Below are 57,671 nucleotides of genomic sequence, written 5' to 3' on the forward strand. Positions count from 1 at the left end.
AAGCGATACTGGCACCTCATCAAACGCCCACACTTATCGACTGTTTATTGTTAAAGAACTGTGTTCGGTACTGCCTTGCTGCGCTTGCGAATCGTTTTGTTCGTCAGCAGCAGAGAAGCGAGATTATGCAGTGTTTCGTTCAACTCGTCAACTCTTCCGTTTTCTACAGTGCGCTCGATCCGTTCGATGTCGCGCCCCGCAGAAGCAGGACGCGAACTATAGCAAATCCGCCCGCGTCCATGCAAGAGCCATGGAACTTACATCCCCTCGAAATTCGGCTTGCGCTTCTCCAGGAACGCGGCCATCCCTTCCTTCTGCGCCGCCGTGCCGAAGCCGGCCTGGAAGTAGCGGCGCTCGTAGCGCACGCCTTCGGTCAGCGTCGTCTCGAACGCGCGGTTGACGGCATCCTTGATCTGCATGGCCACCGACACCGGCATCGCGGCGATCGTCTCCGCCACTTCCAGTGCCACCGTCATCACGAGGTCGGCCGGCACGACGCGCGACACGAGACCCGTGCGCTCCGCTTCCGCCGCGTCGATCATGCGCGCCGTCAGCAGCATGTCCATCGCCTTCGACTTGCCGATCGCGCGCGGCAGGCGCTGCGTGCCGCCGGCGCCCGGGGTCACGCCGACCTTGATCTCCGGCTGGCCGAACTTGGCCGTGTCGGACGCGATCAGGAAATCGCACATCATCGCCAGTTCGCAGCCGCCGCCCAGCGCATAACCCGACACGACGCCGATCACCGGCTTGCGCACATTGAGGATGTGCTCCCAGTTGCGGCCGATGTAATTGCCGGGATAGGTGTCGGCATACGTGTAGTTGGCCATCGCGGCGATGTCGGCGCCCGCGGCGAACACCTTGTCGCTGCCGGTCAGGACGATGACGTTGATGGCCGGGTCGGCGTCGAATTTGTACAGCGCGTCGCCCAGTTCGTTCATCATGTTGTCGTTGAGGGCGTTCAGCGCCTTCGGACGGTTCAGGCGGATCACGACCACCTTGTCGTGGTGTTCGATCAGCAGGTCTGCATATTCCATGGGACACCCCTTAATAAGATGAACCCGGATTGTAGCGCCTGAACGACGAAAGTGACGTATACGGCAACAAGCCTTTGCTATCGTCGATACCTGCACCGCATCACGCAGTCGTCAAGGCGCCGCCGGCCGCGGCAACAGCGCCCAGATCTGGCCGCGCTGCTTCATGCGGCCCGCGTCGTCGGCAGCCTGGGCGCCGAAGCCGAAGAAGAAGTCCGCGCGCACGGCGCCCTTGATGGCGCCGCCCGTGTCCTGCGCCATCACGAGGCGCTGCATCGGCGCGTCGCCGCCCGGCGCCGTCGTCGCCAGGAACAGCGGCGCGCCCAGCGGCAGGAAGGACGGATCGACGGCGACGGAGCGCGCGGGCGTCAGCGGCACGCCCAGCGCGCCTTTCGGCCCGACGCTCGGGTCAGGCAGGCGTTCTTCGCGGAAGAAGACGTAGCTCGGATTCACGTCGAGGAGTTCCTGGCGCCGCTCCGGATGCGCGGCGATCCACGCCTTGATGCCCTGGGCCGTCGCCTCGCCCGGCGCCAGCTCGCCCTGCTCGATCAGCCAGCGGCCGATCGCCTTGTACGGATGGCCGTTCTGGTCGGCGTAGGCGATGCGCACCGTCGCGCCGTCGTCCAGCTGCACGCGGCCGGAACCCTGCACCTCGAGGAAGAACGCTTCCACCGGATCGTCGACCCACACCAGTGCCTTGCCGGGGATGCGCGCGCGCTCGATCTCGGCGCGCGTTTCGTACGGGACAACGGTCTTGCCGACGAGGCGTCCGCGCAGCCGCATGCCTCTCAGCTTCGGGTAGACGCTCGCCAGATCCACGGTGATCAGGTCGTCCGGCACTTTATAGAGCGGCGTCTGGTACGGGCCGCCGCGCCGGCGCGAACCGTGCAGCATCGGTTCGTAATAGCCCGTGATCAGGCCCGTGTCGGCGCCGTCGGGCGCGCGCACGAGATTGGGCACGAAATACGCTTCGAAGTACTGGCGGATCGCGGTGTCGTCGCCCGGGTCGACCAGCTTGCTCGCGGCGCACGGCATCGTCCAGTCGGGCTTTGCGCCCAGCGCGCGGCACGACGCCTGGAACGCCGGCCAGGCCTGGCGCAGGTCGTCCTGCTGCCAGCCGGGCAGCGCGTCGAACGTCACGGGCGTGAACAGCGGCGCCGGCGGTGGCGGCGCCGGCTGGGTCGGCGGCACGGTCACGGGCCCGACGGGCGGCGGCATCTTGATGGGCGGCTTGGGCTGCGGCGGCTGTTGCGGCGGCGTCGTGCAAGCGGCCAGCAAGGCGACGAGGGTCAATAAAGCGGGTACACTGCGGCGTGTCGAAAACATAGGAAATGCGCGATGTGGATACTGTTGCTGGAAGCCGGCGCGGCCTTGTTCCTGCTGGTCTTTATCGTGTGGTGGACGATGTTCGCCGGGCGCAAGCCGGAGCAGAAACCGTCCTCGTCCGGAAAAAGCGCCAGGAAAAACGATACGCCCGACGCGTGACCGGCTCAAGCGATCAATGCAGGGCGCGCGGCAGCGACAGCACGAACTCGGGGATCTTGACCTCGAAGCGGTGCCCGTCCTCGGCCACGAAGAAATACTCGCCGACCATCGACCCCTGCGCCGTTTCCAGCTGCGTGCCGCTCGTGTATTCGAACTGCTCGCCCGGCTGCAGCAGCGGCTGGTGACCGACGACGCCCAGTCCCCGCACTTCCTGCACCTGGTTGTTGGCGTCCGTGATCACCCAGTGGCGCGAGATCAGCTGGGCCGCGACGGTGCCCGTGTTCTTGATCGTGATGGTGTAGGTAAACACATGCTGCGTCCGGTCCGGGTGGGATTGCTCCGGCAGGTACTGGGTCCTGACGGTGATCGCGAAATCGTAGACGGGCATCGGTGTTCCTTGTTGGATTGGCAAAAACGCGTGGTCGACATGAGCGTCGTCGACATGATACACGCGCCGGCCGAAAGCACGCCGCCGGCGTACAATGCTGGCTTTGTCTAAAGCAACCCCGGCAAGACCGGCTCTCCCACCATGACCACCTACCGCATCGCTCCCAGCATCCTGTCCGCCGACTTCGCCCGCCTGGGCGAGGAAGTGCGCAACGTCGTCGCCGCCGGCGCCGACATCATCCACTTCGACGTGATGGACAACCATTATGTTCCCAACCTGACCATCGGACCGCTGGTGTGCCAGGCCATCCGTCCGCACGTGCAGGTGCCGATCGACGTCCACCTGATGGTCAAGCCGGTCGACCGCATCATCCCCGATTTCGCCAAGGCCGGCGCCGACATCATCACCTTCCACCCGGAGGCGTCGGAGCACATCGACCGCACCCTGCAGCTCATCCGCGACAACGGCTGCAAGGCCGGCCTCGTGTTCAACCCGGGCACGCCGCTGCACTATCTGGACCACGTGATGGACAAGATCGACATGATCCTCATCATGTCCGTCAACCCCGGCTTCGGCGGCCAGTCGTTCATCCCGGAAGCGCTGAAGAAGATCGCGATCGCGCGCCGCATGATCGATGAATCGGGCCGCGACATCATGCTGGAAGTCGACGGCGGCATCAAGGCCGACAACATCGCGGCCGCCGCCGCCGCCGGTGCCGACACCTTCGTGGCCGGTTCCGCCATCTTCGGCAAGCCGGATTACAAGGCCGTCATCGACGCCATGCGCGCCGAACTGGCCGGCGTCGCCAAGAAGGCCGCCTGATGAAAATCGGCGCCGCGGCGATCCGGGCCGCCATCATCGACCTGGACGGCACCATGCTGCACACCATTCCGGATTTCGAGCTCGCGCTGAACGGCATGCGCGCGGAATTCGGCCTGGCGCCGATCACGCAGCAGATCATCGAGCCGATGGTCGGCAAGGGATCGGAAAAGCTGATCCGCGACGTGCTCGCCCTCGACTTCGACGCGGCCCGCATCGATGCCGTGTTCGACGCCGCGATGGCAGCGTACCAGCGCCACTACCTCGCCATCAACGGCGAGCGCGCGACCTTGTACCCGCACGTGATCGAAGGCTTGCAGGCCTTGAAGGACCTGGGCCTGCGTCTCGCGTGCGTGACGAACAAGCCGGTCGCATTCACCCAGCCGCTTCTGGCCAAAAAAGGGCTCACACCCTACTTCGAGCTGGTCTATGGCGGCGACTCGTTCCCGCGCAAGAAGCCCGACCCGATGCCGCTGCTGCAGGTGTGCCGCGACTTCGACGTGGAACCGGCGCGCGTGGTCGCGATCGGCGACTCCAGCAACGACGCCGAGGCCGCGCGCGCGGCCGGCTGCTTCGTGTTGTCGGTCCCGTATGGCTACAACCACGGAAAACCTGTGCAAAGTATTAATTCCGATGGTATAGTTGATTCGCTGCTAGAAGCAGCTAAACTGATCAGCGCCCATAACGTGGCCAACTCATAACCCATCTACTCCATGTTTTTCGCCAAAAAACACATCGTCAACCCAACCGGTGCCCATGAGGCCTGGCTGTGGCGACGCTGGCAATCCTGGTCCAACTGACCCAAGCTGATTGCTGCCGGTGCACGCCTCGTGCACACTTGAACCGGCAGGTTTTTTGAAGAAATCGCCGCCCGTTCCCCTTCCTGCGGGCGGCCCGGAGAAAAGCATGACCGAACTCGAATTCAAATCGCTCGCCACGCAAGGCTATAACCGTATCCCCCTGATCGCGGAAGCATTTGCCGATCTCGAAACCCCGCTCACCTTGTACCTGAAGCTGGCCCAGAGCCAGGACGCCGGCAAGAACACGTTCCTGCTCGAGTCCGTGGTCGGCGGCGAGCGCTTCGGCCGCTACTCCTTCATCGGCCTGCCGGCGAAGACGCTGCTGCGCACGCGCGGCAACGTCACGACGGTCGAGAAGAACGGGGAAGTCATCGAGACGCACGAAGGCAATCCGCTCGACTTCATCGAGGCTTATCAATCGCGCTTCAAGGTCGCGCTGCGCCCGGGCCTGCCCCGCTTCTGCGGCGGCCTGGCCGGCTACTTCGGCTACGACACGGTGCGCCACATCGAGAAGAAGCTGGCGCACACTGCGCCGCGCGATGAACTGGACCTGCCGGAAATCCAGCTGATGGTGACGGAGGAACTGGCGGTGATCGACAACCTGTCGGGCAAGCTGTACCTGATCGTCTATGCCGACCCGTCCCTGCCCGAGGCCTACAACAAGGCGCGCCAGCGCCTGAAGGACTTGCGCATGATGCTGCGCCGGAGCGTGGACGCGCCGGTGACGTCGAGCTCCGTCCGCACCGAGGCCGTGCGCGACTTCAGCAAGGAAGACTACCTGAAGGCCGTCGCCGTCGCGAAGGAATACGTGATGGCCGGCGACCTGATGCAGGTGCAGATCGGCCAGCGCATCCGCAAGCCATACGTGGATTCGCCGCTGTCGCTGTACCGGTCGCTGCGGTCGCTGAACCCGTCGCCGTACATGTACTACTACAACTTCGGCGATATGCAGATCGTGGGCAGCTCGCCCGAGATCCTCGTGCGCAACGAGAAAGATGCCGCCGTCGGCCGCAAGGTCACGCTGCGCCCGATCGCCGGCACCCGCCCGCGCGGTTCGACGCCGGAGCGCGACGCCGAGCTGGCGCACGAACTGCTGAACGATCCGAAGGAAGTGGCGGAGCACGTGATGCTGATCGACCTGGCCCGCAACGACATCGGCCGCATCGCCAAGACGGGCACCGTGAAAGTCACGGACCAGATGGTCATCGAGAAGTACTCGCACGTGCAGCACATCGTCTCGAACGTCGAAGGCACTTTGAAAGACGGCATGTCGAACCTGGACGTGCTGCGCGCCACCTTCCCGGCCGGCACCCTGACGGGTGCGCCGAAAGTGCGCGCGATGGAAGTCATCGACGAACTCGAGCCGGTCATGCGCGGCATCTACGGCGGCGCCTGCGGTTATCTCTCCTTCGGCGGCGAAATGGACGTGGCGATCGCGATTCGCACGGGCGTCATCAAGGACGGCAACCTGTACGTGCAGGCGTCGGCGGGCATCGTGGCCGATTCCATCCCCGAGATGGAATGGCTGGAAACGGAACACAAGGCGCGCGCCGTGCTGCGCGCGGCCGAGCAAGTGCAAGACGGACTGGATGGGGAGATCTGACATGCTGCTCATGATCGACAACTACGACTCGTTCACCTACAACATCGTGCAGTACTTCGGCGAGCTGGGCGAGGATGTGCGCACTGTGCGCAACGACGAGATCACCCTCGAGGAAATCGCGACGCTGAACCCGGACCGCATCTGCATCTCGCCGGGCCCGAAGTCGCCGAAGGACGCCGGCGTGTCGGTGGACGTGCTGAAGACGTTCAAGGGCAAGAAGCCGATCCTCGGCGTGTGCCTGGGCCACCAGGCCATCGGCGAAGCGTTCGGCGGCAAGATCGTCCGCGCCAAGCAGGTCATGCACGGCAAGACGTCGAAGATCGCGCACATCGGCGAAGGCGTGTTCAAGGGCCTGCCGAGCCCCTTCACCGTGATCCGCTACCACTCGCTGGCGATCGAGCGCGCGTCGCTGCCGGCGTGCCTGGAAGTGACGGCGTGGACGGACGACGGCGAGATCATGGGCGTGCGCCACAAGGAATTCGACATCGAGGGCGTGCAGTTCCATCCCGAGTCGATCCTGTCGGAGCACGGCCATGCGATGCTGAAGAACTTCCTCGACCGCACCGCCTGACCGAAAGACTTGCCATGATCACCCCTCAAGAAGCGCTCCTGCGCTGCATCGAACACCGCGAAATCTTCCACGACGAGATGCTGCATCTCTTCCGGAAAATCATGTCCGGCGACATCTCGCCGACGATGGTCGCCGCCCTGACGATGGGCCTGCGCGTGAAGAAGGAAACCGTCGGCGAAATCACCGCCGCCGCACAGGTGATGCGCGAATTCTCCACCAAGGTGCCGATGGCCGACACGACGCACCTGGTCGACATCGTCGGCACCGGCGGCGACGGTGCGCACACCTTCAATATCTCGACCGCGTCGATGTTCGTCGCCGCCGCCGCCGGCGCGCGCGTCGCCAAGCACGGCGGACGCAGCGTGTCGTCGTCGTCCGGCAGCGCGGACGTCATCGAATCGCTGGGCGCCCACATCGACCTGAAACCCGAGCAGATCGCCCAGTCGATCGCCCAGACGGGCATCGGCTTCATGTTCGCGCCGAACCACCACGCCGCCATGAAGAACGTGGCCGCCGTGCGGCGCGAGATGGGCGTGCGCAGCATCTTCAACATCCTCGGGCCGCTGACGAATCCGGCCGGCGCGCCGAACATCCTGATGGGCGTGTTCCACCCGGACCTCGTCGGCATCCAGGTGCGCGTGCTGCAGCGCCTCGGCGCCCAGCATGCGCTCGTCGTCTGGGGCCGCGACAACATGGATGAAGTCTCGCTCGGCGCCGCCACCATGGTCGGTGAACTGGTCGACGGCGAGATCCGCGAATACGAGATCCACCCGGAAGACTTCGGCCTCGCGATGATCGCCAGCCGCAACCTCAAGGTGGCCGACGCGGCCGAATCGAAGGCGAAGATCATGGAAGCGCTGCGCGGCGAACCGGGTCCGGCGCACGACATCGTCGCGCTCAACGCGGGCACGGCGCTGTACGCGGCCGGCGTGGCGTCGTCCATCGAGGACGGCCTGCGGCGCGCGCGCACCGCGATCGCATCGGGCGCGGCGCTGGCGAAGCTCGACCAGTTCGTGAGCGTCACGCGCCAACTGGGCGCGGCGAGCTGAGATGTTCGGCATCCACGACCTTGCTCTGTTCGTCGTCTCGGGCCTGCTGCTGAACATCATGCCGGGCCCGGACTCCCTGCTCATCATGACGCGCAGTGCGACGCAGGGCTGGCGCGCCGGCAGCGCGGCGGCCCTCGGCATCGGCACGGGCACGTTCGTGCACATCTTCGGCGCGGCCCTCGGCCTGTCGGCGATCCTGGCGACGTCCGCCGCCGCGTTCACCGTCGTCAAGCTGCTGGGCGCCGCGTACATCCTGTATCTTGCGGTCGGCATGCTGCTCAGCAAACGCGGGCCCCGCGATGCCGCGGCACCGCCCGCGCTCGCCCCGCTGCCCCTGCGCCGCATCTACGCGCAAGGCATCCTGACCAACGTGCTGAATCCGAAGGTCGCGCTGTTCTTCCTCGCCTTCGTCCCGCAATTCATCGATGCGAACGCGCCGCACAAGGCGCTCGCCTTCCTGATCCTCGGCGCCGTCTTCAACATCAACGGCATGTTGTGGTGTAACGGGCTGGCCCTGTTCACCGCCAAGGCAAGCGCGCGCCTGAAACTGAATCCCGCCGTCACGCAATGGCTCAACCGCGCCACGGGCGGCCTGTTCGTCTGGCTCGGTGTCAAGCTGGCGCTGGCGAAACAATACTGAAGGTCCTCCATGTCCGATATCCTGAACAAGATCCTCGACGTCAAAGCCACCGAGATCGCCGCCGCCAAGCAGCTGCGTGATTTCAACAGCCTGCGCCGCGACGTCGAAAGCGATGCCGCCCTGCGCGCCGGCCTGCGCGGCTTCGAGGCCAGCCTGCGCCGCAACATAGCCGCGGGCCGCGCCGGCGTGATCGCCGAAGTGAAAAAGGCGTCGCCGTCGAAGGGCGTGCTGCGCGCCGACTTCCGTCCGGCCGAGATCGCGCAAAGCTATGCGGCGGGCGGCGCATCGTGCCTGTCAGTCCTGACCGACGTGCAATTCTTCCAGGGCTCGCCCGAGTACCTGAAGCAGGCGCGCGCCGCGTGCGCCCTGCCCGTGATCCGCAAGGATTTCATCGTCGACCCGTACCAGGTGTACGAAGCGCGCGCGATGGGCGCGGACGCGATCCTGCTGATCGTCGCCGCGCTGGACCATGGCCTGATGGCCGACCTGGAAGCGTGCGCCCGGGAACTCGGCATGGATGTGCTGGTCGAAGTCCATGACGGCGACGAACTGGATGCAGCGTTGAAGCTCGAAACGCGCCTGCTGGGCATCAACAACCGCAACCTGCGCACTTTCGAGGTGACGCTGGACACGACCATCGGCCTGCTGCCGCGCATTCCGGCGGAGCGCCTCGTGGTCACCGAGTCCGGCATCCTGGCGCCCGCCGACGTCAAGCGCATGCGCGACGCCGACGTGCATGCGTTCCTGGTGGGCGAAGCGTTCATGCGCGCGCCCGATCCCGGCACGGAACTCAAGCGCTTATTTGACTGACATGAAACCGATCATCCGCCCAGGCCTCGTTCTTATCATCTCGATCGCAGGCTTGAGCGGATGCTCGGGCGTGCGCACGGCCGCCAACGCCGTCACCTCCTCCGTCGAACACGTCGCCACGCGCATCTTCCACCCAGCCACACCGACTGCGCCCGTGCCCGCGGGCCTGGACGACTACAAGACCCAGGTCGCGCGCCGCGTGACCGAACGCAATCCCGATCACGTCTACGCCGGCACATTGCCGCCGATGCTGCCGGCCATCGTCGTGCTCGAGATCACGGTCGACCGCGACGGCCAGCTGGCGGACGTCGAAGTCCAGCGCTCGCGCGATCCGGATGCCTCCGAGATAGCATTGACGTCGGTACGGCGCAGCTCGCCGCTGCCGCCGCCGCAGCAACTGGCGCAGGCCACGGGCAGGCTGACATTTTCCGAGACCTTTTTGTTTGCGGACAGCGAACGCTACCAGCTGCGCAGCCTGGCGGGGCCGCAGGCATCGGAATGACTGAGCGAAAGCTCACGAAGGCGCCCGCCCTCAGCTCGCGCTCGGCCGCTTGACCGCAAGCCCCTTGCGCGTGCCGGGCGCGACGGTCAGCTGGACGCACGGCACGCGATCGCCCTGCAACGTGACGTCGAACGACATCAGCTCGTCGCGGCGAAACGCGTGCACGGTCACCGCGTCGTCCACGCGGTAGCGCGCGAACAATTGATCCAGGTTGGCCGGGTTGCCGTTCACGCGCAGGCCGTCCACGGCAATCAGGACGTCGCCCGCCGACAGGCCGGCCAGGTGCGCGGCACCGCCCTCGTGCACCTGGGTCAGCTTGACGCCGGCCGGGTCGCGGCCGATGCCGACGTCCAGCGACGGCTTGGCGTTCTTGCGCTCTTCCGTCACCTTCACGCCGAACGGGGCGTACAACTTGGCCAGCGGGATGTCTTCCGTGCCACGGATATAGCGGTCGAAGATGCTCTTGAGGCGCACGCCGCTCACCTCGTCGAACAGGCTTTCCACGTCCTGTTCCGTCACGCCGCGCGCGCCGCCCTTGTAAAAATCGCGGCCGTAACGGTCCCACAGGGCCAGCATGATGTCGTCCAGCGACTTCGCGCCCTCCGTCTTGGCGCGGATCGTCAGGTCGAACGCGAGGCCGACGAGCGACCCCTTCGTGTAATAGCTGATGATGGCGTTCGGCGCGTTCTCGTCCTGGCGGTAATACTTGCTCCAGGCGTCGAAGCTGGAATCGGCGATGCTCTGCTTCGTGCGGCCGGTACCGCGCAGAACGCTGCCCATGGTCTTGCCGAGCAACTTGAAGTACGTCGCCTCGCTGATGATCCCGCTGCGCACGAGCATCAGGTCGTCGTAATAGCTGGTAAAGCCTTCGAACAACCACAACAGGGGCGTGTAATTCTCGACCTGCAGGTCGTACGGCGCGAAGACGGCCGGCTTGATGCGCTTGACGTTCCAGGTGTGGAAGTACTCGTGGCTGCACAGGCCCAGGAATTTGATATAGCCCTCGTTCGGCTCGGCCGTCTTGGGCGCCGCCGTCGTGGGCAGGTCGGTGCGCGCGCAGATCAGCGCCGTCGACGCGCGGTGTTCCAGGCCGCCGTAGCCGTCGCCGACGACCATCGTCAGGAACACGTAGCGGTCCATCGGCGCCTTTTTCGTCTTCGGTTCGAAGAACGCGATCTGGGTCTCGCAGATGGCTTTCAGGTCTTTTTCCAGGCGCGGCATGTCGAGGTTCGGCACGCGGCCCGTGATCACGATGTCGTGGCGGATCCCGTGCGCGGTGAATCCGCCCAGCGCGAACTCGCCCATCTCGACGGGATGGTCGACCAATTCGTCGTAGTCGCCTGCGGCGTACATCCCGAAGCCGTAGCGCTTGGCGCCCGCTTCCGGCAGCGCCGTGGCGACGCGCCAGCCGCGCGTGGCCGGATCCGCGGGACGCTGGATGTCGACCAGGTGCGGCCGCGCTTCCTGCCCGACGACGCGCAGGAACACGCTCGTGCCGTTGAAGAAGCCGTGGGTCTGGTCGAGGTGGGCGGCGCGTACCGACAGGTCCCACGCATAGACTTCGTACTGCACGGTGAGCGGCCCGGCGACGGGGGCGGCCTGCCACGAATGCTTGTCCAGCTTCGCGAGCCTGACCGTCGCGCCGCCCGCCTCGGCGCGGATGCGCACGATGTTGCGGGCGAACTCGCGGATCATGTAGCTGCCCGGGATCCAGGCCGGCAGCGCGAACACCTGCCCTTCCGGGCTGGGTTCAGCCACGGTGACGGTGACGTCGAACAGGTGCCCGGCCAGGTCCTTGGGGACGATCGTGTACTGGATGGCCGGCGGCTGCTTCTGGGGTGCTTTTTTCATATGGCGTGAACAATCTGTCTCCGATGCGCCGTAGTGTAATCGGATTTTTCAGAAATGAGGGTGTTCACACGGTAGCGTTACGTACCGGTCAAGTCGTCCGGCGTGTCGACGTCGCGGAAGATGCCGGGATCGCGGACCGGCACTTCCGTCACCGGGCAGGTGCGCAGGAGGCGGCGCGCGCCCTCGTCGCCGGAGAGGGCCAGCAGCGCGTCCAGGTGGAGCGCGCCGAAACCGACCGGATTGCCGCGCCGGCCATCCATGACGGGTGCCGCGACGTCCGCGCCGGCCGCCAGCGCAGCGGCCAGCGCCCGCACCGTGGACACCTCGACGTAAGGCATGTCGCCCAGCGCCACCAGCCAGGCTTGCGGCCGCGGCGCCATGGCCAGCGAATGGCGGATGGCGTGCGTGAGCGACGCCGCCATGCCGCTGTCGGCGTCCGGGCACACCGTCACGTCGCAACCCAGCGCCGCCAGTCGTGCGCCGACGCCGCCGTCGCCGGGCGGCACGACGGCCACGACGCGGGACACGGCCGCCAGCAGCGTGCGCGCGCTGGCCACGACGACGGGGTCGGGTCCCGCCAGCGGCTGCAGCAGCTTATTGCGCAGCCCCTGCGGATCGAAGCGGCGCCCCCGGCCGGCGGCCAACAGGATGCCTACCGGCGCGGCCAGGGACACGCTCAAGCCGCCGCCAGGTCGAACGGCAGCTTGCGCAGGCGCTTGCCGGTCAGCTGGAACACGGCGTTCGCGAGCGCCGGCGCCAGCGGCGGCAGGCCCGGCTCGCCGATGCCGGTCGGCGCATCCTGCGACGGCACGATGTGCACGTCGATGTGCGGCATGTCGTTCATGCGCGCCACCGTGTAGTCGTTGAAGTTGCTCTGCTCGACGACGCCGTCCTTGAGCGTGATGCGCGCACCCGGCAAGGTCGTGCCGAGGCCCATCAGCGCCGCGCCCTGGATCTGGGCTTCGATGGACATCGGGTTGACGGGCAGGTTGCAGTGCACGGCGGCCGTGACCTTGTGCACCTTCGGCACGCCGTCGACGATGGACGCCTCGACGACGTAGGCGACGATCGTGTTGAACGCCTCGTGCAGCGCCACGCCGTACGCATGGCCTTTCGGCAGCGTCTTCTTGCCGTAGCCGGATTGCGCCACGGCGAGGTCCAGCGCCGCGTGATGGCGCACGTGCTTCGCGTCGATCAGCTTCTTGCGGTACGCGACCGGATCCTGCCCCGCCGCGTGCGCGGCTTCGTCGATCAGCGTCTCCATCACGAACGCCGTGTGCGTGGAACCGACGGAGCGCCACCACAGTACGGGCACGTTGGCCTTGACGGCGTGCGCCGTCAGGTTCAGCGGCACGTCGTACGGTTCGCCCATGCCTTCGACCATCGTGCTGTCGACGCCGTTCTTGACCATGAACGGCTCGAACGAGGTGCCGGCCATGATCGACTGGCCGACGATCGCGTGGTCCCAGGCGACGATGTTACCGTCGGCGTTCAGGCCGATGTCGGCGCGGTGCACGTGCGACGGCCGGTAGTAGCCGCCGCGGACGTCGTCCTCGCGGCTCCAGATCAACTTGACCGGACCGGCATGGCCCGCGGCCTTGTACGCCTTGGCCACGTGAGCCGCTTCCACCACGAAGTCCGACGTGGGCGTGGCGCGCCGGCCGAAGCCGCCGCCCGCCATCATCGTATTCAACGTCACCTGCTCGGGCTTGAGGCCGACCACCGCGGCGGCCGCCGCCTGGTCGATGCCCTGGAACTGCGAGCCGACCCACAAGGTGCACGCGTCGTCCTTCAAGTCGACCGTGCAGTTGATCGGCTCCATCGGCGCGTGCGCCAGGTAGGGGAATTCGTAGACGGCCGAGATTTTCTTCGCGGCGCCGGCCAGCTTCGACGTGTCGGCCTTGCGCGCGACGGTGCCCGGCGTCTTCGCCAGCGCGGCGAACTGCGCCAGCTGCTTTGCGCTGTCGACTTTTTCGAGGGCGCCCGTGTTCCACTCGACGGCGAGCAGGTCGCGCGCCTGTTTCGCGGGCCAGTAGCCGTCGGCGATGACGGCCACGCCGCTGCCGCCGCGGTCCACCGGAATCTCCAGCACGGCGATCACGCCGCGCACGGCCTTCGCTTTCGCGGCGTCGAACTTCGCGACCTTCGCGCCGAACACGGGCGGATGCGCGACGACGGCCACCTTGGTGCCGGCCGGCTTGACGTCCAGGCCGAACTGCTGGCGGCCCGTCGACTTGGCGCGGGCGTCCAGGCGCGGCATCGGTTTGCCGATGTAGCGGAACGCCTTCTGGTCCTTCAACGTGACGGTCTGCGGCACCGGCTGCGCCATCGCCGCTTCGGCCAGGGAACCGTAGGTCGCCTTGCGGCCCGCGGGACCGTAGACGACGCCCTGCGCCGTGCGGCACTGGGACGGATCCACCTTCCACTGCTTGGCGGCGGCGGCGACCAGCATCGCGCGGGCGCGGGCGCCCACTTCGCGGTACTGCGTGAACGAGTGGGCGATGGTGCCCGAACCGCCCGTGATCTGGATGCCGAGCACCGGGTCCTTGTACACGTCGCCGGCGGGCGCCAGTTCGGCGCGCATCTGGCGCCAGTCGGCATCCAGCTCGTCCGCGATCACCATCGGCAGGCCCGTGTGCACGCCCTGGCCGAATTCGAGGCGGTTGACGATCACGGTCACCGTGTTGTCCGGCGCCACGCGCAGGAAGGCGTTCGGGGCGTACACCGTCGGCTTGGCAGCGTCCGCGGCGCGCGCGATGCGGCCGCCGGCCGGCAGCACGAAGCCGAGGACGAGGCCACCGGTGGCGGCGGCGCCCGCTTTCAGGAAACCGCGGCGGGAAGTCGGGACGGAGCGTGCGCCGGCTACCGTTTTGTGCATCAGGTCGAATCGCATGCGGGCCTCCTTACGCCAGGGTCTTGGCGGCATCCTTGATGGCCGCGCGGATGCGTTGGTAGGTGCCGCAGCGGCAGATGTTGCCGCTCATGGCGTTGTCGATGTCGGTGTCCGTCGGCGTCTTGTTCACGCGCAGCAGCGCGGTGGCGCTCATCACCTGGCCGCTCTGGCAATAGCCGCACTGCGGCACGTCATGCTTGACCCATGCGTCCTGCACGGCCTTGCCGACCTTGTCGGTTTCCATCGCTTCGATGGTCGTGATCTTGTGGCCGACGGCGGCGGAGATGGGCGTGACGCAGGAACGGATCGCCTGGCCGTCCAGGTGCACGGTGCACGCGCCGCACAGGGCGGCGCCGCAGCCGAACTTGGTGCCGGTCATGTCGAGGTTGTCGCGCAGCGTCCACAGGATGGGCGTGGAGGGGTCGGCGTCGACCTGGACGTCGCGCCCGTTGATGTTCAAAGCGATCATGGCTTCTCCCTTGTTTTGGTGTCGTTGTTGCGTCTTGCGTGAGGTGAACGTCATGGTGGGCACGTTTCATTTGAGGCCCCCGGCCTCAAATGCCCACCCTACGCAAAAACATGTAGGGTGGGCGGCCCTCCGCCCACCAAACGTCTGCGTCACTGCGGCGAAAAAAGCCCGGCGGTGCCGGGCTTCGCTTATTGCTTGAGAGACGCCAATTTGGCCTCGAGCGTCTTCTGGTCGACGGCGCCCGGGATCCGGCTGCCGTCGGAGAAGAAGATCGCGGGCGTGCCCGTGATGTGCAGTTTCTGGCCGAGCGCCAGCACCTTCTCGTTCGGCGTTTCGCAGCTCGCGGGCGCGGCCGGTGCCGGTTTGCCGTAGACCATCCAGTCTTCCCAGGCCTTGGCGCGGTCCGGCGAGCACCACACGTTCTTCGACTTCTGGAACGAGTCCGGCGCCAGGATGTTGTACATGAACGTGTAGATCGTCACGTTGTCCATGTTCTTCAGCGTCGTCTGGCGCAGGCGCTTGCAATAGCCGCAGTTCGGGTCTTCGAAGACGGCGATCACGCGCTTGCCGTCGCCCTTGACCTGCTTGATCGCTTCGTTCAGCGGCAGGTCGGAGAACTTGATCTTGTTGATGTCGTCGATGCGCTCGCGCGTCAGGTCGCGCGTCGTCTTCGCATCGTAGACGTGGCCGATGATCAGGTATTCGCCCTTCTTGTCCGTGTACATGATGTCGCCGGCGACACGCAATTCGTACAGGCCGGCATACGGCGTTTCCTTGATCGATTCGATCTTGGCGCCGCCCAGGCGCGGCTCGATCGCCTTCCTGATATTGGTTTCGACCGAATTCTGCGCGCCGACGCACGACGTCATCAAGCCGGTCGCCAGCAGGACGGCGAGCTTCGTTTTACCCATGTGTATGGTTTCCTTAAAGATTTGGCACGTCACCTGCCCATCGCATGGGCGATCAGCCGTCGCTTGACCAAGGGCAACTTATCCAGCAAGTTTAATCCGAAATTGCGAACCACGCGCACCGGCTCCAGGTTTGCGCCGAAAAGACGCTCCAGGCCATCCGTGGCGAGTTGCATCAGCATCACATCCTCCTTGCGCGCTCTAGCATAGCGCGCCAGCACGCGCTCGTCGCCGATGCCTTGATGCGCATCGCGCGCGGCGATCGTGTCCAGCAGGTCGACGATGTCCCCGAAGCCGAGGTTCATGCCGTGCCCGGCCAGCGGGTGCACGGCGTGGGCGGCGTCGCCGACGAGCGCCACGCGCGGCGCTGTGAGCGCATGCGGACGCACGAGCGCCAGCGGGATCGCCTTGACAGCTTCCGGCAGCAACGGCTTCAACAGCCCCAACTTGTCGTCCGCATACTCGCCCAGGCGGATCGCCAGCTCGCCCAGCGATTCGCTCATGATGGTATCGGCCAGCGTCTCGGGCGCCGACCACACGAGGGACACCTTGTCGCCCGGCAGCGGCAGCAGCGCGATAATGCCGTCCTTGCACGTGAACCATTGATAAGCCACGTTGTGATGGGGCTTTTCGCACGAGAAATTGGTCACGATGCCGCGCTGGTGGTAGGAGCGGTAATCGATGCCGATGTCGCACTGTCCGCGCACCCACGACTCGCGCCCGTCCGCGCCGACCAGCAGCTGGGCCGCGAGGACCCTGCCGTCTTCCAGCTCGACCTCGACGTCGTCCGCGCCGTTCACGATGCGGCAGGCGCGTCCGGCGACGGTCTCGACGTTCTGGGCAAAGCGCAGCGCGGCGTCGAGCGCCTGGTTCAGGTTGCTGTCCTCGACGATCCACGCCAGCGTGCCCGCATGGGCGCCGAACGCGTCGAAGCCGAGATGGCCGCCCCGCTCGCCATCGCCCTGCACGTCCATCGCATCGACGGGCGCGACGCGCGCCATGTCGAGCGCCCCCCAGACCTTGAGCGACGACAACAGCGTATGCGCCGTGTGGTTGAGCGCATACACGCGCACGTCCCAGGGCTTGTCGGCGCCGGACGCCGCGGACGCTTGCGGCGCATCCGGGCGCGCGGGCGGGACGAGCAGCGTGACGCTGTGCCCGGCTTGCGACAGACCCAGCGCCGCCGTCTTGGCGATGGCGCCATTGCCGACGATGCAGACGTCGCTGCGGCGGGCGACGTTATGACGATGTGCGGAGGAATTGGTTTGTGTGCTCATGACACACATTATAGACGCTTCACCGTGCCCCGCTTTCGGCGGGCGGGACGGACATCTTGTCCTATCTGCAGCAAGGATGTGCTCGGCAGATGCTCGACAGGACTTGCGACTTCGCAAACCCGTCGCTATAATCATGCCTCCTTTGGCCTGGTAGCTCAGTCGGTAGAGCAGAGGATTGAAAATCCTTGTGTCGGTGGTTCGATTCCGCCCCGGGCCACCAAAGAATTCATCAAGCGAAAACGCCAACCCATGCCGGTTGGCGTTTTTGTTTTCAACGTTTTCCCTGTTCTCCCCCCAATTTATCCAGCCACATCCGCACCTTGCGGTGAGCCAATCCCTTCGCACGATGATAGGTCGACAATTGTCCCGCAATTGAACCCACCTTGGAGGAAATATGGCAGCGGACTTCTACCTTCAGCTCGACGGGATCAAAGGCGAGTCGACTGATTCAAAGCATGCCGGCTGGACCGAATGCCTGTCGGTCAACTGGGACATCCAGCAACCGAACAGTGCCACTGCGTCGACCGGCGGCGGTCATACCGCTGAGCGGGCCGAGCTCAGCGAGATCAGCATCAGCAAACTGGTCGACCTGTCGTCACCGATACTCGCTCAGACTTGCGCGTGTGGCAAGACGATCCCGAAGGCGAAGCTGGAGATGATGCGCGCTGACGGCAATGGAGAACCAATCAAGTATTTCGAGGTCGAGCTTGAGAATGTATTGATCGCCCACATTGCACCGGGTTTCACGGGTGGCGATATCGCTGCTGAAGGCCTGGGCTTGAAGTTTTCGAAGGTGAAGTGGAAGTACACCCAGCAGAAAATTGGAGGCGGGAGCAGCGGCAACACGGCCGGCGGCTGGGATCTGGCCACCAATCGGATCGCCTGATGCGGACCGCTCTGATGATTCTGGTTACCGCAGTCCCGTTGCATGCCGCCGCGCAGCACGCAGACGTAACACCATGGATGACCGGGGAGCGATTGGTCAAACTGCTCGGGAACGTGGATCCGGCCACGCTCCACTCAGCCCCCACGAGCCCCTTTCGCACTCGTGCGATAGCGGCGGAATATCGCGACCTCACGAACGGAGAATTCGTGCACGGCTATATACAAGCCGTACATGATGCGACTGAAGGCAAAGAATGGTGCTGGAGCGACAAGTATCAACCCCATCCTGACGAGTTGGAGGCGGATGCCAGGCAGGCCCTGCAACTAATGTCCGATACCCAGCTGAAGCGCAACGCAGCAGTTCTTATCGCAGAGGTCTGGCGCAATAAATGGCCGTGCCCGGCCACAAAACGGAGGGATAGATGAAGCCGCCTTTCGCAGTCGTCAGGATGCACTTCCCCGACACGGACAGCGTCAGTCGTGAGGAGCTTTATCAATGGATCGGCTATCCCGAGAATATCACTGACCCGGGCTTTTATAACACGTGCGCGATCCGCATGAGTCTCGCGCTGCTCGGCGCCGGCTTTCCGAATCCGGGCACTTATCCGATCAAGTCGGGGAAGTATCGAGGCCGCATGATCGAAACCGGGCAGCGGCGTCTGAGCAATTGGCTAGTCCGTCATCTCGGCGATCCCGAAAAATTCAAGAGCGGTTCAGAGGCCGAGCGAGCGATTAGGTCGCGCAAGGGAATTGTCTCGTTTTTCAGTATCTATGGAGATCAAAACCCTCAGGGACATATTGCCATCGTCGCGATAGATCGTTGGGGCACCTACGTTCGCTGTGGGAACGAGATCGACGGCACGGCTACCGGCTGCTATTGGTCCTCTCGGGAAGTCTGGTTCTGGCCACTCAAGTAGGCCAGCGGGGTGCCGCCTGACGGCGCGGCACGCGTGCTGGCGCTACCGGGCGAGCGACGGCTCGCTCCCACGGCGGAGCGCGCCCGTCGCCGAACGGCCTACAACTTGCCGACGCCCGCCTCCGCCGGCACCGAGCCCGCGAGATTGCTCGTGCTCTCGACCGAGTAGCTGTAGTAACTGGCCGGCGTGGCCGACGGCGTCCCCGCCGGATTGCTTGCAGACGACCAGGGTGTGGTGGTGACGGTCACCAGCGAATTGGCGCTGTGCGCCGTCGCGCTCAGGTTCACGGGTCGCTACCGGATGCCGGATTCAAGCGTTTTTGATGCAAAGCAAGGAATTGCCTCATTGATCGCTTCTAGAATCCAGTATTTTGGCGATGATCAACGCTCCTGAACTTCTTCTTCCCGCCGGATCGCTTGCAAAGATGCACGCAGCGTTCGATTTCGGTGCCGACGCCGTGTATGCCGGCCAGCCCCGCTATAGTCTGCGCGTGCGCAATAACGACTTTTCAACGCATCAGGTCCTCCAGGCAGGCATCGACGGGGCGCATGCACGGGGCAAGAAGTTTTTTGTTGCCAGCAACATTTTCGCGCACAACGCCAAGTTGAAGACGTATCTGCGCGATATGGAGCCCGTGATCGCGATGCGGCCCGACGCACTGATCATGGCCGACCCGGGGCTGATCATGATGGTGCGCGACAAGTGGCCGGAGGTGCCGATCCACCTGTCGGTCCAGGCCAATGCGATCAACTGGGCGGACGTCAAATTCTGGCACCGGATCGGGCTGACGCGCGTCATCCTGTCGCGCGAACTGTCGCTGGATGAAATCGAGGAAATCCGCCAGCGCTGTCCGGAAATGGAACTGGAAGTGTTCGTGCACGGGGCATTGTGCATGGCGTACTCGGGCCGCTGCCTGCTGTCCGGCTACTTCAACCACCGGGATTCGAATCAGGGAACCTGCACCAATGCCTGCCGCTGGGACTACAAGGTCAAGAACGCTGCCGAAGACGCCAGCGGCGACCTGGCCCCGGCGCAAGTCATCGACCTGCAACTGCACCAGGCCCTGGCGCAGGCCGAGCGTCCCCTGTCGGCCCTGCACCAGCAGCCGCGCCACCCGCTGGCCGACCAGCCATACCTGATCGAGGAGGCCGAACGGCCGGGACAGCTGATGCCCATCCTGGAGGACGAGCACGGCACCTACATCATGAACTCGATGGACTTGCGCGCGGTCGAGCATGTCGAGCGGCTGGTGAAAATCGGTGTCCATTCGCTCAAGGTCGAAGGCCGCACGAAGTCGCTGTACTATGTGGCGCGGACGGCCCAGACCTACCGCCGCGCCATCGACGACGCGGTTGCCGGACGTCCTTTCGACCCCAGCCTGCTGCGCGCGCTGCAAGGACTGGCCAATCGCGGCTACACCGACGGCTTCTACCAGCGCCACCACACCCAGGCCCACCAGAACTACCTGCGCGGCGCCTCCGAAGCCGATCTCAGCCAATATGTGGGCGAGGTGCTGGCGATCGAAAACGGCTGGGCCAGGGTCGACGTGAAGAACCGGTTCGCGCGCGGCGACCGGATCGAGGTGGTGCACCCGAGCGGCAACCGGGATATCACGCTCACCCGGATGTTGTCCGACGACGGCGCCGAGATCGACGTGGCCCCCGGCAGTGGCCATGTGGTGCGCATCGAACTGGATCCGGCGCTCGACCGCGCGCTGCTGGCGCGCTACCTGTAACAGCCCGGGGATTGAAAATCCTTGTGCCGGTGGTACGATTCCGCCCCGCTATCCCCGCGCCGTATCGCTCTCGATGTTGCCGTCCACTAAGGTGAGCGTGCGGTCGCACTGCTCGGACAGGCGGGGGTCGTGCGTGACCAGCAGCACCGCGCAGCCAAACTCCTGGTTAAATTTGCGAAACAACTGAAAGACTTCGACGGCGGATCGGGTGTCGAGATTGCCGGTGGGTTCGTCGGCCAGCAACAGCGCCGGGCGGGTGACCAGCGCGCGCGCCACGGCCACGCGCTGCTGTTGGCCGCCGGACAGCTGGTCGGGCTTGCGCTGGTCCATGCCCTCCAGGCCGACCTGGGCAAGCAGGGTACGGGCGCGTTCGACCTGTTCCCGAGTCGGTTTTCCGGTGGCCACCATGAGCGGCATGAGCACGTTCTCGAGCGCGGTGAAGGCCTGGATCAAATGATGGAACTGGAATACGAAGCCGATGGCGCTGCCGCGTAACGCAGTGCGCCGGGCATCGTCCATTTCCCGGGTCGGCTCGCCGAGCAGGACCAGCTCGCCCGCCGTGGGCCGGTCCAGCAGGCCGATCAGATTCAGCAGCGTGCTCTTGCCCGAACCCGATGCGCCCACCAGCGCGGCGAAGTCGCGCCGCTGCAGGCGCAGGTCGAGGCCGTGCAGCACTTCCACTTCGGTCGGTTTGCCGACGTTGTAGCTTTTGCGCAGGCCCTCCAGCCGCATCACCTCCTCGCGGGCGTCGTGCTCAGACATGGCGTATCGCCTCCACCGGATCGAGCGAAGCGGCACGGCGCGCCGGCACGGCTGCCGCCAGGGTGCCGGTGACCGTTGCCAGCGCGGTCGCGGCCACCGGCAGCCATGGATCGACCGGAATGTAGAACAGCTTGGGGCCGAACGTATTGAAAACGCCCACGAGGCCATATCCCGCCGCCGCACCGAACAGCGAACCGGTGAGGCCAAATAGTCCCCCCTGGAGCAGGAAGACACCCAGCATCTGTTCGCGCGTGGTGCCCATCGCGCGCAGGATGCCGATTTCGCGGGTTCGCTGGACCACGCTGACCGACAGCACGCTGGCAATGCCCAGCGCCACGCTCAACGCCACGAACACGCTGATCATCCGCGTCGAGATGCTCTGGGAGCGCAAGGCGTTCACCAGTTGGCTGTTGGTTTCCATCCAGCTTTCCGCCTTCAGGCCCGTGAGACGGGCGATGCGCAGGGCAATGGCTTGCGCGTCGAAAATGTCGTCCACCGTCACGTCGATATTCGTCGCCGCGCCGGGCAGGTTGAGCAGGGACTGCGCCTGTTTCATGTCCAGGTACACATAGCGTGCGTCCAGCTCGCGCACGCCCAGCTCGAAGATGCCGGCCACGTTGACCACGCTCTCTCGTCCCTGCCCGCCGTCCAGGCGCAGCTTGTCGCCCACGCGCATGCCGAGGTCGGTCGCCAGCTGCTTGCCGATCACGGCGTCGCCGGCGCCGATGCGAAACACGCCGGCGACCATGTCGTCCTTGACCGGAATGATGCGCAGATAGCGCTGCGGGTCGATGCCGATCAGCGCCACCGACACGAGCGCCGTGCCGCGCCGCGCGAACGCCGGTCCCGAGATCGACGGCGACACGGCCGTGATTCGCGGCATCGTGTCGAGCACGTCGCGCACCTGCTGCCAGTTGTTGATCGACCGCAGGCGCTGGGCGCGCTTGCTCTCGAGCAGCAGCTGCGCGGTCCCCGGCGCCGGCCGCACGATGCGGTTGTACTCTTCGGGAGGCTGTACCTTGATATGGGCCTGGGTGCCCAGGGTGCGGTTGATGATATTGCCCTGCAGTCCGGTAATCAGCGCGGTGAGGAAGACGATCACCGCGACGCCCACGGCGATGCCGACCAGGATCAAGGCACTCTGCGCCTTGCCTTCCCGCAGGAACCTGGTAGCGATAGTCCACTCGATCCACATGGCATCAGTCGAACCTGGCCGGGAGTTCTTTGCGCGTGGCGGCCGCGTCGGTCGATGCGATCGCGGCGGCGGGCACGACGCGCACGCGGTCCCCCGGTTTCAGCGTGGCCGGCGCCTCGACGAGGACGCGATCTCCCTGCCGCAATCCGGCCGTCACTTCCGTCCGGGTCAGGCCGCGCAAGCCGAGCTGTACCTGGCGACGTTCGGCGCGGCCAGCGACGACCAGCCACACTGTCGCACGGTTGCCGTCGACCGCACCCAGCGCGTCGTTGGGCACGACGATGGCGTGGTCGCGCCGGCCTGTTTCCACGTTCACGGAAACGGTCATGTCCTGGCGCAGGAAGCCGGGGACCGGATTCACCGCGAGGCGCACGTCGACCGTGCCGCGCTGCGGATCGACGCTGGGGGCGATGAAGCTGACCTTGGCGCGGAACGGACTCCCCGGGTAGGCGTCGGCAATGCACACGGCCGGCTGGCCGATGGCGAGCACTTCCAGGTTTTTTTCGTCCAGCGGCACCAGGACCTCGGTGTCGCCGCTGCGGGCGATTTCGAACAGGACCCGCCCGGGCTGCACCAGGTCGCCCGGCTCCGCGTTGCGGGTCAACACGGTGCCGGCGACTTCGGCGCGGATCGTCGTTTTGGCCAGCAGGGCTTTGGCGCTGGCCACGCGGGCGCGCGCCGCGGTCTCGCCGGGATTGCCGGGCACGAGCGAACGGACGGTCAGTTGCGCCTGCTCGACTGCGGTGCGGGCGACGATCTCCGCCTGCACCGCCTGTTCCATCGCTTCGCGTGTGATCATCTGCTGTTGGAAAAGCTCGCGCCGGCGCCTGGTTTCGCGGCTGGCCTGCGCCAGCCTCGCCTCTGCCTCGCGTAGGCTGGCCTGCGCCTGTGGCCGGGTCGATTGCTGCAACTGGGCCAGCGCGGCTTGCGCCTCGCGCAGCGATGCCTCGAGGTCGTCCGCTCGAAGCACCGCCAGCACGTCGCCGGGCTGCACCTTGTCGCCCTCCCGTACGCGCCGTTCGACCACCACCCCGGTCACCGGGCTGCCGACCTGCGCACGGGACAAGGCCGCCACGCGCCCGGTCGCCACGACGGTCTGCACCAGCGGCTGCACCTGCACTTCGTAACCGGCCAGCGCCGGCCCTCGCATATGCTGCACCAGGATCCATGCCAGGACGCCAATGGCAAGACCGGCGACGGTGACGAAGATGAGCTTGCGTTTCATTGCGCGAGTGGGCTGTGCTTGGAAACGGTATGTTAGCTCATTGCTCCGTGTCAGCAGGTGGAGCGGCTTCTTGGCCGCTGCAACATGGCACCCGTCGCCGAACCGGCCTACAACTTGCCGACGCCAGCCGCCGCCGGTACCGAACTCGCGAGATTGCCCGTGCTCTCGACCGAGTAGCTGTAGTAGCTGGCCGGCGTGGCCGACGGCGTCCCCGCCGGATTGCTGGCCGACGACCAGGGCGTGGTCGTGACGGTCACCAGCGAATTGGCGCTGTGCGCCGTCGCGCTCAGGTTCACCGGCGCGCCGTTGAGCAGGTTGCCGCTGTCGAAGATATACGGCGAGCAGCGCGCCGTGCTCATGCCCGACAGGGCCGCGCACTTGGTCAGCGCACTGCCGGACGAGACCGACGCGCCGATCGTGTCGCTGGCCGTCGCGCCGCCGCTGATGTTGAAGACGTTGTTTTCGACATACAGTTTCGAGCCCTGCCCCGACGTGAGGCCCACCATCCAGTTGTACAGCGTCACGCTGTTACTGCCGGCGAAATAATTGTTGTACACGTGGACCATGCCGTAGCGCACACGCGGCTTGCGCTGCACGAGGTTCTGGAAGTAATTGTGGTGGAACGTGGTTTTCAGCACGCCCGGATTTTCCGCCGTCAGGCTGGCCGTGTCCGTGCCCCCCATCAGCATGGACTTGTCGTGATCGTGCAGGTGGTTGTACGACACGGTGACCAGGTTCGCCGACTTGGTAATGTCGAGCAGGCCGTCGTGGTGCTGGACGTGGTAGAGGTCGCCATCATACGGCGCGGCCCACACGGACGGGAACTGGTCGTCGGTGCGCGCGCCGTCGGAGAACGTGCAGTGATCGATCCAGACGTGCGTCGCGTACTGGATCGACACGGTGTCGTAGTTCGAGTTCCAGCGCCCGCCGGAATCGGTCGGGTCCCACGCGGGGAAGAAGTCGAACGCGTCTTCGAACGCGACGTTGCGGATCACGACGTTGTCGACCGGCGCGCTCGAACTGCCGCTGATCATGAGCGTGCCGTGGATGATCCTGGCGGTCGACCCGTTGCCGATGATCGAGGTGTTCGACGGCACGGTCAGCACGACGGTTTTCTTCATCTGGTTGCTGGCGCAAGCGCGCGCCGCCTCGACCGGATCCGACGACGGCGGCACCTTCGAATAAGGCGGCTTGTAGGCGGCCAGGTAATCTTTCCAGATCTGGTCGAAGCTCGTGTATCCATAGCTCGCGCACGTGCTGCTGGCCGCGTTGGCATAGGTCACATAATTATTGGCCGTCAGCTCGGTGCCGGCCGCGTTCTGGTTCAGGCTGATGGTGCCCGAGATGTAGATGATCTTCTTGCTTTTGTCGAGCGTGCCGCTGAACGAACCGTTGGACTTGATGGTGGCGGTGTTGCCGTATAACGCCTGGATCAGGCCCGCGCGCGTCGAGACCGTATAAATCTTGGTCGACGACGCGCCGTTGCCGCCCGTGGTGCCGGTCCCGCCCAGGTTGTTCGTGCCGGTGGCCGCCCAGCCGTTCGCGCCGAGCGAGGAAATTTGCGCACCGGCGCCCGCGCTGACGCCGGCCATCAGGACGCCGACGCAGAGTGCCTGCCATGACTGCTTTTTGGAAATCGTCATTTCTTCTCCAGTAGATTGGTGAAATTTCAGATGTACCCAAGCACAGCTTCACAGCGCTTCCACGGCCGCAGCCCGATATTGGTCGGTCCAGTTTTCACAATCGGCCATGCAAATCGCTTGATTGTTGATATTTGGTCAGACCAATTCAACCGATGCAGTATGACCGCGGTCGCGCCAGGCGGCAATTGATATATCAGCTACCCGAGATGGGTATATGGCGCTCCCCCGAATGCCACGTCACCGCCGGCCGCCGGTGCCGCGACAGGAAAAACGTCATTTCGCCGAAGCCGTAGGCCAGCTCGTGGTCGTCGCGGCCGGCGCGAACAGCGAGAAATCCGGCAGCTTGCCGCGCGCTTCCAGGTCGGCCGCGTCGCCGATGCGCTGGATGGTCGCCCCGGTGCCGTCGAACGCGGGCCAGGCCGGCAATCCCTTGCCGTTCGGGCTACCCGTGCGCGCGAAAGCGGCCCAGGTATCGGCCAGGCGGTTCGCCAACTGGCGGTCGTACGCGGACCAGGGCCGGGGATCCTGGCCGAGATGGTCGAACACGTACTGGATCTCCGCGCCATGGCCCGCCCCGCAGCCGTAGCCGCATGGCGTCACGGGTTCCGTCGGCCGGTGCGCGAAATAATAGACGTAGGGCTTGTCCTGGCCGTACTTCGCCTGCAGCGCCGCCCAGTGCGTCATGCGCCAGCCCCACCAGTCGTTCGTGAGGCGGTCGATGGAGGCCTTGGCCTGGGCATCCGTCGCGCCCGGATACGCGGCCAGCAGCGCGGCCGACGGCGCATGGCCCAGCAGCTTGGCGACGAGCGCGCGGTGGTTGGCGGCCGTGAACTTGTCCGTGCCGAGGATTTCCGGCGCCAGGTCCTTGCCCTCTTCCGCGTTCCAGCCGGCGAGCAGCGGCACGTCGTTCTGGCGGTGGTTGCGATACAGCGTCGTCAGGTCTTCGCGCAGCACGTGGCCGTCGACGATCGGGTGCGGCTCCCACGCCGCTTTTTGCAGCGCGGCGACGGACAGCGCACGCAAGTCCGCCAGGTGCGCCGCGCCGACGGACTTGGCGAACGCCATGCCGTCGCGCTCCGCAGCCTTGCGGTCGAACAAGGCGTTTTCGCCTGGGTCCATCGGCATGCCGTCGTTGCCGCTTTCCGAGATCGCCCGCTGGAACAAACCCTTCGCCTGCGGCGACGCGACGAGCATCGCGACGGATTCGCCGCCCGCCGATTCGCCCATGATCGTGACTCTTCCGGGGTCGCCGCCGAATGCCGCGATATTCTCCTTCACCCAGCGCAGCGCCGCGATCTGGTCTTCGATGCCCTGGTTACCCGACGCCTTGTCCGGCGACTCCGCCGTCAGCTCCGGATGGGCAAAGAAGCCGAAGATGCCGAGGCGGTAATTGATCGTGACGACGATGACGCCGCGCCGCGCCAGCGTGCCGCCGTCGAACATGGGCACGGCCGCCGTGCCGCCGTAGAAACCGCCGCCGTGGATCCACACGATGACGGGCAGCTTCTGCGCCTGCTCGGGCGTCCAGACGTTGAGATAGAGGCAGTCTTCGCTCTTGGGATTCGTCACCCACGGCGCGGTCTGGGCACAGGCGGGCGCATACGCGCGCGCCTGCTTGACGCCGTGCCACGGCACCACCGGCTGCGGCGCACGCCAGCGCAGCTTGCCGACCGGGGGCGCGGCGAACGGCACGCCGAGATAGGTGTTCACGTGGTCGGCGACCGTGCCGACGATCTGTCCTCCCGTCACTTTTACCGGTGCTGGCGCCGGTGCGGCCTGGGCCATGCAGGCCTGCAGGCATCCGGCGACGAGGGCCATGGCCCGCGTGCTTCTCATGATGTCTCCTCCGTTATTGGTTGATAGCGCTAACCGCCGATATCGATTTTACCGATCTGTTTCTTGCTTTTGGGACAAACAATCCCATGCGCGAAAAATAATTATCGAAGTAATGGTTTTTGTGCTTGCATGCCGCCGCGGCCTCAGATAAAGTTATCGACATAATGATTATTGCGATAAGCAATTTGCAGCAGCCGACCACTTGACCATACCGGAGGAACCCATGAACCAGCCCATCACCGTCACCCTCACCCAGCAGCTTCGCAACGTCGCCGGCGCCGCCGTCCTTGCCTTCGCGGCGTCGGGCGCCGCGCACGCGGTCGCCCCGGCCCCGGCCGCGCTCCCGTCCATCAAGCAGATCGATGCCGGCGTGCTGAACGTCGGTTACGTCGACGCGGGCCCGGCCAACGGCCCCGCCGTGATCCTGCTGCACGGCTGGCCCTACGACATCCACAGCTACGACGACGTGGTGCCCCGGCTGACGAAGGCCGGCTACCGCGTCATCGTCCCCTATCTGCGCGGCTACGGCACCACGCGCTTCCTCGACCCGAATGCCGTGCGCAACGGCGAACCGGCCGCGCTGGCGCAGGACGTCGTCGACCTGATGGATGCGTTAAAAATCGACAAGGCGATCCTGGCCGGCTACGACTGGGGCGCGCGCAGCGCCGACATCGTGGCCGCGCTGTGGCCCGAACGCGTCAAGGGTCTCGTCTCCGTCAGCGGCTACCTGATCGGCAGCCAGGAGAGCGGCAAGCAGCCGCTGCCGCCGAGCGCGGAGCTGCAATGGTGGTATCAGTTCTATTTCGCCACGGACCGCGGCGCCGCGGGCTACGCCAGGAACCGCCACGATTTCGCCAAGCTGATCTGGAAAACGGCATCGCCGCAATGGCATTTCGACGACCGCACGTTCGACCGCAGCGCCGCCGCCCTGGAGAACCCGGACCACGCCGCCATCACCATCTTCAACTATCGCTGGCGGCTCGGCCTCGTCAAGGGTGAGGCGAAGTACGATCCGTTGGAAGCCCGCCTGGCGGAATTTCCGGCAATCACCGTGCCGACGATCACGCTGGAAGGCGACGCCAACGGCGCGCCGCATCCGCAGCCGGCCGCATACGCCAAGCGTTTCACCGGAAAATACAAGCACGAACTCATCAAGGGCGGCGTAGGCCACAATCTGCCGCAGGAAGCGCCGCGCGCCTTCGCCGATGCCGTCATCGCCGTCGACCACCTTTGATCCGCGCCGGCGCCCGGATGCGACGACGCCACCGGCTGGCGGTGGCGTCGTCGGTTGCCGCGGGCATCGCGCTCAGTGGAAGAACAGGTACAGGATGACCAGTACGATGGCCGGCACGCCCAAGATCCAGGCCAGGAAATATTTGCCCATGATCTTTCTCCTTTCGTCAGCGAATTGATCGTGGGTTCAGGATGCCGGTGGCGGACACGGGCGTCCGTACGTTAGTGCACGGTGCGCGCGAACAGCACCTGCAGGTCGTCCGCCCCGATGGCGGCCGCCGCCCCGCCTTCCGCATCCAGCACGGCATTGGCCAGCTCGCCCTTGCGGCGCTGCATCTCCTGGATTTTTTCTTCCAGCGTCCCCTGCGCGATCAGCTTGTAGACGAACACGGGCTGGTCCTGGCCGATGCGCCAGGCGCGGTCGGTCGCCTGGTTTTCGCTGGCCGGGTTCCACCAGGGGTCGTAGTGGATGACGGTATCGGCCGCCGTCAGGTTCAGGCCGACGCCGCCCGCCTTCAGGCTGATCAGGAACACGCTTACCTCGCCCCGCTGGAACCTTGCCACCACGGCGGCGCGGTCGATCGTGTCGCCCGTCAGCAGCGCGTAGTCGATGTGTCGTGCGCGCAGCGCCTCTTCGATCAACGCCAGCATGCTGGTGAATTGCGAAAACACGAGCACGCTGCGGCCTTCGCTCAACAAGGTGTCCAGCAATTCCAGCAACGCGTCCAGCTTGGCCGAGCCGGCCGTCGCGGCGGCGTCCAGCAGGCGCGGATCGCAGCAGACCTGACGCAGTTTCAGCAAGGCGTCGAGGATGATGATGTGGCTCCGCGCCAGGCCCTTGCTGTCGATCGCGTCGCGGACCTTCTTGTCCATCGCCACCCGCACGGTCTCGTACAGGTCGCGCTGGGCGCCGTCGAGTTCGATGGGCAGAACGATCTCCGTCTTCGGCGGCAGCTCGGTGGCGACCTTGTCCTTGGTCCGGCGCAGCATGAACGGTTTCACGCGCCGCGCCAGCAAGTCCTGGCGCAGGACATCGCCCTGCAGTTCGATCGGCTTGCGGAACACGGCGTTGAACTGCTTCTCCTCGCCCAGCAGGCCCGGCATCAGGAAATGGAACTGCGACCACAATTCGCCGAGATGGTTCTGCACCGGCGTGCCCGTCAGGCACAGGCGGTGGCGGGCGTCGAGCAGGCGCACCGTCTGCGCCGCCTTCGAGCGGCTGTTCTTGACGTACTGCGCTTCGTCCAGGATCAGCAGGTGATAGCGGTGCTTGCGCAGGGCCGGCTCGTCGCGCGCCAGCAAGGGATAGGTCGTCAGCACGAGGTCGGCGTCGCCGATCCGGTCGAACAATGCTTTCCGGTCCTTGCCGTGCAGCAGCAGGACGCGCAAGCCGGGCGCGAAGCGCGCCGCTTCCGCCTGCCAGTTGCTCATCAGGCTGGTGGGCGCCACGACGAGCGCCGGCGCGTCCAGGCGGCCCGCCTCCTGTTCGGCGAGGATGTGGGCGAGCGTCTGGACCGTCTTGCCGAGCCCCATGTCGTCGGCGAGGATGCCGCCGAAGCCGTATTCGCGCAGGAATTGCATCCAGTCCAGGCCCGTGCGCTGGTAGGGGCGCAGTTGCGCCCGCAGACCGTCCGGCACCGCGACGGGGCGGATGCCGGCGAAATCGTGCAGCTTGCGGCCCAGCTCGCGCAGGCGGTCGCCGCCCAGCCAACGCAGCCGTGCCGCCCGTTCCAGTTCCGCCAGGCGCGCGGCGTCCAGTGCCGGCAGGTGGATCTTCGCGCCGATGCGCTCGCTGAAATACAGTTCGCCCACCGTCGCGAGGATGGGTTTCACGCGGCCCCACGGCAGCGCCACGCGCATCGAGCGGGACAGGTCCACCAGCAGCTCGGCGTCGTCCGCGCGGCCGGCCAGGGCCGCGGCATCGAAATCGCGCGGCGCCGCGCGGATCATTTCCAGCAGCAGCGGCAACAGCGGATAGCGCTCGCCGGCCACGACGATGCCCAGCTCCAGGTCGAACCAGCCGTTGCCGTCGGACTCGCCTTCGTCGAGGTCGGCATACCACGCCTCCACTTCCGCCAGGTCGTAGCGGAAGTCGCCGTCGACCTCGACCAGCCAGCCGGCCTCGCGCAGGCGCGGCAGGGCATCGCGCACGAAGGCGAGCCATGCGGACTCGTCCGGCAATGCCAGCGCGCCCCGCCACTCTTCGGGCAAGGCATCGTCCGGCAACGGCGCAAAGCCCAGCGCGGCCAGGCGCGCGGCGGCGGCGGCTTCGGCCGCCTGGTCGCGCACGATCACGTCGACGCCCTCCGCGTGCGTGTTGCGCAGCACGGGTTCGTCGACGCCTTCCGTCGAGAGGCCGTCGTACTCGAACGTCAGGACGGCGACGTCGTGCCAGACCCAGTCGCGCCGCACCGGTATCTGCCGGCTGTCCAGCAGCAGGCACGGCACGGGCACGACGTCGCGCCGCTCGCGCACGTGCAGCGTGGCCGGCGGGGGGATGAAGCCGTCCAGTCCCAGTTCCGCCACGCGGCCCGCGACGCCGTTGCGCTGTTCTCCCCGCAGCGTCGGCGCCTGCGCGACCAGGTCGAGCACGGCCGCCGGCGGCATGGCGGCGAATTGCGCCGGCAGCGCCACCGCGCCCACCGTCAGGCCGTCCAGGTAGTAGATGGGGTCGGTCGGATACGTGTGCTCGAACGAAACGCCGTCGTCCACGCGCCAGCCCAGCGTCACGGCGTCGCGGCCGGCGCCGTCCTCGATCCAGGCCGGCGTCATGTGGCGGGTCGGCCCCGGCAGCACCCGTTCCAGGTGGCCGTACTTGGCGGCCTTCAGCGAGTCCGCCCGCCACAACCATCCCTCGGCGCTCAGCCTGGACAGCAGCGCGGCGCCGAATACGCCCGAGGGCGTCGACGTCATGTGGCTCAGCTTCATCGCGCCCAGCAGGCGCAGCGTGTCTTCGTGCTCGCGCGGCACGTAGGGCGGCCGGAACGTCAACAGGCGCAGCGGCTCGTTCTCGAGCACGGCCTCGGCGACGCTGCCGTCCGCGCGCAGGCGGACGATGTACGGATGCAGGCCCGGCACATTGCCCTTGCGTTCCGGGACGAGGACGTACGCAAGCTGGAGCGACGCATCGCGCACGGCCGCTTGCGCCGCCTGCAAGGTGTGCCTGAAGGCCGCCAGCCGCTGCAGCCAGCCCTCGACCGCGGCCGGCACGCCCGCCGTGCCGCGTTCCAGCTCGGTCAGCAGCACGGCCACGACGTGCTTGCAGTTGTAGGTCATGGGACAGCTGCAGTCGCCGCTGAACCGGACGCCGCGCTTGTCGGATTTCACGCGGATCGTCTGCCGGTAGCGGCTGGAACCGCTGCCCTCGACTGCGCCGCGGATCTTGTCGCCGTCGGCCTCGATCTCGACGACCCGCTCCTGGCGGGCATACGCCTCGCCGCGCGCAAAGGTGCCGGGGTCGAATTGCCGTTTGATGTCGTCGCGCGTGAATTCCATGAGCCGATGAACGATGAACGAATCGAGGCGCCATTATCCACGATCGCCGCGCCGTGCCGCATGGGCGGCGTTGACGGACGTCAGGCCGGCTGCGCCACCCGCGCCGCGCGCGCCATGCGCAGGATCGTCGTGACGTTGACGAGCGCAATGACGATCTCGAGCGCCGTGCCGCCGATCGAGCCGGCGATGATGTTATTCGCGATCCACAGGCAAGTCCCGCACAGCATCACGAGCCGCATGGGGACGCCGCGCAGCAGGAACAGCGCGAGCGTGCCGACGCACGATGCGCCCAAGGGCAGCCAGTCGGTCGCGCGCGTGGCGAGCGACAGCCCGAGCACGAGATTCATGGCGACGACGCCGGCCGCCACCCAGCGCGAGCGCGTGTACAGGGCCAGCACGGAACGCAGCAGCGACATCGTCGAGCTGGCGACGGCCGTCGGGTTGCCGAGCAGGGCGAAGTGGACGATGTAGGCCAGGCATTCGCCGGCCATGAACAGCTTGAAGCGGCGGTCGTCCTTTTGCGTGAACGAGGCGACGCCGAGGACGAACGCGATATAGCCGACGCATTGCGCCGGCGCGAACCAGTCGAGGGACATGGAGACAAACGGATGGGCGGAGGGAACCCGATATTATAAAGCAGCGTCCGCGCCGCTTCGTCTAGAATGACCGGGCAGTCCCGCCAACCGATGTCCGATGTTTTCAAAGGAGATTCCCATGAAAGCCGTGAACCTTGGTATTGCCTGCCTGTCCGCCCTGCTCGCCGTCGCCGCCCACGCCGCCGCTCCGGCGCCCGTCAAGAAAGTCGACGGCATCCTCGTCGACGCCCGCGGCATGACGGTCTACACCTTCGACAAGGACGTGGCCGGCAGCGGCAAGAGCGCGTGCACGGGCCCGTGCGCGCAAAACTGGCCGGCCGTGAAGGCGGGCGACGCGCCCCTGGCCCCGCCCTATTCCGCCATCGTGCGCGAGGACGGCACGAAGCAGCTCGCCTATCAAGGCAAGCCGCTGTACACATTCGTCAAGGACAAGAAAGCGGGCGAGCGCACGGGCGACAAGAAGTTGAACGCCTGGCACGTCGTGACGGATTGAGCGGCCGGGTCGTACTCAACGCGCGCCGTCGCGCACGACCCGCAGCTTGGTCAACTGGCCGCGGCGGTAGGTGTACAGCGTGAGCGCGGCGTCGCGCAGGTCGCCGTTCGCATCGAAGGCGATGGTGCCCGTGATGCCCTGGTACTTGATGCGCGCCAGCGCCGGCAGGAACGTCGCCGGATCGGACGATCCGGCCGCGCGCATGGCGGCCGCGAACGTCATCGTCGCGTCGTAGGCGTACGGCGCGTACGTCTGGAACGCCATGCCGTAGCGCTTCCGGTAGCGCGCCGCGAAGGCCGCCATGCCCGCTTCGAGCGGCCCGTCGACGCCGCCCGCCACCACGCAGACGACCTTGTCGTCGCCGAGCGCGCTGCCCGCCAGCTGCGGCAGCTTTTCCGAACACACGCCGTCGCCCGACACGAACTTCGCGGCGATGCCCAGCGCCTGCATCTGCTTGAGCATGGGACCGGCGGTGGCGTCCATGCCGCCGTAGAAGATCACGTCCGGCCGGCGCGCGCGGATCTGCGTGAGGATGGCGCTGAAATCCGTCGCGCGGTCGTTGGTGAACTGGCGGCTGACGATCTCCGCGCCCCCGAGCCGCTTGACGTCCTTCGCGAACTGGTCGGCCAGGCCCTGGCCGAACGCGGTGCGGTCGTCGATGACGGCGATCTTTTTCGCCTTGAGCGTGTCGACCGCGTAATTCGCCAGCACGCGGCCCACGAGGTCGTCGTTGGCGACGACGCGGAACGACGTCTTGTAGCCCTGGTGCGTGTACAGCGGCGTCGTGGCGGCCGGCGAGATCTGCGGGATGCCGGCGCTGTCGTAGATCTTCGACGCGGGCACCGTCGTGCCGGAATTCAGGTGGCCGACGACGGCCACCACGCCACCGTCGACGAGTTTCTGCGCGACGGCCGTGCCGAGCTTCGGGTCGCTGCCGTCGTCCTCCGCCTGCAGCACCCACTTGACCTTCTTGCCGCCTATCGTCGCGCCCTGCGCGTTCAAGTCATCGATCGCCAAGCGGGCGCCGTTCTCGATGTCCTTGCCCTGGTGCGCGCTGGGGCCGGACAGCGGCGACGCGCTGCCGATCCTCACTTCCGACTGGGCGTGAGCGGCCGGGACAATGGCCAGGACGGCCGCGGCGGCGGCGATGAGGGTCGAACGCATGGGGGCTCCTTGGGCTTTACGCCGTAGCATACCATCCGGGGTGCCGCTGGAATTTCGCGCCGGCGTCCCCATGTAAGCGCGGTCCCATGCTCATCACCACACGCCCTCTCCCGCTCGCGGCCGCGCTGGCCGCCGTATCGTTCGCGGTCGCCGCCGCCCCCGCGCGTGCGGACGAGCTCGCCAATCTCATCAATGCGTGGCGTACCGCGCCGGGCACCTGCGACGGCCGTCCCGCCCCGCCGGTGGAAAGGCTGGCCGTCGAGCCGGCGCTGTCCCGCATCCGCATCGGTCCCGGCACCTTTCTCGAATCGGCGCTGCAGGACGCCGGCTACCAGGCCGAGCATGCGGAGGCGATCACGGTGTCGGGGCCGCCGGATGCGCGCGCGGCGCTGGATGCCATCGGCCAACCATATTGCCGCACGCTGCGCGCGGCGGAATTCGCCGCGATCGGCACGGCGCACGTCGGCACCGAGTGGCAGATCGTGCTGGCGCGGCCCGTCGTCATTCCGCCGCTGCCCGACTGGCCGGCGGCGGGACAGGACATCCTCGCGCTCGTGAACGCGGCGCGCGCCCGGCCGCGCACGTGCGGCACGCGGACGTTCGGCCCCGCCGGACCGCTCGCGTGGAATCCGCTGCTGGGCCGGGCCGCCCTCGCGCACAGCACCGACATGGCGCAGAAACACTATTTCAACCACGAGCAACCGGACGGCAGCCTCCCCGCCGACCGCGCGACGGCCGCCGGCTACCGCTGGGTCCGCGTGGGCGAGAACATCGCGTCGGGCCAGCGCACGCCCGAGGAAGCCGTCGCCTCCTGGCTGGACAGTCCGGGCCACTGCGCCAACATCATGAATCCCGCCTTCACGGAAATGGGCGCGGCCTATGCGATCAATCCGCGCAACCGCAACCGCACGGCCTATTGGACCCAGGTCTTCGGCACGCCGCTTTAGTGCAATGGGTTCGGCCTTTTGACTTGTATCAAATACTTCATAACACGGATAACGCTATTCTGGTTTGACATGTCATGCAGCCCAACCACCGGCCGCGCATGACGCTTTCCGGTCGATCGTCGCAACCGATCCACCAAGCCAGCATGCATACAACGCCGCCTTCCGCCCGCTCCGCTCCGCCCAGCCTGCCGCGTCATCCATCAGCCCTCGCCCCGCTGCTGCTCGCCGCCACGTTGGCCGGCTGCGCGGCCGTCGGTCCGGACTACCGCGCGCCCGGGCCCGCGGTCCCCGCAGGCTGGCATACCGGCCTGCAAGGCGGCTTGCACAGTGCGGATGCCGATGCCGATGCAGCGGCGCGCACACGATGGTGGCGCCGGTTCGACGACGCGACGCTGTCGACATTGGTGGAGACGGCACTGGCCGCCAACCGCGACCTGCATGGCGCCCAGGCTGCGCTGCGTGGCGCGCGTGCGCGCAGGATCGTCGCCGGCACCGCCTTCTACCCGACGGTGGGGACGACGCTGTCCGGCAGGCGCACGACGCCGTCCCTGTCCGCGGCGGGCCCGGCATTGTATGCGGCCGGGTTCGACGCGAGCTGGGAGCCGGACGTGTTCGGCGGCAAGCGGCGCGCGGCCGAGGCAGCCCAGGCCGACCTGGAACGCAGCGCGGCGACGCTGGCGGCCACGCAAACGTCGCTGGCGGCCGAGGTGGCGCTGAATTACGTGGCACTGCGCGGCTACCAGACGCGTCTTGCCATTGCGCGCAGCAATCTGGCCAGCCAGTCCGAAACCCTGCAGCTCACCGAATGGCGCACGCAGGCGGGCCTGGTGGGATCGCTGCAGCTGGAGCAGGCGCGCGCCAACCGGGAGCAGACCCGCGCCCAGATCCCGGCGCTCGAAACGAGCCTGGCGCAGGCGCGCAACCGCCTCGCCGTCCTGACCGGTCGAGCGCCGGGCGCCGTCGACGCGCAACTGGCCGTCGCCACCGGCATCCCGGCCATGCCCGCCACGCTCGCCGTCGGTATTCCCGCCGACACCCTCCGCCGCCGTCCCGACGTTCGTGCGGCCGAACGCCTGCTGGCGGCCGAGACGGCGCGCGTCGGCCAGGCGCAGGCGGCGCGCTACCCCGACTTCAGCCTGTCGGGCTCGATCGGCCTCGACGCGTTCACGCCGGGCACGCTGGCCAGCGGCACGGTCAACCGTTCGCTGGCCGCTTCGGTCGCCGCGACGATCTTCGATGGCGGCCGGCTCCGGCAACAGGTCGCCGTCCAGGATGCCGTGCGCGAGCAGGCACTGTACGCCTATCAAGCGGCGGTGCTGACGGCGCTCGAGGACGTGGAGAACGCCCTGGTCGCGTTTGCGCGCAGCAAGGAACGCCAGGCCGCGCTGGACGCCGCCGCCACGGCCGCGCGACAGGCCGCCCAGCTTGCCAGCCAGCAGTATGCAAGCGGTATCATCGATTTCCAGACCGTGCTCGACACGCAGCGCAGCGTGCTGGCACTGCAAGATGCGCTGGCCGCCGCGCAGGCCGACGGCGCCACTGCCGTGGTCCAGCTGTACAAGGCGCTCGGCGGCGGCTGGGAACCCGCAGCCGCGCCCCCCATCTCCAACGACACGACTGCAAGCCATCCGCCATGAACGATCGCAGCGCATCGGAAAACAAGCAAGTCAACGCCGTGTTGCAAGCCGGCGCGCGCGGCCTGCTGGCCAGACGCCGCGGCTGGATCGCGGCCGCCGTCGTCGTATTGGTCGCGGCCGGCGCCGCAGCCCTGCACTTCAGCGGCGGCGCGCCGCAGACGCGTTATGTGACCGAGCCGGCCGCGCGCGGCAAACTCGTCGTCACCGTGTCGGCGACGGGCACACTGCAGCCGACCAACAAGGTCGACGTCGGCAGCGAATTGTCCGGCATCGTGGAAAGCGTCTTCGTGGACGACAACGACCACGTGCGGAAAGGCCAGCCGCTGGCGCGCCTGGACGTGTCCAAACTCCAGGACCAGGTCAGCAAATCCGTCGCCGCATTGCGCGCGGCCGAGGCGCAGGTCATGCAGACGCAGGCCACGGCCGACGAGGCGCGCGCCAACCTGGCGCGCCTGAAGCAGGTCGCGGACCTGTCGGGCGGCAAGGTACCGTCGAAGGCCGAACTGGAGACAGCGGAGGCGACGCTCAAGCGCGCCATCGCCGCCGGGGCAAGCGCGCAGGCAGCGGTCGGGCAGGCGCGCGCCGGCCTGAAGTCGGATGAGACCAACCTGCGCAAGGCAACGATCGTCTCGCCGATCGACGGCGTCGTGCTGTCGCGCAAGGTCGAGCCGGGCCAGACGGTGGCCGCATCCCTGCAGGCGCCGGTGCTGTTCACGCTGGCCGAGAACCTCAAGCAGATGAAGCTCGAAGTCGACGTCGACGAAGCCGACGTCGGCCAGGTCCGCGACGGCCAACCCGCCACGTTCAAGGTCGATGCCTATCCGAACCGCGACTACCCGTCCCGGATCACGCGCACGGCGTACGGCTCGCAGACCAAGGAGGGCGTCGTGTCCTACCTGACCGTGCTCGAAGTGAACAACGACGACATGAGCCTGCGCCCCGGCATGACGGCCACGGCGGCGATCGTCACGGCGGCACGGAACGATGCCCTGCTGGTGCCGAACGCCGCGCTGCGCTTTTCGCCGCCGTCGGGGCAAACGAACGCCGCCGCCGGCCAACAGAAGCGCAGCGTACTCGCCAGCCTGATGCCGCGACCGCCTTCGAACCGGGGCAAACAATCCCGTTCCACCGCGGCCAAGGGACAGCAGGTATGGGTCTTGCGCAACGGCGAGCCGGTGGCCGTGCCCGTCACTGTCGGCGTCAGCGATGGCAAGCACACCGAGATCCTCGCCGGCGACCTGCAGCCCGGCACGCCCGTGATCACCGAGAGCCAGGGTGCCGCGAAATGAACGACCGCGACGCCGGCGACGCGGCGCTGGAACCGTTGATCCGCTTTGTCGACATCACCAAGACCTTTGGCGAGGGAACGGCCGCTTTCCAGGCGTTACGCGGGGTGAGCTTCGCGATCGGCAAAGGCGAGTACGTCGCCATCATGGGGCCGAGCGGCTCCGGCAAATCGACGGCGATGAACATCCTGGGCTGCCTGGACACGGCCACCTCCGGCGCATACTATTTTTCCGGCGCACCGGTGCACGAGCTGGACCGAAAGCAGCGCGCGCTGTTGCGGCGCCACTACCTCGGCTTCGTATTCCAGGGCTTTAATCTGCTGGGCCGCACGAGTGCGCTCGAAAACGTCGAGCTGCCTTTGTTGTACCGCGGCATGGCGCCCGCCGAGCGGCGCACGGCCGCCATGGCGGCGCTCGCGGCGGTGGGCCTGCATGGCTGGGAGCACCATGTACCGGCCCAACTGTCCGGCGGCCAGCAGCAGCGCGTGGCCATCGCGCGCGCGATCGTCACCGATCCGCTGGTGCTGCTGGCCGACGAGCCTACCGGCAACCTCGACACGGTGCGCGGCCGCGAGATCATGGATTTGCTGACGGCCCTTAACCGCGACAAGGGCATTACGGTGCTGATGGTGACGCACGAGCCGGACATGGCGGCGTACACCCGCCGCATCATCCGCTTCGTCGACGGCCAGGTCGAATCCGACGTCCGCAACGAGGAGCATGCCTGATGTTCTTCAACACGCTCGTCCTGGCCCTGTCCGAGATCCGGCGCAACATGCTGCGCTCCTCCCTCACGATCCTGGGCATCGTGATCGGCGTCGCCGCCGTGATCACCATGGTCACGCTCGGCAACGGCGCCACCCGCTCGGTGCAGGACCAGATCGCGGCGATGGGCAGCAACCTGCTGATGGTCCTTCCCGGGCAGCGCCTGGGACCGATGGCGGGCGGCGCGCCGCAATTCAAGGCCGCCGATGTCGACGCGATCCGCGCCCAGGTGAGCGGACTGCGCGCGGTAGCACCGGTGGCCAGCAAGTCGGTCACGGTCGTGCGCATGGCGAAGAACTGGACGACGCAGACGGTGGGAACCACCGCCGACTACTTCGCGATCAGCCGCTGGCCGCTCGCGGCCGGGCGCGTGTTCACGCCGGCCGAGGAGCGCGCCGGCAAGGCCGTGTGCGTGATCGGGGAGACGGTTCGCCGTGAACTGTTCGGGCGCCAGAACCCGGAGGGCGAGCAGATCCGGATCAAGCAGTTTTCCTGCGAGGTCATCGGCCTGCTTGCGCCGAAAGGCCAGTCGGCGATGGGTTCGGATCAGGACGACACGATCATCATGCCATTGCGAACGGTACAGCGCCGGCTGACCGGCAGCCAGGACATCCGGATGCTGCAGGTGGCCGTCAACGATGGCGTTGCGATCGACCAGGTACGCAACAACGTCGTCGATCTGATGCGCGAGCGGCGCAAAATCGGCGCCAACGAGGACGATAACTTCACCGTGATGGACACCCGGCAGATCGCCGACACATTGACCGGCACCACGCGCGTGATCACCGCGCTGCTGGGCGCCGTGGCCGGCGTCAGCTTGATGGTCGGCGGCATCGGCATCATGAACATCATGCTGGTGTCGGTCACCGAACGCACGCGCGAGATCGGCATCCGCCTTGCGATAGGCGCGCTGGAACACGAAGTGCTGCTGCAATTCCTGATCGAGGCCGTCGTGCTGGCCTGCCTGGGCGGCGTGGTCGGCATCTTGGTGGCGACGGTGCTGTCGATCGGACTCGCGCACCTGATGCAAGTGCCCTACCTGTTCAACCTGGGGATCAACGTGCTGTCGTTCGTGTTCTCGGCGGCGATCGGCGTCGTGTTCGGGTATTTCCCGGCGAAGCGGGCAGCCGGCATGGATCCGATCCAGGCGTTGCGCCACGAATGACGATCTTGAGGAAAGGCAAAAAAAACCCGCCGGGAGGCGGGTTGAATCTATTTTCTTGGAGGAAGATAGAGGAGACAGAAGCATCATGCTGCATCGCACAAGAGCCGTCCAATGATGGTTCGTGATACCTGAAATACACTCATCCCATATCTCGCCGAGCGATGTCGCAGCCTGGATCGCTTTCAGCTATCGGCTTCATAAAAAATAACATATTGTGCGCAATCTAATTGCGCGATATAGTTCAGCCCATGGAAACGAACGACGCCAATCCTGCTCTCCTGCTCGACAACCAGTTGTGCTTCGCACTGCACTCGGCATCGCTGGCGATGACGAAGGTGTACAAGCCGCACCTGGACAAGCTGGGCGTGACATATCCCCAGTACCTGGTGCTGCTGGTGCTGTGGGAACGCGACGGCTTGAGCGTGTCGGAGATCGGCGAACGCCTGTACCTCGATTCCGGGACGCTGACCCCGCTGCTCAAGCGCCTCGAGGCCCAGGGCCTGGTCGACCGGTCCCGCGATCCGCAGGACGAGCGCCGCGTCGTGATCCGGCTGACCGGCCAGGGCCGCGCGCTCAAGGAACAGGCGGCCGCCATCCCGGCCTGCATCCTGGGCGCCACCGGCTGCGACGTGCGCGAACTGGTACGGCTCGTCGGCGAGATCAAGTCCCTGCGCGACCGGCTCGCCGGCACCTTATAAATTTATTTGCAGTAAGAACTCAACCACCGAAAGGGTAATGCGATGACCACCAAACTCGATAAAGTCCTGTACACCGCCAAGGCGCACACCACCGGCGGCCGCGAAGGCCAATCCCGCAGCGACGACGGCCTGCTGGAAGTGCGCCTGGCGCCGCCGAAGGAAATGGGCGGCAAGGGTGACGCCACCAACCCGGAACAACTGTTCGCCGCCGGCTACTCGGCCTGCTTCATGGGCGCCATCAAATTCGTCGCCGCCCAGAAGAAAGTCGTCGTCCCGGCCGACGCGTCCATCGACGCCAGCGTGTCGATCGGCCCGATCCCGAACGGTTTCGGCCTGGCCGTGGAACTGGCCGTGAGCCTGCCGGGCCTGGAGCGCGCCGTGGCGCAGGACCTGGTCGATTCGGCCCACATCGTGTGCCCGTACTCGAACGCGACCCGCGGCAACATCGAAGTCAAGCTGAGCGTGATCTAAGCTTGATCTGAATAATTCGGGGTCAGAGCCCGAATTGCCGAACAGTAAGGCGCCGCCCGGATGGGCCGGCGCCTTTTGTTTTGGGCGGCCATAGCACTCCACTACAAGGAGCTCCAAAAGGTAATTTATTTTTCCTATTAGATCCATATAAATAGATAGTTTGCACGAATGCCACCCACGCTCTACCATGGTTATGAATAGACCTCAGCTATCATATTTAATACATTGATAGCCTAACCATTGAAAGAGCCACCATGACCCAACTGACCACCGCTTCCGGCATCCCCGTCGACGACAACCAGAATTCGATCACGGCCGGCCCGCGCGGCCCCGTGCTGCTGCAGGACTTCCACCTGATCGAGAAACTGCAGCATTTCAACCGCGAGCGCATCCCCGAGCGCGTCGTGCACGCGAAGGGATCGGGCGCCTACGGCACGTTCACCGTCACCCACGACGTCACCAGATACACGAAAGCGAAACTGTTCGCGGCGGTCGGCAAGCAGACGGAAACGTTCCTGCGCTTCTCGACCGTCGGCGGCGAAAAGGGTTCCGCCGACACGGAACGCGATCCGCGCGGTTTCGCCGTGCGCTTCTACACCGAAGAAGGCAACTGGGACCTGGTGGGCAATAACACGCCGACGTTCTTCCTCAAGGACGGCATCAAATTCCCCGACTTCATCCACACGCAAAAGCGCGATCCGCAGACGAACCTCAAATCGGCGCAGAACGTGTGGGACTTCTGGAGCCGCGCCCCGGAAAGCCTGCACCAGGTGACGATCCTGTTCTCCGACCGCGGCACGCCGGACGGCTACCGCCACATGGACGGCTTCGGCAGCCACACCTACAGCCTCATCAACGACGCCGGCGAACGCGTCTGGGTCAAGTGGCACCTCAAGACGCTGCAGGGCATCCGGAACCTGACGTCGCTTGATGCCGTGCGCCTGGCCGGCGTCGATCCGGACTATGCCCAGCGCGACCTGTTCAACGCGATCGCCAACGGCGACTTCCCGCGCTGGAGCGTGGAAATCCAGGTGATGGACGACGTCCGGCGCGCCGCCTGGGAAGCGCAGACCGGCTGGGATGCGTTCGACCTGACGAAGGTGTGGCCGCAGCGTGACTTTCCGCGCATCCCCGTCGGCATCCTGGAACTGAACCGCAATCCGGACAACTACCATGCCGACGTCGAGCAAGCCGCCCTGTCGCCTTCGAACATCGTGCCGGGTATGGGCTACAGCCCCGACAAGATGCTGCAGGCCCGCCTGTTCGCCTACCACGACGCCCAGCTGTACCGCGTCGGCACGAACCACCAGCACCTGCCGGTGAACCGTCCGCGCTGCCCGTTCCACAACCAGCAGCGCGACGGCGCGATGGCGATCGCCAATGGCGGCGCGGCGGCGAACTATGATCCGCTCCGGACCGACGTCCCCGCCGCGGCCGGCTTCGGCCACGGCGACGCCGGCTGGCCGCTGGACGGCGCCGCGGGCCGCTACGACACCCGCGCCGCCGACGACCATTTCACGCAGGCCGGCAACCTGTTCCGCCTGCTGAGCGACGAAGGCCGGCGCAACCTCATCGAAAACATCGCCGGTTCGCTGTCCGGCGCGGATGCCGCCACGCAGGATCGCCAGATCGGGCACTTCCTGAAAGCGGATCCGGCGTACGGCCAGGGTGTCGCGGACGCGATCCGCGGCCTGCAGAACCGGGCGTAGCAAGATCGACACACTGACCGGCCGGGCGGCGATGCTGTCCGGCCGGTTTTTTATTTATTCCCGATCGCGTCTGGACTTTATGGTTGAGTTGGGCAATAGTTGTGTCTTTATAAAAACTAAATGCAAGAATGACCACTTTCGATGCGCGGTTGGGGACCGCAACGCTCGTCCTGAACGGGACCATGTCCGGCGGCGGCGCCGATACCACCGACGTCCAGCCGCCGTGGATCGTGTCCGGGCCCAAGGACGGTACGGCGATCACGGGCGACCTGGTGATCACGTTCACCGAGGACATCAAGGCCGCCAGCGGCAAGCTGCAGCTGAGCAGCGGATCGACCGTCGTCTTCAGCGGCGACGTCGCGACCGACCCGGCCATCCACGTGGCGGGCAACACGCTCACCCTGCACCTGGATACGCCGCTGGCCTACGGCACGGAATACTCAATCAACGTGGACCCTCACGCGATCACGGATCTGGCACGCAACGAGATGATTTACGTGCCTTACACCTCCTTCCTGAGCGCCCTCAGTCCGACGGCCCTCAACCTGAGCGGCAACGACGCCTCCAACCTCCTGCACGGCAGCGAACTCGCCGATACGCTGTCGGGCGGCGCCGGCCAGGATACCCTCGTCGGCCACGGCGGCAACGACCTGCTGACCGGCGGCCCCGACGATGCCAGCATCTGGAACGACAACGATAGCATCGACGGCGGCGCCGGCAACGACACGATCTACGGCGGCGGGGGTGACGACCAGCTGTACGGCGGCGACGGCAACGACCTCGTCCATGGCGGCACGCACGAGGACGACCTCTTCGGCGGCGCCGGCAACGACCAGCTGTTCGGCGATGCCGGCGACGACCGCCTGTACGGCGATGCCGGCGACGACACCCTCGACGGCGGCACCGGCAACGACTGGCTGTACGACGTGTCGGGCCGCAACGTGCTGCGCGGCGGCGACGGCGACGACCGTCTGACTGCGTCCGACGGTCCGAACTATGGCGGGAGCAACAACGGCACCGGCACGCTGGACGGCGGCGCCGGCAACGATACCCTCGTCGGCACGGATACGGCCACCTACACGGGCGGCGACGGCAACGACAGCTTCATCATCGAGGTGAGGTCGATCCAAGGACCGGCGGCCAGCGCCAGCGGCGGCAACGGCAACGACACGTTCACCTACCGCCTGTACGACCACACGACGGGTCACCTGGTGCTGAGCGGCGGCGCCGGCACGGATACCTATGCGCCGCAAAGCCTCCCGGGCAGCCTGCCGGACAGCACGGCTCGCGTCGAGGTCACCGATTTCAAGGCCGGGGCCGGCGGCGACCTGATCGACGTGAGCTCCCTGCTGCCCTACGGTTTCAGCGGCAATCCGTTCGCCGGCGGCGACGTCAAGTTGACGGCGGATACCACCGGCACGGCGCTGCAGGCGCGCATCCATTTGTATGACGGGACCACCGTCTACCAGACCATGCTGCACCTGGACGGCATCCAGCCAAGCCAGCTCAGCAAAAGCAACTTCGTCGGCGGGTTCGACCCGAACGGGTCTTCGCAAGGCATGACGCTGACAGGCACTGCCCTGTCCGACAACTTGCACGGCATGCAGGCCGACGACACGATCAGTGGCCTGGACGGGAACGATACCCTGTCCGGCGGCGCCGGCAACGACAAGCTCGACGGCGGCAAAGGGGACGATTTCCTGTCCGGCGACGAGGGCAACGACACCCTCATCGGCGGCGACGGCAACGACTCCCTGCACGATTGGTATGGCAACAACACGTTCCAGGGCGGCGCGGGCGACGACAGGATCGAAGCGAGCTCGACAGGCCACGACAGCGTCGACGGCGGCACCGGCAACGACACGATCAGCGGCGACACCGGCGACACGCTCGATGGCGGCGCGGGCAACGACTCGATCTACGTATTCGCCGCCATCAGCACGGACGCCGGCGCGACGGTGCTTCGCGGCGGCGACGGCGACGACACGATCCAGATCGCCGGCCAGGGTGACGTGATGAACGTCAGCGGCGGCGCCGGCGCCGATACCTTCGTGCCGCTCGGCGGCCAGTCGGGCGGCACCGTCACCATCACGGACTTTTCCGCGGCCGAAGGCGACAAGCTGGACCTGCGCACGCTCGTACCCGCCGACTTCAACGGCAACCCGTTCGGCCAGGGCTACCTCAAGGCGGAACAGTCCGGCAGCGACGTCAAGCTGTACGTGGACGCGGACGGCCCCGGCACCACCAACGACTACGTCCTGTTCGCCACCCTCACCGGCACCACGCTGGCGGCGCTGCCCGCCTCGGCCTTCCTTGACGGCTACGACCCGACCGGCACCAGCACGGGTGTCACGCTGACAGGCACGTCCGGCGCCGATACGCTGACCGGCGGCGCCCTCGACGATACGCTCACCGGCGGCGCCGGCAACGACTACCTGCACGGCGGCGGCGGCAACGACCTGCTGGACGGCGGCGACGAAACGGCGGGCGGCGGCGATTATCTCGAAGGCGGGCAGGGCAACGACGTCCTGCACGGCGGGGCCGGCAACGACATCCTGCACGGCGACGCCGGCGACGACACGCTCGACGGCGGGGCCGGCAACGACTTCCTCGAGGACTACGTCGGCAACAACGTCCTGAATGGCGGCGACGGCAACGACTCGATCAACACCGGCGGCTACTGGCGCGGCAATCCCGGCCACAGTACCCTCGACGGCGGCGCCGGCGACGATTCGATCATGTCCGCCAACAATGGCGACGTCGTGTACGGCGGCAGCGGCAACGACACCATCGGCGTCAACCTGAGCGGCATGGACCAGACCCAGGACTACCACGTCACCGTCGACGGTGGCGACGGCAACGACGTCATTACGATCGACCGCACCACGGCCGCCGCGCACGGCGTCGTCGACATCACCGGCGGCGCGGGCATCGACACCTTCCGCATCTCGGGCACGTACTCGTCCACGGACCCGGTGGTGATCCGGGACTTCAAGGCCGGCGCGGGCGGCGACGTGCTGGACGTGCTCTTCTTGCTCTCCACGGGCGGGAACGCCGTGATCCCGACGACGAATCCGTTCGGGTCGGGCGGCAACCTGCGCCTCGTCCAGGACGGCGCCAACACGCTCGTCAAGGTGCTGGCGGCGCCGACGGACACGGACGGCCAGACCGCCGCCGTGCTGCAGAACGTGACCGTCAAGGACCTCACGAACGACAATTTCCCGCAAGGCATCCATCCGGACGGATCGCCGGACGGCATGGTGCTGCAGGGCGGGGACGGCGCCGATTCGATCTATGGCGGCTTCCTGAACGACACCATCCACGGCGGCGGCGGCGACGACTTCCTCGTCGGCTATGGCGGTGTCGACGTCCTGTACGGCGACGACGGCGCCGATACGTTGAGCAGCAACTACGACGGCAGCGGCGGCAACCATTTCTTCGGCGGCAACGGCAACGACCTCCTCGTCGGCACGAACCACGACACGCTGGAAGGCGGCAACGACGACGATACGCTGCATGGCTACGGCGGCAACAATACGCTGGACGGCGGCGACGGCAACGACCTGCTGACCTCCAACGGCAACAGTCTCCTGGTGGGCGGCCAGGGCAACGATTCACTGCAGAGCTACGGCTTCGGCGACACGGTCGACGGCGGCAGCGGCAACGACGTGCTGAGCCTGCACACGGTCGACGAGTACTTCAGCGGCAAGGTATCGGGCACGGCGCGGATGGACGGCGGCGACGGCGACGACAGCTTCGACTTCGCGATCGGATCCACCGGCACCGCGCAGGTGCTCGCGCACGGCGGCGCCGGCCAGGACACGTTCACCGTCACGGCCACGCAGGCGTCGGCCGTCATCACCATCGACGATTTCCAGGCCGGCGCGGGCGGCGACATCATCAACCTGGGCGGCATCGCCCGCACCGACGCGTACGACCGGTCGCCGTTCGGCGCGCACGGCAACCTCCAGGTCGTCCAGCGCGGCGCGGACACGGTGCTGCAGGCCGACCTGGACGGCAGTGGTCCGGGCGGCTACACCGACGTCGTCGTCCTCTCGAACGTGGACAAGTCCACGCTCAAGATCGACAATTTCTGGAACGGCTTCAACCCCGATGGCACCACCACGGGCGTCAACCTGGCCGGCACCGACGGCGCCGACAGCCTGACCGGCGGTTTGCTCGACGACACGCTGGTGGGAGGCGCCGGCAACGACACGCTGTCCGGCAACCTCGGCAACGACAGCATCGACGGCGGCGACGGCGACGACATCCTCGGCGGCGACGGCATCCTGGGCCAGCCGGAGTCCAGCCTGGACGGTAACGACACGCTGCACGGCGGCGCCGGCAACGACGTGCTGTCGACCTGGTACGGTAGCGACAGCCTGGACGGCGGAAGCGGCGACGACACACTGCAGATCAACTTCACCATGGGCCGTGGGCCCGACGTGATCCACGCCGATGGCGGCGACGGGCAGGACCTGTTCGATATCACCACCTACTACGGCAGTGTCGCCGATGCGACCATCCTGCTGAGCGGCGGCGGCGGCACCGATACGTACCGCCTTTCCGGCTTCGCGAACGCCCTCACCTTCACGATCACCGACTTCCAGACGGGCGCCGGCGGCGACGTGCTGCAAGTCTTCGACAACTACGGGACGGGCGCGACGCCGTTCTCTAACGGTTACTTCCGTCTCGACCAACGCGGCAGCGATACGGTGCTGGTCCGGGACAGCGACGGCGCGATGGGTCCGCAGGCCCCTCACGACCTCATCATCCTCAAGAATGTCGCCAAATCCGCGCTCGTGGCGGACAACCTGGACGGATGGGCGCCGGATGGATCGGTCACCGGCAAGGTCATCGAAGGCACGCCAAGCGCGGACACGCTCCAGGGCGGCCCCCTGAACGACACGATCCACGGCGGCGATGGCGACGACCTCATCACCGGTGCCGGCGGCGACGACCAGATCGATGGCGGCCCCGGTGCCGATGCGGTGGGCGGCGGCGCCGGCAACGACGTCGTCGCCGGCGGCGACGGCAACGATTCCCTCGAAGGCGGCACCGGCAACGACACGCTGACGGGTGGCACCGGCGACGATTTTCTGAGTGCGCTCGTGGGCGGGAACGACATGTTGCAGGGTGGCGCCGGCAACGATCACCTCATTGGCTCGGTAGGCAACACGACCCTCGACGGCGGCGACGGCGACGACCTGCTGGAAGCCGACATCGCGGGCTCGGACGCACGTCTCACGCTGCTGGGCGGCGCCGGCAACGACACGTTCCGCTTGCAGGTCAATGCCCGGGCGGACGTGGTCGTCACGGCGACCGGCGGCGGCGGCAGCGACGTGTTCGAAGTCGCGACCACGGGTGTGCCATTCACGGTGACCGACTTCAAGACGGGCGCCGGCGGCGACCTGGTCGACGTGAAGTTCGACTTCGGCGCGACCAAGAATCCATTCGCCGACGGCCACCTGCACCTGCGCCAGGTCGGCAGCGACGCCTATCTCGACGTCGACTTCGACGGCACGGCCGGCAGCGGCGGCGTCTCCACGTTGCTGAAGCTATCCAACGTGAACGCCAGCACGCTCACGGCCGACAATTTCGTGCAGCACTACGATCCGCAGGCGGGCGTGAAGCCGCCCCCGGCGCCGGCACCGGCACCCACGCCCGCGCCGACACCGACACCGACACCGGCGCCCACGCCGACGCCGACACCCACGCCGACGCCGGCACCCACGCCGACACCGACGCCCACACCGACACCCACGCCAGGCGAAACCCACACGGGCGGCAGCGGCACCGACCAGCTGGCCGGCACGGCCGGCAACGATAGCCTCGACGGCGGCGACGGCGACGACGTCCTGCACGGCGGCGCCGGCGACGACGTGCTCGTGGGCGGTACCGGCCGCGACACCGCCACCTACGACGGCAAGGTCACCGACTACAAGATCAGCCACGACGCCACCGGCTGGCACGTGGCCGACCAGCGCAGCGGCGGCACCGACGGCACGGACACCCTGCAAGGCGTCGAACGGGTTGCGTTCGCCGACGCCTCGGTGGCGCTGGACACGGACGGCGTCGCGGCCGAAACGTACCGCCTCTACCGCGCAGCGTTCGACCGCCCGCCCGACCTGCCCGGCCTCGGTTTCTGGATCAACGCGATGGACAAGGGCGCGTCCCTGCGGGACCTGGCAGGCGGCTTCGCGACGTCGCAAGAGTTCTACGACAAGTACGGCGGCGCGAGCAATGCCGACATCGTCAACAAGCTGTACCACAACGTGCTGCACCGGGCACCCGAGCAGGCCGGATACGACTACTGGCTGGGCATCCTGGACGACCACAAGGCGAGTTTGCCGGACGTGCTGGCCGCATTCAGCGACAGCGCCGAGAACAAGGCCGCGGTGGCGGAGCTGATCGCGGACGGGATCCTGTTCACGCCCTGGCAAGGCTGACGCCGCGCGTCAGGCTTCCTCGTGCGCCGCCAGCCACGGCACGATCACGTCGAGCAGGCGACCCGGCGCCTCGATCGGGATCATGTGGCCCGTGTCCTCGACGACCACGAGCGTGGCGCCGGGGATGGCGGCCGTCATCTCCTGCGCTTCCGCCAGGCTGCGCAGCCGGTCCTGCGCAGCCGCCACGACGAGCGTCGGGCAGCGGATCTCGCCGGAGCGTCCGAGGTCGCCCGGCCGGTCCAGCATCGACTGGCGCCGGAACACGTCGCCGCCGAGGCGCGTGCCCATCGCGCGCACGCGCTCGATCAACGCCTCGTTGTCGCGCTGTCGCGGATGCAGCGACGTGGCGACGGCCGTGCGGCTCAGGCCGCTGAACGCGATCGACGGGGCCGCGTTGCCGATCGCGCCCTTGCGCTCTTGCAGCGCGGCCGTGTCGGCGCGCGTGGAGGTGGCGACCAGGACGAGCGCGCGCACGCGCGCCGGCGCCTGGCGCGCGATCGCGCGGGCGACGTAGCCGCCCATCGAAAAGCCCATGAGCAAAAAAGTCGGGGGCGCCGTCGCGAGGACGCGGCGCGCCATCGCCTCGACCGACGTGTCGTGGCGCAGGTCGGCGTGGACGACGGGGCCAAAGCGCGCCAGCGCCGGCACCATGTCGTCCCACAGGGTGTCGTCGGCCATGAAGCCGGGGACAAGAAGGATAGCCATCCCGGCATCCTAGCAGACGCATGCCGGCTTGCCATTCCGGCCACGGCCGTTATCACTTTGAAATCCGTTTCACCCGCGCGGGATATCGGCATCGGCATATGACTTGCGCCTTAGCAAACGAACGCAAAGTGCGCGCGCGGAGCTGAGTCGCCTCAAGGCGGAACGGCCCCGATGCGACTTTCATTGGCTCTTGTTGCTTGAAAAACCGAGGAGTCCCATGAAACCATCCGCCACCTCCAGCGTGCGCAACCAGCTCAGGTTCGCATTCGCCGTCGTCATCGTGCTGTCGTTCGTCGCGACGGCCATCGCCATCTGGCGCCTGCAAGTCCTGTCGGACGACACGCAGGCCCTCACCCAACGCCCGCTCGCCAAGGAACGCCTGATTTCCGGGTGGCTCCTGAACACGTCGGTCGCCGCCAAGCGCACCGGGGCCATCGCGCGTTCCGCCGACGCGGAGCTCGCCACCTACTACGCGGCGGAAACCCGGGATTCGACGGCGCGCATGAGCGCGCTGCAGAAACAGGTCGGCGCGCTGCTCGACACGCCGGAGGAGCACGCCGTGTTCGACCAGATCGCCACGGCGCGCCAGCGTTACCTCGCCGCGCGCGACCGCGTCATGGCCCTCAAGTCCGGCGGCAGCGATGCCGACGCCCGCAAATACTTCGACGACGAATTCATGCCCGCCGCGGCCGCGTATCTCGGCCGGGTCAAGGCGCTGCTGGAGCTGCAGCAGAAGGAGATCGACACGCGCGTCGCCGCCGTGCTCGGCAGCGCGGACCGCAGCAGCGACGTGCTGACCGCGCTGTGCCTCGCCACGCTCGCCTTCAGCGTCGGCGCCGGCACCCTGTTCGGACGCGCCCTGTTCCGGCGCCTGGGCGGCGAACCGGCGCGCGCGGCGCAGGTGGCGGCCGAGATCGCGGGCGGCAACCTGTGCGTGGCCGTGCCGGTCGCCGCCGGCGACAAGGACAGCCTGATGGCCGCCCTCGAACGCATGCGCGCCAGCCTCGCGGGCATCGTCGCCGACGTGCGCGAGGGCACGGGCACGATCGTCACCGCCGTGGCCACGATGGCCGGCGAAACCGAGGACCTGTCGCGCCGCACGGAAAGCCAGGCGCAGGCGCTGGAAGAAACGGCGTCGTCGATGGAGGAACTGACGGCGGCCGTCGGCCAGAACGCGGTCAACGCCGAGGAAGCCAACCGCATGGCCGGCGACGCCACGCGCGTGGCGCAGCAGGGCGGCGCGATGGTCGGCCAGCTGGTCGACACGATGGGGGCGATCAACGCCTCGTCGGCGCGCATCGTCGACATCATCGCCGTCATCGACGGCATCGCGTTCCAGACCAATATCCTGGCGCTGAATGCGGCCGTGGAAGCGGCGCGCGCGGGCGAGCAAGGCCGCGGCTTCGCTGTCGTCGCGGCCGAAGTGCGCGCCCTGGCCCAGCGCTCGGCCGCCGCCGCCCGCGAAATCAAGGACCTGATCGACGCCTCGACCCAGCGCGTGGCCGACGGCGCCACCCTGGCGGGCCAGGCCGGGCAGACGATGCGCGACATCGTCGACAGCATCGGCCGCGTGACGGGTGTCGTGAACGAGATCGTCGCCTCCAACCGCGAGCAGGCCAGCGGCATCGGCCAGGTCAACCAGGCCATCGTGCAGATGGATGGCGTGACCCAGCAGAACGCGGCCCTGGTCGAGGAATCGGCCGCTGCGACCCGGACCATGCACGAGCAGGCGCAGGCGCTGGCCGAGCTGGTGGCGCTGTTCCGGGTCGAGACGAAGCCGCGGCCGCAGGCGGTCGCGAAACCCGCGCTGCCGCCCGCCCGCCGCGCGGCACCCGCGCCCGCGCCCGCGCCCGCACCGAAGCCGGCGGCGGCCAAGCCGGCGCGCAAGGCGACCGCCGCCGCGACCGCGCGCAAGGCCGCGACGACAGTGGACGCGGACTGGCAAGAGTTCTAGGCGGAAGGGGGGCGGTTGCCGCAAATGGGTTTCTCAGGCAACATCGCCCTATCCTTCATCTTTACGCACGACGCCATGACCCTGCCCGCCCACCAACTCACCATGACTGTCCTGATGACGCCGGATACCGCGAATTTTTCCGGCAACGTGCACGGCGGGAACATCCTGAAACTGCTCGACCAGGTCGCCTATGCGTGCGCCAGCCGCTATGCCGGCACCTATGTCGTGACGATGAGCGTCGACCAGGTGACGTTCCGCCAGCCGATCCACGTGGGCGAGCTGGTCACGTTCCTGGCTGCCGTGAACTACACGGGCCGCACGTCGATGGAAGTCGGCATCAAGGTCGTGGCCGAGAACATCCGCACCCAGCAGGTGCGCCACGTGAACAGCTGCTTCTTCACGATGGTGGCCGTCGGCGACGACAAGCAGCCGGTGCCCGTCCCGCCCCTGCGTCCGTTCGGGCCGGACGAGCTGCGCCGCCACGAGCAGGCGAAGGCCCGCAAGGAGCTGCGCCTGGCGCTGGACCGCCAGCACGAGGAACGGGCCGCGGGCCGGGCGGAACTGGACGCCTGAACAAAAATTATGGATCTCGCGTAACCCGTGCTATACTGCGCCGCCTTGGCCTGGTAGCTCAGTCGGTAGAGCAGAGGATTGAAAATCCTTGTGTCGGTGGTTCGATTCCGCCCCGGGCCACCAAGTTTCAGCATACAGCGCCAACCCGTCCGGTTGGCGTTTTGCATTCCTCCATCGATTCGCCGATACGCCCGCACACTGCCATGACGACCTTTTCCCCCTGCCCCGCCTGTGGTTCCACGCTGACCTACGAAGACGGCTCGGGCAATTATGTGTGCCCGGAATGCGCGCATGAATGGCCCGTGAAAGCCGAAGCGGCCACGGACGACGCGGCCCGCGTGTGGCGCGACGCGGCCGGCAACGTGCTGCAGGACGGCGACACCGTCACCGTCATCAAGGACCTCAAGCTGAAAGGCGGAGGCGGCGTCGTCAAGCAGGGCACCAAGGTCAAGAACATCCGCCTCGTCGACGGCGACCACGACATCGACTGCAAGATCGACGGCTTCGGCGCGATGAGCCTGAAGTCGGAATTCGTCCGCAAGAGCTGACCCGCGCCGCGCGTCAGCGGCGCAATGCGGCAGACGCGGCGGACGCGGCACGCGGCGCCTGGCTGTCGAAGAATCGCCAGATCGTCGCACTCGCGTCCAGGGCCGTCGAGGCCGCTTCCTTGCCCGGCCGCACCCGCTCGGCACCCGGCCACGAATGGCCGCCGGTGTCCGTCACGCACAGCTGGACCTGGGCGCCGCCGGCGCAATTCCGGTAGGCGTCGCAATACGCGCCCGGCACCTGCAGCACACGCTGCGCACTGCCGCCGCACTGGTCGCGCTGGACCCAGCGCGCGATGGTCTCCGGCACCGACACGAAATTCATCACGCTGCTCTGGTCGCGAAACGCGCCCGGACCGGCGCCGCCGTCGAACAGCACGTGGTCGTCGTCGCGGGCATGGATGTGGAGCACCGAGACGGGCCGCGACGGGTTGCATTGCGTGGTGGCGTCGGTGCCGGCAACGGACGCCACCGCCCGGAACACGTCCGCCGCGTCGCAAGCCAGTCGGTGGGCCATCATCCCGCCATTGCTCATGCCGGTGGCAAACACGCGATTCGCATCGACGGCATAGCGCCCCTCGATCGCGCTGACGACGGCGCGCGCGAAGCCGACGTCGTCGCTGCCCTGGTCGCGCGCATAGCCGCAGCAGCCCCCTGCATTCCACGTCGCGAACCGGCCGCCGGGCAGTTTGCTGGCGCCGTTCGGAAAGGCGACGATGAAGCCGCTCCGGTCGGCCTGGCGCTGCAGGCCATACCTGCTGTCGTCGGCCATGTACGCCGCATCGCCGCCGCCATGGAAGGCCAGCACCAGCGGCGCCGGGTGGCCAGGGTCGTACCCGGCAGGCACGTGCACCAGCACCTTGCGGCCCTGCACCCGGATCTCCTGCAGGCCGGACGCCGCGGCGCGGCCGGCGCGCCACTGTTCGATGCGATGCCGGAGGTTCTCTCTCAATTGGTGCGCCTGCCCGGCGGCAGGCGCCAGCAACGCGGAAATGGCCAGGCAGCACGGCACGACGTGGTAGCGAAGTTTCATGGGCGGCTCCGTCAAGTTTGTTTTCGGATAATGATACGACGTCGCCGGGCCCATCGGGTGGGCGGGATCGATTTCACGCCATCCCGATATTCGATCCGGTATCGGCGCCGCTAAAACCGTGATTGGACGCCCGTCCGGCTTCGGCCTAGCATCGCAGCATCGGTCCGATCCAAGAGAACAACAATGAAGAGACACCTCGCCGCCCTCCTCCTTGCGGCCGGCGCGCCGCTGTGCGTGGCGGGACCGGCTTCCCCGCCCCCAGTAAAACTGGCCATCGACGCCGCGCAGGTCAAGGGGCCCATGACGCCGATCTGGGCCTGGTTCGGCTACGACGAACCGAATTACACGACGGCCCCCGACGGTAAAAAACTGCTGAGCGAAATCGCCGCGCTGAGCCCGGTCCCCGTCCACGTCCGCGCGCACAACCTCATGACGTCGGGCGACGGCAGCTACGCGCTCAAATGGGGCTCGACGAATATGTACAGCGAGGACAAGGACGGCAAGCCGGTCTACGACTGGACCATCATCGACCGCATCTTCGACACGTACGTCGAACGCGGCATGAAGCCGCTGGCGGAGATCGGCTTCATGCCGGAAGCATTGTCGCAGCGCCCGCAGCCGTATCGCCATCACTGGAAACCGGGCACGCCCTACCAGGAGATCCTGACCGGCTGGGCCACGCCGCCGAAGGACTACGGCAAGTGGTCCGAGCTGATCTACCAATGGGTCAAGCACAGCGTGGCCCGCTACGGGCAGAAGGAAGTCGAGAGCTGGTACTGGGAAGTGTGGAACGAGCCGGACGGCCTGTACCTGATCGCGCCCGACGTCAAGCGCGAGTATTTCAAGATGTACGACTATGCGGCCGATGCGGTGAAACGCGCGCTGCCGACGGCGCGCATCGGCGGCCCGCACACGGCCGGCGCGGGCCGCTTCATGGACGACTTCCTGCGCCACTGCCTGCACGAGACCAACTACGCGACCGGCAAGACCGGCTCGCCGCTGGACTTCGTCGCCTTCCACGCCAAGGGCGCGCCGAAGGTGGTCGACGGCGTCGTCCGGATGGGCATGGGCACGCATTTCCGCCACCTCGACGACGGCTTCGCCCTCGTCGCAAAATATCCGGAGCTGAAAAACATCCCCGTCATCGTCGGCGAATCCGACCCGGAAGGCTGCGCCGCCTGCGGCATGCAGACCAACCCGGAAAACGCCTACCGCAACGGCACGCTGTATGCCAGCTACACCGCGGCGTCGATCGCGCGCGAGTACGACCTGGCCGCGCACCGCGGCGTCAACCTGATCGGCGCGGTGAACTGGTCGTTCGAGTTCGAGGACCAGCCCTGGTTCGCGGGCTTCCGCGACCTGGCCACCAACGGCGTCGACAAGCCCGTGCTGAACGTGTTCCGCATGCTCGGCATGATGGGCGGCGACCGCGTGGCGGTGACGGGCGACCGGGCCTACGACGCGGCCAGCATCGAGGCCGCCGGCGTGCGCGGCGCGCGCACCGACATCGACGCGCTCGCGACGAAGGATGCCCGCCACGTCGCCGTCATGGTCTGGAACTACCACGACGACGACGTCATCGACGCCGGCTCACCCGTCGAACTTTCCATCGCCGGCATCCCCGCCAAGCAGGTGCAGGTGCACCACTACCGCATCGACCAGGACCACAGCAATTCGTACACGGCATGGAAGCGCATGGGCTCGCCCGCGCATCCGACGCCGGCGCAGGTGGCCGCGTTGCAGCAAGCGGGCGCGCTCGCGGAACTGGGGGCCGCGACGACGGTGGCGACGCGGGACGGCACGGCCACGGTCAGGATGCAGTTGCCGCGGCAGGCGGTGTCGCTCGTGACCCTCACCTACTGATTCGGCCACCATGACAACGGACGCCACCTTCGGGTGGCGTCGTCGTTTGTACCGTCATGTAAGCAACCGCCAACATTACCGGAACATTAACTTTGCAGCGAAACCTGGCCATTGCCATTTTTGTCACGAGCATGTCACGCCCCTGGACGATCCTGTGCGCGGCCCGATCCCATCGATCGCGTATTCCCGACTCTGACCAGGAGATTCCTCGTGAGGTTAGCAAAGACCTTGATTACCCCGCTCGCGCTCGCCATCCTGCTGGCCGCCTGCGGCAGCGACAACGGCGGCACGACCACCGCAGCCACCACGCCGAATGGCGACTCCAGTTCTGCGGCCCCGGCCCCGGCGGCTACCCGTACCATCGTCATGGTGTGGGACGGCCTGCGTCCCGATTCCGTCAACGCGACGGACACCCCGAACCTGTACGCGCTGCGCCAGAGCGGCGTGAATTTCAGCGACAACCACTCGACCTACCCGACCTTCACGATGATGAACTCGTCGTCGTTCGCGACGGGTTCGTTCCCGAAGACGAGCGGCTTCTACGGCAACACGTTCTGGACGCCGCCGCAGGGTAGCAACAATGCGATCCCGGCCGGCACCGGCGCCGGCGGCGCGGCCCAGGATTACCAGGACCCCGTGTTCACCGAAGACTACCAGGTGCTCACGACGCTGAACGATTACTACGGCGGCCAGCTGCTCCTCGTGAAGAGCCTGTTCGCCACCGCGCAGGCGGCGAACCTGACGACGGCCATCGTCGGCAAGTCGGGCGCGGCCTATCTGCAGGACCTCGGCAAGGGCGGCGTCTTCCTCGACGAGAACACCGTGCAGCCGCGCAGCCTCGTCACCGAGCTGCAGGGCGCCGGCTTCGCGCTGCCCGCCAACGTCGTCAAGAATTATTCCGGCAGCGACGCCGTCACGCTCGCCGCCGGCAACGGCAACCCGACGGGACGCGCCGGCTACGTCACGTTCAACACGACGGCGTACGACCCCGACGGCAAAATCGCCATCGCCGCGCGCGATTCGTCCGACACGACGCAGGGCGCGCCGGAAGACGCCGCCAACAAGTACATGATGTCGGTGTTCACGCAATACATCCTGCCGCAGAAGAAGCCGATGCTGTCGCTGATCTGGTTCCGCACGCCGGACAACGTCGAGCACGGCTACGGTCCGGGCAGCGCCAACATGAAGGCAGGCCTGCGTTCGCAGGACGCACGCCTGGGCGAGCTGATCGCCGCGCTGCGCGCCAACGGCATGGACAGCACGACCAATATCGTCGTCGTGTCCGACCACGGCCACTCGAGCGTCTCCGGCCCGGTGTCGGCCTATCCGCTGCGCGCGATCACGGCGTCGACGACGATCCCCAGCGGCGGCGTGAGCGGCGCGGCCATCGGCGCCGTCGATCCGAACGGCTACTCGTTCTCGGGCGACGTGCGCTCGGCCGACCTGCTGACCTACCGCGGCTTCGCGGCGTATGACGGCTCGGGCTGCTCGACGAGCGCCATGTACGGCCTCACCGCCGACGGCAAGCCGGTCATCCCCGTCAAGGTCGACGCGACCGGCAGCCTGTGCGGCAGCGCCAACGCGAAATACCAGGCG

The 57,671-nt window shown here is 66.9% G+C and carries 49 protein-coding genes and 2 tRNA genes (1 of these 51 running past the window's edge); 31 read left to right on the forward strand and 20 right to left on the reverse strand.

Features of this window, described 5'->3' with window-relative positions; all coding sequences use genetic code 11:
* Window positions 1-257 precede the first annotated feature (257 nt).
* Window positions 258-1,034: an enoyl-CoA hydratase gene (locus ISF28_RS28525; RefSeq protein ID WP_198120570.1), complete on the reverse strand. Its 777-nt coding sequence runs from the start codon at window positions 1,032-1,034 to the stop codon at window positions 258-260.
* Between the two features lie 111 nt (window positions 1,035-1,145).
* The gene (mltA, locus tag ISF28_RS28530; RefSeq protein WP_198120571.1) at window positions 1,146-2,357 is read right to left on the reverse strand and encodes a murein transglycosylase A; all 1,212 of its coding nucleotides are present in this window, start codon (window positions 2,355-2,357) and stop codon (window positions 1,146-1,148) included.
* Window positions 2,358-2,369: 12 nt separating this feature from the next.
* Between mltA and ISF28_RS28535 the strand changes: the two genes are divergently transcribed.
* Window positions 2,370-2,516, forward strand: a complete 147-nt coding sequence (locus tag ISF28_RS28535) for a hypothetical protein (protein WP_198120572.1) — start codon at window positions 2,370-2,372, stop codon at window positions 2,514-2,516.
* A gap of 13 nt (window positions 2,517-2,529) precedes the next feature.
* On the opposite strand, the gene apaG is transcribed toward ISF28_RS28535, so the two are convergent.
* Entirely contained in the window at window positions 2,530-2,904 is a 375-nt protein-coding gene (apaG, locus tag ISF28_RS28540) for a Co2+/Mg2+ efflux facilitator ApaG/CorD (RefSeq protein WP_198120573.1), read from the reverse strand.
* 141 nt (window positions 2,905-3,045) lie between these two features.
* Here apaG and rpe point away from each other — a divergent pair, with 141 nt between their 5' ends.
* The 8 genes from rpe (at window position 3,046) to ISF28_RS28580 (ending at window position 9,698) form a co-directional block, all read left to right on the forward strand.
* Window positions 3,046-3,726 carry a ribulose-phosphate 3-epimerase gene (rpe, locus tag ISF28_RS28545; RefSeq protein WP_198120574.1) on the forward strand — a complete coding sequence of 227 codons (681 nt, stop codon included), beginning with the start codon at window positions 3,046-3,048 and terminating at the stop codon, window positions 3,724-3,726.
* Window positions 3,726-4,424 carry a phosphoglycolate phosphatase gene (locus ISF28_RS28550; protein ID WP_198120575.1) on the forward strand — a complete coding sequence of 233 codons (699 nt, stop codon included), beginning with the start codon at window positions 3,726-3,728 and terminating at the stop codon, window positions 4,422-4,424. The genes rpe and ISF28_RS28550 overlap by 1 nt, the downstream gene beginning before the upstream one ends.
* 205 nt (window positions 4,425-4,629) lie before the next feature.
* Entirely contained in the window at window positions 4,630-6,126 is a 1,497-nt protein-coding gene (gene trpE, locus ISF28_RS28555; RefSeq protein WP_198120576.1) for an anthranilate synthase component I, read from the forward strand.
* Between the two features lies 1 nt (window position 6,127).
* Window positions 6,128-6,697: an anthranilate synthase component II gene (locus ISF28_RS28560; RefSeq protein ID WP_198120577.1), complete on the forward strand. Its 570-nt coding sequence runs from the start codon at window positions 6,128-6,130 to the stop codon at window positions 6,695-6,697.
* Window positions 6,698-6,711: 14 nt separating this feature from the next.
* Window positions 6,712-7,746 carry an anthranilate phosphoribosyltransferase gene (gene trpD / locus ISF28_RS28565; protein ID WP_198120578.1) on the forward strand — a complete coding sequence of 345 codons (1,035 nt, stop codon included), beginning with the start codon at window positions 6,712-6,714 and terminating at the stop codon, window positions 7,744-7,746.
* A gap of 1 nt (window position 7,747) precedes the next feature.
* Window positions 7,748-8,386 carry a LysE family translocator gene (locus ISF28_RS28570; protein ID WP_198120579.1) on the forward strand — a complete coding sequence of 213 codons (639 nt, stop codon included), beginning with the start codon at window positions 7,748-7,750 and terminating at the stop codon, window positions 8,384-8,386.
* Window positions 8,387-8,395: 9 nt separating this feature from the next.
* Window positions 8,396-9,196, forward strand: coding sequence for an indole-3-glycerol phosphate synthase TrpC (gene trpC, locus ISF28_RS28575; RefSeq protein WP_198120580.1), 801 nt, complete (start codon window positions 8,396-8,398; stop codon window positions 9,194-9,196).
* Window position 9,197: 1 nt separating this feature from the next.
* Complete coding sequence (locus ISF28_RS28580; protein WP_198120581.1) at window positions 9,198-9,698, forward strand: TonB C-terminal domain-containing protein; 501 nt, start codon at window positions 9,198-9,200, stop codon at window positions 9,696-9,698.
* 30 nt (window positions 9,699-9,728) lie between these two features.
* Here ISF28_RS28580 and ISF28_RS28585 read toward each other — a convergent pair whose 3' ends face one another.
* The 6 genes from ISF28_RS28585 to ISF28_RS28610 all read right to left on the reverse strand — a co-directional run bounded on the left by ISF28_RS28585 (window position 9,729) and on the right by ISF28_RS28610 (window position 17,096).
* A complete protein-coding gene (locus tag ISF28_RS28585) occupies window positions 9,729-11,549 on the reverse strand; it encodes a M61 family metallopeptidase (protein WP_198120582.1) in 1,821 nt (606 codons plus the stop codon).
* Between the two features lie 77 nt (window positions 11,550-11,626).
* Window positions 11,627-12,229 carry a nucleotidyltransferase family protein gene (locus ISF28_RS28590; RefSeq protein ID WP_229519445.1) on the reverse strand — a complete coding sequence of 201 codons (603 nt, stop codon included), beginning with the start codon at window positions 12,227-12,229 and terminating at the stop codon, window positions 11,627-11,629.
* Entirely contained in the window at window positions 12,226-14,442 is a 2,217-nt protein-coding gene (locus tag ISF28_RS28595) for a xanthine dehydrogenase family protein molybdopterin-binding subunit (RefSeq protein WP_198120583.1), read from the reverse strand. Before ISF28_RS28595 ends, ISF28_RS28590 begins: the two co-directional genes overlap by 4 nt.
* A gap of 10 nt (window positions 14,443-14,452) precedes the next feature.
* On the reverse strand, window positions 14,453-14,911 hold the full coding sequence (locus tag ISF28_RS28600; protein WP_198120584.1) for a (2Fe-2S)-binding protein: 459 nt from the start codon (window positions 14,909-14,911) through the stop codon (window positions 14,453-14,455).
* A 188-nt stretch (window positions 14,912-15,099) separates the two neighbouring features.
* A complete protein-coding gene (locus tag ISF28_RS28605; RefSeq protein ID WP_198120585.1) occupies window positions 15,100-15,822 on the reverse strand; it encodes a DsbC family protein in 723 nt (240 codons plus the stop codon).
* Between the two features lie 29 nt (window positions 15,823-15,851).
* Window positions 15,852-17,096: an FAD-dependent monooxygenase gene (locus ISF28_RS28610; protein WP_198120586.1), complete on the reverse strand. Its 1,245-nt coding sequence runs from the start codon at window positions 17,094-17,096 to the stop codon at window positions 15,852-15,854.
* A 144-nt stretch (window positions 17,097-17,240) separates the two neighbouring features.
* On the opposite strand from ISF28_RS28610, the gene ISF28_RS28615 reads away from it, so the two are divergent.
* The 4 genes from ISF28_RS28615 to ISF28_RS28630 all read left to right on the forward strand — a co-directional run bounded on the left by ISF28_RS28615 (window position 17,241) and on the right by ISF28_RS28630 (window position 18,898).
* Window positions 17,241-17,316 (forward strand) — tRNA-Phe (locus ISF28_RS28615).
* Window positions 17,317-17,490: 174 nt separating this feature from the next.
* Window positions 17,491-17,982, forward strand: coding sequence for an Hcp family type VI secretion system effector (locus ISF28_RS28620; RefSeq protein ID WP_198120587.1), 492 nt, complete (start codon window positions 17,491-17,493; stop codon window positions 17,980-17,982).
* Between the two features lie 14 nt (window positions 17,983-17,996).
* Window positions 17,997-18,407 (forward strand): Rap1a/Tai family immunity protein, encoded by a 411-nt coding sequence (locus ISF28_RS28625; RefSeq protein ID WP_198120588.1) that lies wholly within the window; start codon window positions 17,997-17,999, stop codon window positions 18,405-18,407.
* Complete coding sequence (locus ISF28_RS28630) at window positions 18,404-18,898, forward strand: T6SS effector amidase Tae4 family protein (RefSeq protein WP_198120589.1); 495 nt, start codon at window positions 18,404-18,406, stop codon at window positions 18,896-18,898. The genes ISF28_RS28625 and ISF28_RS28630 overlap by 4 nt, the downstream gene beginning before the upstream one ends.
* 98 nt (window positions 18,899-18,996) lie before the next feature.
* Here ISF28_RS28630 and ISF28_RS28635 read toward each other — a convergent pair whose 3' ends face one another.
* A complete protein-coding gene (locus ISF28_RS28635) occupies window positions 18,997-19,185 on the reverse strand; it encodes a hypothetical protein (protein ID WP_198120590.1) in 189 nt (62 codons plus the stop codon).
* An 89-nt stretch (window positions 19,186-19,274) separates the two neighbouring features.
* On the opposite strand from ISF28_RS28635, the gene trhP reads away from it, so the two are divergent.
* Window positions 19,275-20,633, forward strand: a complete 1,359-nt coding sequence (gene trhP, locus ISF28_RS28640; protein WP_229519446.1) for a prephenate-dependent tRNA uridine(34) hydroxylase TrhP — start codon at window positions 19,275-19,277, stop codon at window positions 20,631-20,633.
* 48 nt (window positions 20,634-20,681) lie between these two features.
* Here the strand turns inward: trhP and ISF28_RS28645 are convergent, their stop codons facing one another.
* From ISF28_RS28645 to ISF28_RS28665, 5 genes are all read right to left on the reverse strand, one after another.
* Window positions 20,682-21,395: an ABC transporter ATP-binding protein gene (locus tag ISF28_RS28645; RefSeq protein ID WP_198120591.1), complete on the reverse strand. Its 714-nt coding sequence runs from the start codon at window positions 21,393-21,395 to the stop codon at window positions 20,682-20,684.
* Window positions 21,388-22,590 (reverse strand): ABC transporter permease, encoded by a 1,203-nt coding sequence (locus tag ISF28_RS28650; RefSeq protein ID WP_198120592.1) that lies wholly within the window; start codon window positions 22,588-22,590, stop codon window positions 21,388-21,390. Before ISF28_RS28650 ends, ISF28_RS28645 begins: the two co-directional genes overlap by 8 nt.
* A gap of 4 nt (window positions 22,591-22,594) precedes the next feature.
* Window positions 22,595-23,740: an efflux RND transporter periplasmic adaptor subunit gene (locus ISF28_RS28655; protein ID WP_229519450.1), complete on the reverse strand. Its 1,146-nt coding sequence runs from the start codon at window positions 23,738-23,740 to the stop codon at window positions 22,595-22,597.
* 182 nt (window positions 23,741-23,922) lie between these two features.
* A complete protein-coding gene (locus tag ISF28_RS28660) occupies window positions 23,923-25,458 on the reverse strand; it encodes a pectate lyase family protein (RefSeq protein WP_198120594.1) in 1,536 nt (511 codons plus the stop codon).
* Window positions 25,459-25,731: 273 nt separating this feature from the next.
* Window positions 25,732-27,294, reverse strand: a complete 1,563-nt coding sequence (locus ISF28_RS28665; protein WP_198120595.1) for a carboxylesterase/lipase family protein — start codon at window positions 27,292-27,294, stop codon at window positions 25,732-25,734.
* A 223-nt stretch (window positions 27,295-27,517) separates the two neighbouring features.
* On the opposite strand from ISF28_RS28665, the gene ISF28_RS28670 reads away from it, so the two are divergent.
* On the forward strand, window positions 27,518-28,528 hold the full coding sequence (locus tag ISF28_RS28670) for an alpha/beta fold hydrolase (protein ID WP_198120596.1): 1,011 nt from the start codon (window positions 27,518-27,520) through the stop codon (window positions 28,526-28,528).
* 221 nt (window positions 28,529-28,749) lie between these two features.
* On the opposite strand, the gene ISF28_RS28675 is transcribed toward ISF28_RS28670, so the two are convergent.
* Entirely contained in the window at window positions 28,750-32,022 is a 3,273-nt protein-coding gene (locus ISF28_RS28675) for a DEAD/DEAH box helicase (RefSeq protein WP_198120597.1), read from the reverse strand.
* Between the two features lie 80 nt (window positions 32,023-32,102).
* Window positions 32,103-32,618, reverse strand: a complete 516-nt coding sequence (locus tag ISF28_RS28680) for a YgjV family protein (protein ID WP_198120598.1) — start codon at window positions 32,616-32,618, stop codon at window positions 32,103-32,105.
* Between the two features lie 118 nt (window positions 32,619-32,736).
* On the opposite strand from ISF28_RS28680, the gene ISF28_RS28685 reads away from it, so the two are divergent.
* Window positions 32,737-33,111 (forward strand): COG4315 family predicted lipoprotein, encoded by a 375-nt coding sequence (locus ISF28_RS28685; RefSeq protein ID WP_198120599.1) that lies wholly within the window; start codon window positions 32,737-32,739, stop codon window positions 33,109-33,111.
* Between the two features lie 15 nt (window positions 33,112-33,126).
* Here the strand turns inward: ISF28_RS28685 and ISF28_RS28690 are convergent, their stop codons facing one another.
* Window positions 33,127-34,275, reverse strand: coding sequence for a branched-chain amino acid ABC transporter substrate-binding protein (locus ISF28_RS28690; RefSeq protein ID WP_198120600.1), 1,149 nt, complete (start codon window positions 34,273-34,275; stop codon window positions 33,127-33,129).
* A gap of 86 nt (window positions 34,276-34,361) precedes the next feature.
* Here ISF28_RS28690 and ISF28_RS28695 point away from each other — a divergent pair, with 86 nt between their 5' ends.
* The 9 genes from ISF28_RS28695 to ISF28_RS31110 all read left to right on the forward strand — a co-directional run bounded on the left by ISF28_RS28695 (window position 34,362) and on the right by ISF28_RS31110 (window position 49,402).
* Entirely contained in the window at window positions 34,362-35,222 is an 861-nt protein-coding gene (locus ISF28_RS28695; protein ID WP_198120601.1) for a CAP domain-containing protein, read from the forward strand.
* Window positions 35,223-35,365: 143 nt separating this feature from the next.
* Window positions 35,366-36,859, forward strand: coding sequence for an efflux transporter outer membrane subunit (locus tag ISF28_RS28700; protein WP_198120602.1), 1,494 nt, complete (start codon window positions 35,366-35,368; stop codon window positions 36,857-36,859).
* The gene (locus tag ISF28_RS28705; protein WP_198120603.1) at window positions 36,856-38,148 is read left to right on the forward strand and encodes an efflux RND transporter periplasmic adaptor subunit; all 1,293 of its coding nucleotides are present in this window, start codon (window positions 36,856-36,858) and stop codon (window positions 38,146-38,148) included. The genes ISF28_RS28700 and ISF28_RS28705 overlap by 4 nt, the downstream gene beginning before the upstream one ends.
* Window positions 38,145-38,873, forward strand: coding sequence for an ABC transporter ATP-binding protein (locus ISF28_RS28710; RefSeq protein WP_198120604.1), 729 nt, complete (start codon window positions 38,145-38,147; stop codon window positions 38,871-38,873). Before ISF28_RS28705 ends, ISF28_RS28710 begins: the two co-directional genes overlap by 4 nt.
* Window positions 38,873-40,075, forward strand: a complete 1,203-nt coding sequence (locus ISF28_RS28715; RefSeq protein WP_198120605.1) for an ABC transporter permease — start codon at window positions 38,873-38,875, stop codon at window positions 40,073-40,075. Before ISF28_RS28710 ends, ISF28_RS28715 begins: the two co-directional genes overlap by 1 nt.
* A 248-nt stretch (window positions 40,076-40,323) precedes the next feature.
* Window positions 40,324-40,773 carry a MarR family winged helix-turn-helix transcriptional regulator gene (locus ISF28_RS28720; RefSeq protein WP_198120606.1) on the forward strand — a complete coding sequence of 150 codons (450 nt, stop codon included), beginning with the start codon at window positions 40,324-40,326 and terminating at the stop codon, window positions 40,771-40,773.
* 42 nt (window positions 40,774-40,815) lie between these two features.
* On the forward strand, window positions 40,816-41,244 hold the full coding sequence (locus tag ISF28_RS28725; protein ID WP_198120607.1) for an organic hydroperoxide resistance protein: 429 nt from the start codon (window positions 40,816-40,818) through the stop codon (window positions 41,242-41,244).
* A 254-nt stretch (window positions 41,245-41,498) separates the two neighbouring features.
* Entirely contained in the window at window positions 41,499-42,953 is a 1,455-nt protein-coding gene (locus ISF28_RS28730) for a catalase (protein WP_198120608.1), read from the forward strand.
* A gap of 128 nt (window positions 42,954-43,081) precedes the next feature.
* Complete coding sequence (locus ISF28_RS31110; protein ID WP_307727481.1) at window positions 43,082-49,402, forward strand: DUF4214 domain-containing protein; 6,321 nt, start codon at window positions 43,082-43,084, stop codon at window positions 49,400-49,402.
* Window positions 49,403-49,411: 9 nt separating this feature from the next.
* On the opposite strand, the gene ISF28_RS28790 is transcribed toward ISF28_RS31110, so the two are convergent.
* Window positions 49,412-50,107 (reverse strand): alpha/beta fold hydrolase, encoded by a 696-nt coding sequence (locus ISF28_RS28790; protein ID WP_198120609.1) that lies wholly within the window; start codon window positions 50,105-50,107, stop codon window positions 49,412-49,414.
* Between the two features lie 217 nt (window positions 50,108-50,324).
* Here ISF28_RS28790 and ISF28_RS31115 point away from each other — a divergent pair, with 217 nt between their 5' ends.
* From ISF28_RS31115 to ISF28_RS28810, 4 genes are all read left to right on the forward strand, one after another.
* Window positions 50,325-52,061: a methyl-accepting chemotaxis protein gene (locus ISF28_RS31115; RefSeq protein WP_198120610.1), complete on the forward strand. Its 1,737-nt coding sequence runs from the start codon at window positions 50,325-50,327 to the stop codon at window positions 52,059-52,061.
* 75 nt (window positions 52,062-52,136) lie between these two features.
* Window positions 52,137-52,634: an acyl-CoA thioesterase gene (locus ISF28_RS28800; RefSeq protein ID WP_198120611.1), complete on the forward strand. Its 498-nt coding sequence runs from the start codon at window positions 52,137-52,139 to the stop codon at window positions 52,632-52,634.
* A 47-nt stretch (window positions 52,635-52,681) separates the two neighbouring features.
* Window positions 52,682-52,757 (forward strand) — tRNA-Phe (locus ISF28_RS28805).
* A gap of 80 nt (window positions 52,758-52,837) precedes the next feature.
* On the forward strand, window positions 52,838-53,182 hold the full coding sequence (locus ISF28_RS28810) for a zinc ribbon domain-containing protein YjdM (RefSeq protein ID WP_198120612.1): 345 nt from the start codon (window positions 52,838-52,840) through the stop codon (window positions 53,180-53,182).
* A 13-nt stretch (window positions 53,183-53,195) separates the two neighbouring features.
* On the opposite strand, the gene ISF28_RS28815 is transcribed toward ISF28_RS28810, so the two are convergent.
* Window positions 53,196-54,212 (reverse strand): extracellular catalytic domain type 1 short-chain-length polyhydroxyalkanoate depolymerase, encoded by a 1,017-nt coding sequence (locus ISF28_RS28815; RefSeq protein WP_198120613.1) that lies wholly within the window; start codon window positions 54,210-54,212, stop codon window positions 53,196-53,198.
* A 183-nt stretch (window positions 54,213-54,395) separates the two neighbouring features.
* On the opposite strand from ISF28_RS28815, the gene ISF28_RS28820 reads away from it, so the two are divergent.
* Complete coding sequence (locus ISF28_RS28820) at window positions 54,396-56,075, forward strand: GH39 family glycosyl hydrolase (protein ID WP_198120614.1); 1,680 nt, start codon at window positions 54,396-54,398, stop codon at window positions 56,073-56,075.
* 210 nt (window positions 56,076-56,285) lie between these two features.
* A protein-coding gene (locus tag ISF28_RS28825) for an alkaline phosphatase family protein (protein WP_370663516.1) crosses the window boundary here: on the forward strand, window positions 56,286-57,671 show its 5' portion. 774 nt of this gene lie beyond the right edge of the window; the window shows 1,386 of its 2,160 coding nt (coding positions 1-1,386); the start codon lies at window positions 56,286-56,288; the stop codon falls past the right edge of the window.

Source organism: Massilia rhizosphaerae, assembly GCF_016093545.1.
Taxonomy (GTDB): domain Bacteria; phylum Pseudomonadota; class Gammaproteobacteria; order Burkholderiales; family Burkholderiaceae_D; genus Telluria; species Telluria rhizosphaerae.

Bases quoted from the DNA above. Each gene is read 5' to 3' on its own strand.
- apaG (WP_198120573.1), bottom strand. From the start codon at position 2,904: ATGCCCGTCTACGATTTCGCGATCACCGTCAGGACCCAGTACCTGCCG.
- mltA (WP_198120571.1), bottom strand. From the start codon at position 2,357: ATGTTTTCGACACGCCGCAGTGTACCCGCTTTATTGACCCTCGTCGCC.
- ISF28_RS28605 (WP_198120585.1), bottom strand. From the start codon at position 15,822: ATGGGTAAAACGAAGCTCGCCGTCCTGCTGGCGACCGGCTTGATGACG.
- trhP (WP_229519446.1), top strand. From the start codon at position 19,275: ATGATCAACGCTCCTGAACTTCTTCTTCCCGCCGGATCGCTTGCAAAG.
- ISF28_RS28580 (WP_198120581.1), top strand. From the start codon at position 9,198: ATGAAACCGATCATCCGCCCAGGCCTCGTTCTTATCATCTCGATCGCA.
- ISF28_RS28715 (WP_198120605.1), top strand. From the start codon at position 38,873: ATGTTCTTCAACACGCTCGTCCTGGCCCTGTCCGAGATCCGGCGCAAC.
- ISF28_RS28600 (WP_198120584.1), bottom strand. From the start codon at position 14,911: ATGATCGCTTTGAACATCAACGGGCGCGACGTCCAGGTCGACGCCGAC.
- ISF28_RS28800 (WP_198120611.1), top strand. From the start codon at position 52,137: ATGACCCTGCCCGCCCACCAACTCACCATGACTGTCCTGATGACGCCG.
- ISF28_RS28650 (WP_198120592.1), bottom strand. From the start codon at position 22,590: ATGTGGATCGAGTGGACTATCGCTACCAGGTTCCTGCGGGAAGGCAAG.
- ISF28_RS28620 (WP_198120587.1), top strand. From the start codon at position 17,491: ATGGCAGCGGACTTCTACCTTCAGCTCGACGGGATCAAAGGCGAGTCG.
- ISF28_RS28680 (WP_198120598.1), bottom strand. From the start codon at position 32,618: ATGTCCCTCGACTGGTTCGCGCCGGCGCAATGCGTCGGCTATATCGCG.
- ISF28_RS28625 (WP_198120588.1), top strand. From the start codon at position 17,997: ATGATTCTGGTTACCGCAGTCCCGTTGCATGCCGCCGCGCAGCACGCA.
- rpe (WP_198120574.1), top strand. From the start codon at position 3,046: ATGACCACCTACCGCATCGCTCCCAGCATCCTGTCCGCCGACTTCGCC.
- ISF28_RS28570 (WP_198120579.1), top strand. From the start codon at position 7,748: ATGTTCGGCATCCACGACCTTGCTCTGTTCGTCGTCTCGGGCCTGCTG.
- ISF28_RS28550 (WP_198120575.1), top strand. From the start codon at position 3,726: ATGAAAATCGGCGCCGCGGCGATCCGGGCCGCCATCATCGACCTGGAC.
- ISF28_RS28670 (WP_198120596.1), top strand. From the start codon at position 27,518: ATGAACCAGCCCATCACCGTCACCCTCACCCAGCAGCTTCGCAACGTC.
- ISF28_RS28685 (WP_198120599.1), top strand. From the start codon at position 32,737: ATGAAAGCCGTGAACCTTGGTATTGCCTGCCTGTCCGCCCTGCTCGCC.
- ISF28_RS28595 (WP_198120583.1), bottom strand. From the start codon at position 14,442: ATGCGATTCGACCTGATGCACAAAACGGTAGCCGGCGCACGCTCCGTC.
- ISF28_RS28690 (WP_198120600.1), bottom strand. From the start codon at position 34,275: ATGCGTTCGACCCTCATCGCCGCCGCCGCGGCCGTCCTGGCCATTGTC.
- ISF28_RS28660 (WP_198120594.1), bottom strand. From the start codon at position 25,458: ATGACGATTTCCAAAAAGCAGTCATGGCAGGCACTCTGCGTCGGCGTC.
- ISF28_RS28560 (WP_198120577.1), top strand. From the start codon at position 6,128: ATGCTGCTCATGATCGACAACTACGACTCGTTCACCTACAACATCGTG.
- ISF28_RS28585 (WP_198120582.1), bottom strand. From the start codon at position 11,549: ATGAAAAAAGCACCCCAGAAGCAGCCGCCGGCCATCCAGTACACGATC.
- ISF28_RS31110 (WP_307727481.1), top strand. From the start codon at position 43,082: ATGACCACTTTCGATGCGCGGTTGGGGACCGCAACGCTCGTCCTGAAC.
- ISF28_RS28725 (WP_198120607.1), top strand. From the start codon at position 40,816: ATGACCACCAAACTCGATAAAGTCCTGTACACCGCCAAGGCGCACACC.
- ISF28_RS28730 (WP_198120608.1), top strand. From the start codon at position 41,499: ATGACCCAACTGACCACCGCTTCCGGCATCCCCGTCGACGACAACCAG.
- ISF28_RS28790 (WP_198120609.1), bottom strand. From the start codon at position 50,107: ATGGCTATCCTTCTTGTCCCCGGCTTCATGGCCGACGACACCCTGTGG.
- ISF28_RS28535 (WP_198120572.1), top strand. From the start codon at position 2,370: ATGTGGATACTGTTGCTGGAAGCCGGCGCGGCCTTGTTCCTGCTGGTC.
- ISF28_RS28665 (WP_198120595.1), bottom strand. From the start codon at position 27,294: ATGAGAAGCACGCGGGCCATGGCCCTCGTCGCCGGATGCCTGCAGGCC.
- ISF28_RS28630 (WP_198120589.1), top strand. From the start codon at position 18,404: ATGAAGCCGCCTTTCGCAGTCGTCAGGATGCACTTCCCCGACACGGAC.
- ISF28_RS28525 (WP_198120570.1), bottom strand. From the start codon at position 1,034: ATGGAATATGCAGACCTGCTGATCGAACACCACGACAAGGTGGTCGTG.
- ISF28_RS28810 (WP_198120612.1), top strand. From the start codon at position 52,838: ATGACGACCTTTTCCCCCTGCCCCGCCTGTGGTTCCACGCTGACCTAC.
- ISF28_RS28820 (WP_198120614.1), top strand. From the start codon at position 54,396: ATGAAGAGACACCTCGCCGCCCTCCTCCTTGCGGCCGGCGCGCCGCTG.
- ISF28_RS28720 (WP_198120606.1), top strand. From the start codon at position 40,324: ATGGAAACGAACGACGCCAATCCTGCTCTCCTGCTCGACAACCAGTTG.
- ISF28_RS28705 (WP_198120603.1), top strand. From the start codon at position 36,856: ATGAACGATCGCAGCGCATCGGAAAACAAGCAAGTCAACGCCGTGTTG.
- trpD (WP_198120578.1), top strand. From the start codon at position 6,712: ATGATCACCCCTCAAGAAGCGCTCCTGCGCTGCATCGAACACCGCGAA.
- ISF28_RS28695 (WP_198120601.1), top strand. From the start codon at position 34,362: ATGCTCATCACCACACGCCCTCTCCCGCTCGCGGCCGCGCTGGCCGCC.
- ISF28_RS28700 (WP_198120602.1), top strand. From the start codon at position 35,366: ATGCATACAACGCCGCCTTCCGCCCGCTCCGCTCCGCCCAGCCTGCCG.
- ISF28_RS28655 (WP_229519450.1), bottom strand. From the start codon at position 23,740: ATGCGAGGGCCGGCGCTGGCCGGTTACGAAGTGCAGGTGCAGCCGCTG.
- ISF28_RS28710 (WP_198120604.1), top strand. From the start codon at position 38,145: ATGAACGACCGCGACGCCGGCGACGCGGCGCTGGAACCGTTGATCCGC.
- trpE (WP_198120576.1), top strand. From the start codon at position 4,630: ATGACCGAACTCGAATTCAAATCGCTCGCCACGCAAGGCTATAACCGT.
- ISF28_RS28610 (WP_198120586.1), bottom strand. From the start codon at position 17,096: ATGAGCACACAAACCAATTCCTCCGCACATCGTCATAACGTCGCCCGC.
- ISF28_RS28815 (WP_198120613.1), bottom strand. From the start codon at position 54,212: ATGAAACTTCGCTACCACGTCGTGCCGTGCTGCCTGGCCATTTCCGCG.
- ISF28_RS28675 (WP_198120597.1), bottom strand. From the start codon at position 32,022: ATGGAATTCACGCGCGACGACATCAAACGGCAATTCGACCCCGGCACC.
- ISF28_RS31115 (WP_198120610.1), top strand. From the start codon at position 50,325: ATGAAACCATCCGCCACCTCCAGCGTGCGCAACCAGCTCAGGTTCGCA.
- ISF28_RS28645 (WP_198120591.1), bottom strand. From the start codon at position 21,395: ATGTCTGAGCACGACGCCCGCGAGGAGGTGATGCGGCTGGAGGGCCTG.
- trpC (WP_198120580.1), top strand. From the start codon at position 8,396: ATGTCCGATATCCTGAACAAGATCCTCGACGTCAAAGCCACCGAGATC.